This window comes from Pseudoalteromonas sp. BMB (assembly GCF_001709235.1).
GTDB lineage: Bacteria > Pseudomonadota > Gammaproteobacteria > Enterobacterales > Alteromonadaceae > Pseudoalteromonas > Pseudoalteromonas maricaloris.
Genome location: NZ_MBQA01000194.1, coordinates 1 through 51168, shown reverse-complemented (window position 1 = coordinate 51168; position 51168 = coordinate 1). Strand labels below are relative to the sequence as shown.

Below are 51168 nucleotides of genomic sequence, written 5' to 3'. Positions count from 1 at the left end.
TTTCATTTAAATAGAAATGCGTACCTTCTTCTCGAACTCTAAACTTCATAGGCTTCTAACAATTTAATATCGAGCGATTGGGTCGTTTTTCTACAGCAATCTGTCTCATTTTTGTCCCATGACTATTGATAGCAAATTTAGGAAGTACTTACCAGCATTGAAGTTACGTTACATTGATCTAAATGTGAACACGACAAAAACGACCCACAGGGTCGTTTTCCTGACTATGGAAGAAATTCAATAGTTATGGATGTATATACAGAGGTTTAGGTGAAAGGATGAACGTCAGCTTTTCGCTCAAAGCCGCCCTTAGAGCATTTACGTTAACTCATTTTGGGGCAGAAGCGGGTTTTAACAACAAGAGTCAGTACCGCTTACACTGACTCGATATTGAGGTAGAGTTACTTGCTCGAGGATTTACTCGGCTTTAGGCCTGGAGTGTTTCCTGGAGTTTTTTTGTTGTCACGTCGACGTTGATCTGGCTTGCCAGTCGATTTGGCTTTTGGTTTTGGTCCTGGTTTCAAACCCATGATTTGATCCTTTTATTTAACGAGGTTATTCCTCGTTGTGTGATCTTTGAGCAATATTGATGGTTTTCAAGGTGTGTATGAAAAACAATCAAAAAATATCCTCTAAGTTCTCTGCTGGTAACTCACGTTTTGACGAACCACTTAAAGTGTATGGTTACCGGTTGGAGGCACAAGATGGATAGAATTGCGTCGGGTCCGCGACGGCTGAGTGTTGAAGAGATACAAGAGCTTCGTCGTGATATACAAGAATCTTCGGCCTAGGCTAAAGCTAAACTATCAGCAAAAAATCAAAAAGTTCTGCGCATGGTATAGGTGATGGTATCGAGAACAGCTAGCTTTCTAACTAGCTGCTATGTAGATATATTTTCTTCTGTTGATCTTCAAGTGGGAATAATGGCTCTAAAATGAGTTAGCACCCAGCTTAAGAAAAGGGCGAATATGATAAATATTCGCCCTTTTGCTTATTTTAGAAGCAGTTGAATCAAAAAAGTGATTTTTCACTTTACCTTTCAAAAAAGCGCTTTATAATGCGTCGACATTGCAGGGGCGTAGTTCCAATTGGTAGAACAGCGGTCTCCAAAACCGATGGTTGCGGGTTCGAGTCCTGCCGCCCCTGCCACTTCTTATTTTGCACTTCGCATATTTTCAAAGTAAACTCCCTTAAAAAATTAAACTGCTTAGCTATGAATCCGATTTACGCAGATATTCTTGATATTGTACCGCTAAAGCTAAATTCTACATTTGCACATCTTGATCCTAACGCTGTCGTTGCTACTGCTGCGAATGAGCTTCAGCAAATAGCTTTACCGACTGTTTTGTTACAGGACTTTGAATTGGTAATGGGTAGAAAAATTGAGGTTATCATGGGTAACACGATTTCACTTGAGAATAACCAATTAAGTTTACCAAGTGCACAACTAAGTACGGCTCAAAAGCGTGAGTTGTGGCAATTAATCTGGAGTCAACAAGATGCAAGTTAAGCAAGGTGGTTTACTACAATTTCCACTTAATGAGATTATGCAAGTAGAACAAGCTTGCCATGCTTTTCCTTGGAGTGAGAAAACCATGCAGTCTTGCCTTCACGGTCGTTACTTTAATACGGCTATTGTCGATGGTAATACGCTGGTGGGCTTCTACGTTGCAGAGCGTGCGGGACCAGACTTAACCTTGATGGATATTTGTATTCGTCCTAATTATCAAGGTAAGGGCTACGCGAGGCCATTAATGGAAGATTTGTTAGCGCAAGCGGAGAGCTTGCAAGCAGAAAATATCTTCCTTGAAGTTAGAGCGTCAAACACTGCAGCAATCGCGTTATATCATCGCTATGGTTTTGTCGAAATGGGCTTGAGAAAAAACTACTACCCGAGCACTCATGGTCGTGAAGATGCAATGCTAATGGCTTTACCATTAGCCTAAGTGACTATTATCTGTTGGCTGGTCTATTGATAGGGTGTAGCGCATAGCCTCAGTGAGCTTAAGTAAATAGTAATGGCGGTTACTGTTTTGTGTTTTTTGCAAACTGGTTTCTAGTTCCCCTGCGGCTTCATGAATATTCATAAAGCCAAAGCAACCCGCGCTGCCTTTGATACTATGTGCCAGTGCCCTTAAAGATTCCCATTCTTGTTTATCGTAAAGCTTTTGCAGCTCAACTAGCTGTGACGGTAGCTTTTCGACATAATTACGACTTATCTGTAAGAACTTTTCGGTTTTTAATAAGGCATCCCATGAAGAGGACTTATCATTTTGAAGTTCAAGGTACTCTAGTAGCAATTTACCTAGCAATTCTTTATCTATCGGCTTGCCAAGAGTGGCATCACACCCTGCTTTAATATGGTTGTCTATGTCGTGTTTCATTACGTTGGCGGTAAGCGCGATGATTGGTCCATCATAGGCGGCATGTCTGAGCATTTGCGTTGCTTCTTCACCACCCATGACTGGCATTTGCATATCCATTAAGATCAGTTGATAGTCTTCAACCAGCGCCATCTCAACCGCTTCAGCACCGTTATTAGCAATATCAGGAACTATGCCCCAGTTAGACAGTAGCAGCGTAATAAGCTCTTGGTTATCGGGGTTGTCTTCCGCAACAAGCACTTTGGCATCAAGCTCTTTTACCGCCGCAATATGGGTTTTACTGTTATCCGGTTGTCTTGGTCGCTCAAGTGCGTTTAGCCAAGAGTACGAGCGCTCTTTGAAATTACCAGAGACCTCAACAGAAAATAAGCTTCCTGTGCCTTGTTGGCTTTGAACATGCACGTCACCACCAAGCAGTTGTGCTAAATTCTTTGATATACAAAGACCTAGTCCTGTGCCACCGAAGCGTCGAGTTGTTGTTGTGTCGGCTTGCTCAAAAGGCTTAAATGCGCGCTCTAGCTCATTTTGTGACATGCCAATTCCGGTGTCTTTGATGCTAAAGATAAACTTTTCAGATTCTGGTTTAAATTCCACCTTTAAATGAACGCCACCGTACTCAGTAAATTTCACCGCGTTTGTTGCGATGTTAAGCAAGATTTGTTTTAAGCGAGTAATGTCGGTGTAAAGCTTGTCAGGCAAGGGTAGAATAAATTCTGTGGAAAAGTTCAGTAGTTTTTCATTCGTCATCGGCTCAATGATGGATTCAATATCATTGATGAGTGGCATTACCAAGACCTCTGATTCTTCCACATCCAGCTTTTCAGCCTCAATTTTCGAAAGGTCTAAGATATTATTGATAAGTTCTAAAAGGTGTTTAGAGTTTCTTAAAATTGTGTCTAGGTGCTGTTTTGAGGTCGGAGAATTAGGATGCTGTATAAGCTGCTCGGTAAACCCCATAATAGCAGTCAGCGGGGTACGTATCTCATGACTCATGTTAGCTAAAAAGCGACTTTTAAGCTGGTTTGCTTGCTCGGCTTCTACAATAGCAACTTCTAGCTTGCTATTGGTCTCTTCTAATTCTTTGGTTCTGTCTTCAACTTTTTCTTCCAAGTGCTCTTTGTAATCCTCAAGCTCTCGCTGAAAGGTACGAATTTGGCCGATCATATGGTTGAAATCTCGAAAAAGGATGCCAACTTCGTCACTGTTATGCTCCGGTAGCGCCACCATTAGGTCACCATCTCCGACTCTATGGCTCGCTTCCCCCAGTAATTCTATGGGGTTGAGCAACAGGTTGCGGACCACGATAAAAATCAAAATTGGCAATGTAACGACAGATAAAATAACGATCAATGCTGTGATCAGACTAATGGTTTTACCTGAGCGATAAAGTAGTGATTTAGGGATCGTTGAAATATAAAAGTAGCCTCCGCTTAGTTGCGCGCTGTAGGTCATCCTTTCCACACTATCAATACTATGAATAACGGTAGAGTCTAATTGGCCAAGGTCAGCAATATAGCCAATTTCTTCTATTTCACTGGCGCTTAAGTAGTGGCCAATGAGGTTCGTATCTGAGCTGAATAACACTTCACCATCAATGCTCACTAATAGGTTTAGCGTATTGTCGTACGGTGCTTCGAGAATACTGGTACTTAAAAGAGATGGAGAGACTTGTACGACGATATAACCTTGTTGTCTAGGTTGCTTGAGTTCGTAATCTACGCTGTAGATTTGCTGGACAAAATACAGCTGTGTACCTGCACTTGAAGCAACCATAAATTGATGTTGGCGCAAGTTACTTTGCATGATTTGTTTGGCGAAAGGGTAGAGGTTTGGCGCTTCGCCTAAGTTACTGGAATAAAATGCAGAGCTTCTGCCATTGGGAGATAAAAGATTGATGCTGATAATATCTGGGTAGGCTTCACTATAACTGGCAAATACATCCATCAGTGCACCTAATCGCTTGGTTTTTTCCATCCTTTCAAGGTTGGCCGAATTAAGAAAGTCACTAAGTACTGGAGAGGTTGAGAGCAGTTTTGTTGTTGACTGGTAGATCTCAATATAATTGAACATCTTCTGCTGTTGTTGTTCAACGAAACGACTAACAATGAGCTTGGCTTGTTTTTGCGTTGAGCTAGTTACATTCGTGAGCGTAAATCCGCCAAGAAACAGCAAGGGTAATATCACAAGCGGGGTGATATACCAAAGGAGTCGAATACTTAACTTGCTTGTTTTCATGGATAACTAGCTGCCTTGCTACACGAAATCTTAATGACAAAAAAATTAACATGAGTATTAAATCATAAGCGGGGAGAGGTGAATACTCAAGTTTGTCCAATTGCGTCGAAAATACGATAAAAGGTGGGGGCTAAATAAATAAGCCTCCAAAAAGGAGGCTTTCGGATCGTAATTTTACAGCAGATTAGAAGTTATACTTCATACCTAGTGATAGACGACGACCTTTAACATCGAAGAATTCACCGTCATCGTATGTGTAAGGTGTACGAGGCGGCTCTCTATCAAATACGTTATTTATACCAACACGTAGTTGTAGATCTTCAACCAAGTAAGTTTTATACATGAAATCTACAGTAGTATAAGAAGAAACCTCATTGAAGTTGTTATCTTCAGGTGTCCACTCGTTATCTTCAACAGTGCTGTGGCGATAGTTTACTGTTACTACGTATGCAGAATCATCATGCGTGTACAGTGCGCTGAAACGACCTTTCCAGCGTGGTGCGTCATCCGTTTCACCCATGTAGTTACGGAAGTCTTCCGCACGACCAGTTGAGTTTTGGTTATCTTCAATCAAATAAGTCGCAGTTAGTTTAAGTGCAAACTCACCGTTTAATGCGTCAAATTTGTATGCAGATTCAAAGTCCATGCCTTTTTTGGTGATTTGTGCTGCGTTAATTGGACGCGCATAGTAGTTCTCAATTTCACCAGTATCTTTGTTACGAACAAAGTTACTACAGAACGGGTTATCTAGAGAAGATGCTTCGTAGCATAGCTTAATACTGTCGCGACCAAAGTACTCAATTGCACCATCGATTTCAAATGACCAGTAATCAACAGTAAGATCCAAGCCTTCAACAAACTCTGGCGTGTAAATTACACCGATAGTGTAGTCATTAGATACTTCGTTTTTCAGCTCAGTATTACCTTGAATGTAACCAGGTAAGCTACCACCAGATAACCATTCATCAGAAGGCATCCAACCAGCAGCTAGACCAGCAGCTTGACAGTTGTTGATGATGTTATCTCTGTACTTGTAGTCACTGCTTAACTCTGCAATTGAATCTGCGCGACAAATGTCTGCACGGCCTGAGCTGTAAGTTTTAGAGTTTGGAGTAAACAGGTCACCTAGGTTTGGCGCACGTACCGATTTAGAACGGTTTACACGTACACGTAGTTCGTCAGTCACACCCCAGTTTAGTGCTAGTTTCCAAGCATCGTCACCACCTGTTACAGAGTAATCCATGTAACGGTATGCACCTTCAAAAGTAAGGTCAGTAGCTAGGAACTCATCCATCAGTAGCGGTACAGAAACCTCTGCTGAGAATTCTTTAACTTCGATTTCGCCATCCATAGGTAGGCTTGAGTTACCTTTAATAAGGCCCTGCTCCATGTTTTCAGATGGACGGATCTTAGCAACTTCACGGCGGTGCTCAGCTGTAAACGCTGCACTTACGTAACCTGCAGGTAATTCAAATAATACACCATCAACCGTTGCACCAAATACTGCTTGGTCGTGTCTTGCAAAACGAGTTGCAGTCGTTGAAATGTAACCTAGTTGTTCCTGAGTTGCGCTTGTTGCACCCATTGGGTTGAATGGTACACAACCTTCACGTGCACCAGTCACGTTACCGTCAGCATCACGGGTAGCACACACAACTTGACCATCGATTAATACAGAGTCAATCGCATTAGCTAGGTTGTTTTTATAAACTTCACCAGTCCACAGCGTGTCTTGTTCGATACGACCGAATTGGAAGTATGTGCTGTAGCTCCAGTCATCGTTAATGATGCCTTCAGCACCAATTGATGAACGGAATACTTCACGCTCTTGGTTATACTTACGGTCACCCCATAAGTTTTCGTTTGCTTGATAAAGTGTTACAGAGTCTAGACCTGCGTCATCCATCACTTTACCCATGGCATCGTTTACAAATGCGCTATCGCGACGGATTGTGTGTGAGAAGAATGCAGGGCTACTTTCAGTTGTTGCTTCTGTCTTAGAATAAGTCGCATCAAATGTTAGTGCATGTTCATCATTCAGCTCATAAGTACCGTAAAGAGTACCGATCATTCGCTCAAGAGGTGTGCGGAAATAATCTTTATAACCGTGTCTGAAGATAGCATCACCCGGGTTTGCTTCGTCGTACGTGTAACGGCCAGCAGCACGCTTTGAAATAGCTGGGTTAGGATCATCAATTAGACCAAGACCGTAATCGAATGGACGCATTGTACCGTCTTCATCGAAAGTGAAGTGGTGGTTCTCAAACGCTTCACGTGTCTTTGTACCAGTCCAAGCAAAGAAGTCACCACGCTCTGAGTAATAGCCAAGTGCTGTTGGGTGATTAAACTCGATATCAGCAGGAATACCGTCACTACCACCTGTATTTGCAGGGTTAGAGATAGATCTCATGCCGCGCTTGAAGAAGTCACGGTCTAGTTTCGCGTAGCTTTCATTTTTGGTGTAGTTTAAAGAGGTAATGAAAGATAGCTTTTCTAGTTCTTGGCCACCAGTAATAGAGAAGAAATATTCCTCACCACCGCTTTGTTCAGGCTTTACTGTAGACACATCAACTTCTATACCATCGAATGACTTTTTAGTGATGATGTTTACAACACCAGCTACAGCGTCAGCACCGTATACTGCTGCTGCACCACCCGTTGCGATTTCTACGCGCTCAATAATAGAGGTAGGGATGTTGTTTAAATCTACTGCAGTGTCACCAACAGAACCAGGCACAAAACGACGACCATTAACTAGTACTAATGTACGCTCTGAACCTAAACCACGTAGGTCAGTTGTATTTAAGCCTGATGCGTAGATATAGCTAGTAGTATTCTCTGGAGATAAGCCAACTGTTGCTTGAGGCATTTCAGCTAAAAGGTCATTTACGTTTGTGATGCCTTGGTTTTCAAGCTCCACACCACCGATAACGGTAACTGGAGTCGGCGAAGTTAGGTTTACACGTTTAATTCGAGAACCTGTAACTTGAATACGCTCTACTGATTTTGCTTCTGTCTGTTCGTTTGCAACAGCTACTGAACTACTTACGGCACCGGCCACTAAAGCAACTTGGATACCCGCGGTAACTAGATTTAACTTCTTCAACATTTTGACCCTTATTTACTTTGTTTATAACGACGGTCAACTCTTTCCATACATTTGAAAGAGGAGATATCGCAATATAGGTGCAGCGTTTTTACCATAAACAATTGTTAAATATGGTTTTTGTCTAAATGTGTATGATGTTTATAAAAGGTGTAATGTGTGATTTTGCTGTTCCTGTTTTGGTTTTATTCTTATTAATCATGTGGTTACAGCTCGTCTTTGTGTCATCTTTTGTTTACGGTTAGTGAGTGTTCACAAATGCTGTTATTGTTTTGAAAACAATAAATTTATATTTGATAGAAGTGGTATAAGTTTTAGCGGTAATTTTGAGCGTATTTGTAGCTATATTTGTAATTTTTATGTAGTACTTGCTGTTCTAAAAGTGAGCGTTTGATGTTTTGGAGATCATTTTTGTGGGAACTTTTAAAGGTAGGCTGAAAATCAACCTATCTTTTCACGGTAGATGGCTAGTTTTGTATAGCTTTTAGGCGTCTGAGTTTGAGCTGTTCTTGAATAGCCTTTCCCTGATAGCCCATTGCGATGATCTCTTGAACGTCTATGTTGCGAGTTGCTAAAAAGTTCTGTGTAAGTTTGTCACAAAGCACGCGGAAATTATCACTTACCTTGCTACAAATATAACAAAAACGCGCTAATTTCTCAGGTCTGCGCCATGCGTCAATATTTTGTAATATAATAAGCCAATCATCCGGCGTTTTATTTTCCTTGCTCAATAGATCGAGGTTTGTGATGAGCTCTTTGCTGCTTTCTATGTAATTATTAGGTACTTTGAATCGTTTTGCTTGCGCTAACTGAATCAAGCTAGTACCCGAAAAGTAACAGGCAAGGCTGAATTGTGCTAACCCATCTAACTCATCATTTTTTTCAAGTCTAGAGAGTGCATGTTGGAATTTGTCAAAAGATGCTTCATCCCATGTTGGGATATAGGGAGTGACATCATCAAGCGCACTGAGCCTCCAAACGGTATGTAGAAAGTGCCCTAAACCTTTATCTTGGATTGTCTTTTCTATTTCTAGCCAAATACGCTCTTTGGTTAAGGTTTTTAATTCACCGTTAGCAACCATGGTTTGCATAAGGTGCCAAGTTTCAGCAGCAATGGTGAAGTTGTATTCTTTATAACGAGCTGCAAAACGCGCTACTCGCAGCACTCGAAGTGGATCTTCACTAAAAGCGTTGCTCACATGGCGTAATATTCTACTTTCTAAATCTTTTTGACCACCATAAGGGTCGATAAGTGAACCATCATCATCTTTAGCAATTGCATTAACGGTAAGATCTCGGCGAAGTAAATCTTCTTCCAGTGTGATTTCAGGGCCGAAGTCGCAAATAAATCCGGTATATCCTTGACCACTCTTACGCTCAGTGCGCGCAAGTGCGTGCTCATCTTTGGTCGTTGGATGTAAAAACACAGGAAAATCATTACCAACCTGCTGATAACCCAGTTTGCTCATTTGCTCAAGAGTGCTGCCAACGACGACATAATCTCTTTCTTTTATTGGGCGTCCTAGCAGTTCGTCTCTAACTGCACCGCCGACGAGGTAGATTTTCATTTTCTATGTTCCATTTTCTGCGATTCGAGGTTTTATCTTGAACCGGATTTTGCCATTATAGAGCGCATCATAACAATAAAGAGACAAGTCGTGTATTTACGCTATTTTGGGTTAACTGAAAAACCCTTCTCGATTGCTCCAAATCCTGAATTTTTATTCCTTAGCGAACGTCACAAGGAAGCACTTGCACATTTAACCTATGGGTTGGGTGACGCGGGTGGCTTTGTACTACTAACAGGTGAAGTGGGTACGGGTAAAACTACGGTAACACGGAGTATGTTGGCTCAGCTGCCAGAATCAACTCAAGTCGCCTTTATTCTTAACCCATCGCTATCGGAGCTTGAATTGCTTGCGACGATTTGTGACGAGTTGGGGATTACTTATGACAACAGCAACGCCACCTTAAAGTCACTTACTGATGTGATTAAGCATAGATTGTTAGAGAACCATCATAGTGGTGGTCATACTATGTTGATCATTGATGAAGCTCAGCATTTAGCACCAGAGGTACTTGAACAGCTTAGGCTGTTGACTAATCTGGAAACAGATCATAAAAAATTGCTACAAATTGTATTGGTAGGTCAGCCCGAGCTACAGCATTTGTTACAGCGCAACGAGTTACGTCAATTGGCACAAAGGATCACTGCGCGTTATCACTTGCTACCTCTTAGCGAATCGCAAGTGTTTGCTTATATACAGCACCGACTTCAAAAAGCAGGTTGTCAGCAAGCGTTGTTCCACCATGATGCGGTAGCCTATGTACATCAAGTGACAGCTGGGATCCCAAGATTAATAAACTTGTTGGCCGACAGGTGTTTATTAGGTGCTTACTCGGCATCGCAAACTCAGGTAACGAAAGCAATCGCTGTTCAAGCTGCAAAAGAGGCGCTACCCACTAATTTAGTGCCAGTCGCAAGGCAAGAAAAAAATCGCGTGCCTTTATTGTTTACGGCTTGGCTTGGTGTGTTATTTGTTGCAGGCTTTGGCTTGGCAAAGTTGGTGTAGAGGGAAACATGTCGTATTTAACAAGTGCAATGAAACAGTCGCAACAAGGCGCAGATGCAGAGCAGGATTATTTGAGTCAACGTCAAGACGCCCAACTCATTTTCTATAAAAAGCTCATTACCTATGCCGGTGCGGGTCTCTTGTCTTTGTCTTCACTTGGGGCGGGGTATTATATTGGCAAGATAACGACCCCCGCGGAAGTGCAACCTGCAGCAACGTCTAAAGTGGAGCCGAAAAAAGAAGAGCAAGCTGAGCTTTCTACAGATCTTGCGGTGGAGAATAATCAGCAGGCGCAAAAAGCCATAGTTGCTAGTCAAGAAGTGAGTAGACCAGCGACTACTTCAGTGACAAACAACACTGTCAATCCTAATCTAGCGGCGCAAACTGCTGAGCCTGAGCAGCATTTCCAGTGGGTGTCTGTGCAAATTGGTGTTGATAACCAAGGCAAGCCTTTATATCAACAACAATTGGTACCGGTAGATTCTGTTAAAGCTGTAGCTGTTGTTCCAGCTCCAGTCCCTACATCGGATGCCATTCAACCTAACCGGGTTACTCAAGACTCATCTCCCGGAGAAATCCAAACGGCTGGTGAATATGCGGGTTATCGCGTATTTGGTGCTAAGCCAAAACCGCAAGATGATGAACTTGCTGGTGTATCAGAAGAACTTAAAAAAGCCTTTGCTGAGGCGGTAAAAGAAACGGCACCGCATGAAGAGCCTGAGGTGCTTTCTACGACTAAGGACTCTGCTTCAGCTACGCCCATCGCGCTGCTGCCTGCCCAATTGCAAAATAGTATTCCAAGCTTACGTTATCAAGCGCATATTTATGCTACCGACTCGCATGAGCGGTGGATAAAAATAAACAATAGACCTTTATATGAGGGGGATAGTCTAGGTGCTTTGACCGTTGTAGAAATTACACCAGAGCAAACACGTTTTGATTTCGATGGTATTGAATTCAGCCTCGAGGCAATGGAGGACTGGCTGCCTTAATATCAAGGCAGCATTGAGTGTTTAAAAAACCGAATAAGATCAAGTTTGAATTCTTCAGGCTTGATCGCTGACTCTAGCTCATCGTTTGCTTTTTTCGCGCTTAAATCTATATCCTGAACTTCAATGTAATGCATGTGCTTAGCGTGATAAAACACTTTAACTACGGGTTTTAGCGGTGTTTTGGGATTGCTTTGGGCAATAACACCGACCTTACCACTAGTGAGTTTTACTAGGGTGCCCACAGGGTATACGCCAATGCAAGCAATAAACCGGCTTAGGAGTTGTTCGTCAAAATGGTGAGGGCAGCCTTCACGCATTAACTTAAAGGCTTTAATTGGTGTCATACCTTCTTTGTAGATGCGCTCGGCGGTCAATGCGTCATACACATCTACAATAGCGGCCATTCTCACATGCTGTGGTAGTTCGTCAGCGGTTTTGCCATAAGGATACCCTGTGCCATCTAGGCGCTCGTGGTGATAACCCGCAATTTCGCATGCAACTCGTCCAAGACCCGCATTGAGCAAAATATCAAAGCTATATTTTGCGTGTGATTTCATAATGCCGTATTCATCTAAGCTCAACTTTCCAGGCTTATGTAAAATATCGTCGGGAATTTCTATCTTACCAATGTCATGGAGTAGCGCCCCTGTGGTCATCTCTTCGGTTAATTCTCTAGAGTAGCCAAGGTGCTTACAGAAAATAGCCATTAAGATAGAAACATTAATAGAGTGCTCCAATAAATAGGCGTCTTTTTCTCTGATCCGAGCAATGCAGGAAAGCGCATCTTGATTGCGAAATACGGAGTCAATAAAGCCGCTCGCTGTTGCTTTAAAAGCCTCTATTTCTATCGCTTTACCCGCTTTAATATCCGCGAACGCTTTGCTTTGAATTGCTTTTGCTTCGTCGTAAAGTGTCACTGCGTGTTGCATTTCTGCATCAACATTACACTTTGTCTGCCAAGGATCATGCTCTGGTTTATGCGGTTCTTCTATATTTTCATCATGAGGAGGTTCATCGTGAGGGTCGTGTTCTGAAAGGCGCTTACTGGGATCAACCGTTACCTCTAAAACACCACTCTTTTGTAGCTTTGTAATGCTTGTTTTCGTTCTCACCCAGCCCTTGGTTTTAATCGCAACTGAGCCTGTCTGCTTTGTCACACCGACAACAAACATACCTGGCTCTAAATCACTGATATTAATATTAATCTCTGGCATGAGGATTCCTTTAGTTGTGTCTTTAAGCGTAGCAAAGCTTGGTAAAATAGAAAGGATTAAAATATAAATATGATTGATTTTCCCCCAATAAACCCGCATCCTGAAAGAAACAAAAAGGAGTCTATCTTATGCGCTTATCTCCGTTGGCATTAGGTCTCATTGCCACTTTGTCTTGGCATGCGAATGCCAATTTGAAACAACAAGTTGCAGAGTCTATGCCTGAACTTGAATCTTTGTACCTACATTTACATCAAAACCCTGAGCTCTCTTATAAAGAAGAAAAAACAGCAGGACGTTTGGCGGATGAAATGCGCAGACTTGGTTATGACGTGACTGAAAATGTGGGTGGCTTTGGTGTTGTTGGCATGCTGAAAAATGGTGATGGTCCAACGGTGATGATCCGAGCCGATACCGATGGTTTGCCAATTATTGAAGAAACAGGAAAGTCGTACGCGTCAAAAGTTAAAGTGAAAGATGATGCGGGGAATTTGGTTGGTGTGATGCACGGTTGTGGTCACGACATCCATATGACCAGTTTAATCGGTACAGCAAAACAGCTAATGGCTAACAAGGAAAAGTGGCAAGGTACATTGATGTTAGTTGCTCAACCCGCTGAAGAAGTGGGTGGCGGCGCAAAAGCCATGTTAAAGGAAGGGCTATATACTCAATTTGCTAAACCCGATCATGTTATTGGTTTGCATGTAAGTGCTGCGGTTCCTGCCGGTAAAGTGGCGATCGCACCGGGTTATGCACTGGCTAATGTTGACTCAGTTGACATTATTGTCAAGGGTAAAGGGGGGCATGGAGCCTATCCACATACTACCATCGACCCTGTGGTACTGGCATCGCGGATTGTTTTGGGGCTACAGACCATTACATCACGAGAGATCTCTCCGTTAGAGCCGTCGGTGATCACAGTAGGCTCTATTCACGGTGGTTCTAAGCACAACATTATTTCAAACGAAGTGAAGCTACAATTGACGCTACGTTCTTATAATCCAAATGTACGTGAGCAACAAATTGCGGCGATCAAACGCCTGACTGCAGGCATTGCACACAGTGCAGGGTTGGAGGACAGTCTTGTGCCTGAGGTTATCGTTCATGAAAGCGAAAGCATTCCATCTACGTATAATAATCCGGAGTTGGCTGAGTTTGTAACTAGCGCCATTAAGCAGGAAATTGGTGCAGAAAATGTTGAACAATCTCAGCCGGTGATGGCTGGTGAAGATTTCGGCTTATATGGCCGTACTGATGACAATGTACCAATTACCATTTTTTGGCTAGGTGGTGTTAATCAAGCGGTATTCGATGCAGCACAAAAAAGCGGTGAGCCTTTACCTTCATTGCATTCTAGTAAATTTGCGCCAGATTATCCTATTGCCATCGCAACTGGAGTAAGAGCGATGAGCAATAGTGCACTTGCTTTGTTTAATCAAAAATAAGCTTTATCTAGCATTTTTATCTCGCATAGTAAAAAGGTAGCCTCGGCTACCTTTTTAGTTTTTAGTCTTTATTTGCTGCTGCAAGCATTAACTCTCTATTGCGCTCTAGTTTTACCAACATCGCATCTGCAATAGGTTTGAACTTAGCGAGCTCAGACTGAGGTAATGGCTCAGACTTTGGTAGTTTTACCGTTTTAGGATTTCGGTGTACGCCGTTCACCAAAAACTCATAATGAAGGTGAGGACCTGTCACGCGGCCAGTTGAGCCGACAGTACCAATTTTCTGTCCTTGCTTCACTTTTTGACCTGTCTTCACTGCACGTTTATTCAAGTGTAAGTACTTAGTCACATACTTGCTACCGTGCTGAATAAACACATAGTTACCATTGAGTTTATTGTAACCAGACTTAAGGACCTTACCGTTACCAGAGGAAACCACCGGCGTGCCTACGCGTGCCGCATAGTCTATACCATTGTGAGACGATACTCGGCCAGTCACAGGGTGAAGACGACGCGGGTTGAAGCTGGAGCTGATATATTTGAAGTTAACCGGTGCTCTTAAGAAGGCTTTTTTCATGCTACGGCCTTCAGGGGTATAGAACTCGTCATCAGTATGACGAACCGCGCTGTAACGCTCGCCTTGGTTGATAAATTCGGCAGCAATAATTTTACCATTACCGATTTCTTCACCGTCTACATAGTGCTTTTCAAATACTAATGCGAAAGAGTCGCCCTTACGAATATCGTTTGCAAAGTCGACATCCCAACCAAAAATATCGGCGAAGTTCATTATTTGACGTTCGCTAAGGCCCGCTGAAATACCGGCGCTCCAGAAGCTGGAACTGATCTCGCCACCCGCTGATTTTTCGCGACTTTCGATTTCTTTGCTTTCGATTTTGGTTTCGTAACTACCCTCGTCGTTTAGGGTGACCAATAAGGTATCCGTTTTTGACAAGATGTATTTTAATTGAGCTAATTCACCACCATCATTGCTAGCAAAGCTAAGCACTTCTCCCGGGTGGATTTTAGTCAGCTTACGGGTTTCTGCGTTGGTATTGACCAGATTGTGTAACGTTTTGGCAGAATAACCTGCGCGTTTAAAAATCACGGCTAGGCTGTCGCCAGACTTAACTTCGTGGTCTTTAAATTCAAATACAGGTTGCTTAGGGGCAGACTCAGGCGTGATGACTGGCGCTGCATCTAATTCAGTAAGTTGCTCTGTTTTTTCTGATATTTTTACCGGCAACTCGTAACGTTTCCCAACTTCTAAAGCTTTTCCGTCATTGTCTTTTGAAGCTGTTGCTTTTTCAGAGGGGATCAGGGCAATTCCGACCATCGCAGATAGGAAGCCGATGATGAGCACTTTGTGCTTTTTGGGGAGCTTATGAACCACATGAACCATAATGCGCCTTTTCTGCTGTCAAGAATTATTGTAGATAATATTGCAGGATATACGTAATAAACCCGTAATACCAGCGTTTTGTGCATTTAAACTCGGATAAATATAGGCTAGAATCGAGCGATTACAAGTTATAGCTGTTGGAGTGAGAATAGTGGATTTAGAAACTGCATTTGCAGAGATTAGCCGTGGTGCAGAAGAAATTCTGTTGCAGGATGAATTGAAAGAAAAGCTGAAGTCAGGTAAAAAACTACGTATTAAAGCGGGTTTCGATCCAACAGCGCCTGATTTGCATTTAGGACACACAGTGCTAATCAATAAAATGAAAACCTTTCAAGACTTAGGCCATGAGGTGATTTTCTTGATTGGTGATTTCACCGGTATGATTGGCGACCCAACGGGCAAAAATGTAACTCGTAAGCCACTCACTCGTGAAGATGTACTGGCAAATGCAGAAACATACAAAGAACAGGTTTTCAAAATCCTTGATCCTGCCAAAACCACAGTTGCATTCAACTCTGAGTGGATGGAAAAGCTTGGCACAGCTGGTATGATCAAGCTTGCTGCACGTCAAACTGTGGCACGTATGCTTGAGCGCGACGACTTTAAAAAGCGTTATGCAAATGGTCAAGCAATCGCAATCCACGAATTCTTATATCCGCTGGTTCAAGGTTGGGACTCGGTTGCACTAGAGGCAGATGTTGAGCTGGGTGGTACCGATCAGCGCTTCAACCTATTAATGGGTCGTGAGCTACAAAAAGACGAAGGGCAAAAACCGCAAACAGTACTGATGATGCCGCTACTTGAAGGCACCGACGGTGTGCAGAAAATGTCTAAGTCATTAGGTAACTACATCGGTATTACTGATGCACCAAACGACATGTTCGGTAAAGTGATGTCGATTTCTGACGATTTAATGTGGCGTTACTACGAATTGCTAAGTGCGAAAACATTGGATGATATCGCTGCACTTAAAGAAGAAGTTGTGGGTGGCCGTAACCCTCGTGACATTAAGATTGAATTTGCAAAAGAAATGATTGCTCGATTCCACAGTGAAGCTGACGCTGAAGCGGCACATCAAGACTTTATCAAGCGTTTCCAAAAAAATGCCTTACCTGATGAGATCCCTGAAGTCACCGTAACTATTGAGGGCGAAAGCACGTTTATCACTAACTTGCTAAAAGAAGCGGGTTTAGTGGCAAGTACTTCAGAGGCGATGCGCATGATCAAGCAAGGCGCAGTAAAACTTAACGGCGAAGACAAAGTTACGGATACTAAATTAGAAGTTACCAAAGGTTCTTGCGAAATCTATCAAGTAGGTAAGCGTAAGTTTGCGAAAGTAACGGTAAACTAAATTAGTTTGCCTACACTTCATCTTAAAAAGGCTAGCGAGTGACTAGCCTTTTTAATTTGAGATATAAAAAGCGCGGTTATCGCTCTTTTTCAAGACAAGTCAATTCCTGCTTCAATCTCGCCTATTCCTACGCAAACTTTATTCTTAATTAAGCTGCAAAAATCGCCTTCGAACGTTGATTGATTTTGATCATGAACGTTATTCGAGTGTTGTTGAATGCAAGCAAGCTTATCAGAATTACACCTTGGCAGAGTTTACCCTAGCCAGTATGCTTAGGTTAGGGTTAATGGTGTAGCGCATACATGGAACAAATTGAGATATTCGAGATCCCAAGTCCGTGTAAGGGGATCTGTCAGGTAAATAATCGCGGTTATTGTAAAGGTTGCTATCGCAGTCGCGAGGAGCGCTTTGAGTGGAATAATTTGAATAACGAGCAAAAGCGTAAAGTTATCTCGTTGTGTCAGCAACGTTATAAAAGGTACCTGCAACGAAAGTCAAAATCAGAGCATATGGATGATGATCAAAAAGGGGAAAACTTCAAATTTGATATTTAGCTTTAAGCATTTTTATTATTCCTTGTCGCTCAAACTCCTCTAACTTTGCTTTGATAAGTGGGACTAGTTGTTCGTTACGCTTATGTACAAAGTGGAAACTTTCAACGACGGCTAAATTTTTTATCTGCAATGTTTCTTCATTTATGTTCTTTAGATGTGGCTTTAAGTGAAAGTCGAGTATCAATGCGCCTTCAACCTGTTTCTGCATGACTAAGTTAAGCTGTGCCACCGCGCTTTTAACGCCAATAACATAGGCTGTGGTATGGTGTTCAGCCAAGTAAGTAGTTGCGACGGGATAGCCGCTGCGGACCGTTAATGATTTGATTTCGTTAAGCTCACAGTGAGCACATAGGGTGAATAACTGTAAATTAAACTGAAATAAGGGATAGTCAATACGGCGCAGGTTTGGATACTCATTCTCCACACTGGCAACTCGAGCTAGCTGTCCGTCTAAGTTTCCTGCGTTGGCTGCAATTAAAGAGCCTTTATGATTAAACTCCTCAAGGCGTAACTCTATTCCGAGAGATTGATAAACCATTTCCATCAGCTCTATCACATAGAGCGCTTGTGGAGTTTGCGGTGGTTTATTGAAACGCATAACTTTTGGTAGTTCATTCGCGGCGTGTGCAACAGTTGAAATAATCATTAGTAAACACAGTAATACGGTTTTCAATCCAACTCCTTCGGTGGGTCACTCAGCGATTTTTATGCATTTAAGTATACATAATTTTTACAATAAAGGGCACGCTATCGCGCTTTAATCAAAACTAGATTTTGCTGCAATAGACAGACAGCCTTGTGATACACTTGAGCTTCCTTTGCTTAAAATTGAATGATGCGTAATGAGCTATAACCTGTGTTTACTACCTAGACAAGAAAAATACCAAATTCAACTTGAGTATGAGGCGTCGTTTTGGGCCTACCAAATAAAACGAGGCAAAAAAAGTAGAGAAGCGATTTATGACACCATCAATCAAAGGCCGTTGTCTGAACAGGACACGCTAAAGCAAAAGTTTGAGTATTACCTGAGTCTAATGCTTGCTTGATGCTAACAATTGAATTGCTCCCTGCCGTAATGACGCCGCTTGTTAATAAGTTTTATGCAGCAAACAAAGCGCGGGGGCGAGCAGCAAAACACGACAAAGTGTGGGTTGCAAAAAATAGCAATGAAATTATCGCGGCTTGTCGTTTGCAACCGGTAGACGGATATTGGTTGCTGGTGGGCGTTTATGTTGCATCACAACATAGAAAACAAGGCATTGCGAAGAAACTAATTGAAACTGTGATTGCACAGTTTCGTAGTCAGCAGCCACAGCAGATAATTTATACTTTTGCTTACTGTCATCTTCATGACTTTTACAGCGCACTTGGGTTTCAAAGTAATTCACGAGTGCTACCACCTGAACTTGCTTCTCGCTTATCTAGTTATCTTGGACAAAATCGTCAACTCGTGGCAATGTATTACGTCTAGTTAACAACCTCGGCTTTTTATGTTTCGCCTGTGTTTTATATTTTGCATTTGCCTATTTACTGCATTGGTAAATGCTGCACAAATTTCTCGACTTTCACCCGCTGAAGGATTGTCACAAAGTTACGTAAATACGTTGCTCATAGATGAGCAGGGCTATTTGTGGCTTTCTACCGAAGGTGGACTTAACCGTTACGACGGTTATCAAGTGCTGGATGTGAATGGGCCAGATGGTGTGCTTGATAAAGTACAAGTGAATTATATTTACCAGGACAACCTTGGTGGCATTTGGATCACCACGGGGATCGCGGGATTATTGCGATACGACCCCATGAAAGACGAGTATAGAAAGTACATAGAGCCCCCCTCCACAGAGGACGAGTTTTATTCCAATTTGGTTAATATCGTTTTGACCAAAGATGATGATCATATGTGGGTTGTACGCACCAACGATGTTGCTATCCTCAATATCCATACAGGCAAACTTGAGAGTGAAGTGACTTTACCGCTAGATGAAGAAAGCGGTTTTATACGCGCCGTTTATCAACATCAAGACATCTTGTTTATCGCCACTTCAGAGCGCTTGTTTGCATATCATTTAACAACGAAAAAACTAAGACCCCTTGACCACCTTGCTCCCATTGATCATCCCTACCAAACAAATACTAAATCACTATTTATTTTAGACCAAGATACCTTGCTCGTGGGAGCGGTTCAGGGGATGTACGAGCTAGATATTTCTCAATTCCTAAAAGATTTTGACGCAGAGGTACCGTTTAAAACGCTGCTTCCTGAGCTAAACATATGGAAAATGCTCAGACATGATGAACACACCTTGCTACTTGGTACCGACAAAGGTCTTGTTTATTACACGATTGAAGATGGCAATGCGGTTCGTGATAAACGTTTGTCTACTAGTGTATTTTTACCATCAAATACCAGTGTTATCGATATTGTCAAAGACAACTATGGTGGGCTTTGGGTTGCGACCAAAGAAGATGGCGCATTTTACTTACCAGACAGCACGCTGGCGTTTGATAACGTTAGCGATCTTACCGTTGAAGGTGAGGGTTTTTCTCACAGTAATGTCTGGGCAATGCATGAATCTAATCAGTTCTTGTGGCTAGCAACGAATGATGGCCTAACACGATATAATCCAAAAACCAGAGAGACTAAACAGTTTCTAAAGGGTTACTTGGGTGACGAAATTCTCTCAGAGTTTATTATCTGGAAGATTGCGGAGTATAACAATAAGCTTTGGCTAACAACGGTGAAAGGATTGTTTGTCTTTGATCCTATTACTCATGAAGTGACAAGACCCAAGGCTAATAACCCAGAAGATAAAGAGATACTGACATCCTTTGTGAAAGGAGGGGAGCTGTTAGCTGACGGTAAGTTTTATTTCGTCAATAGTGACGTGGGGATGTTCGTTTATGATATTAATACAGCAGAGCTGACACACCTGACGAAGTCATTTGAAAATGTCGATCCGTTTCTTACTTATGGCTTCTACCCACCACTTCCAAACGAACCGCTTAAACCCCTTTACTACTATGCTGGCGTATTGCTGCAATATGATCCGCAGTTGGAAACGCTAACTGAGATCTATAAAGCGCCAAAGGCAAATAAGCATTTAGCGGTTGATATCACCACCTATACCATAGATAAAAATAATATCTTGTGGTTGTCGTTATCATCATTTGGTTTGATTGGTCTGACGCTAGACGGTTATGAGCCGATTTATAACATCGATTTAAAAGCCCATAAAATAGATACTTTGATGTATGAAATGCGCCAAGACAAAGAAGGAATGATTTGGATGTCATCTCACAAGGGAATTTGGCGTCTAGATCCGGATAATTTGCACTTACAACAATTCACCACTGAGGATGGCATACTTTCTAATGAATTTAACGGTGGCGCGTCCGTGATGTTGGAAGACGGTCGCATTGCGTATGGTATGTTAAAAGGGTTTGTGGTGTTTTCTCCTGATGACAATCGGCCTAAAAAGCCTTTACTTGATCATGTAAATATCACCAGCGTGGATTTAATATCTCGCCCAAATCAAAAAGCCGGATTAAAGCAATTTGATCACATTGAACTTGAACATGACGATATTGGACTCGAAGTGTCATTCTCTGCGATGGCATTTAGCTATCAGGATCGGATCATTTATGAGTATCAAATATCCGGTGGTCAGAAGATCTTGAGCCGCAATCAAAATCGTGTAGTATTTCCTAAACTTAATCCCGGTGAATATGCATTAAAAGTGTGGGCCAAAGACCCATTAACGGGAGATTATACACCGCCTGCAAAATTAACCATTAATGTGAACTATCCCGCGTGGCGTTCACCCGTTGCGATTGCTGGATATGTGTTTCTCACGCTCTTACTACTGTCTCTTTGGAGCTATCGAAAGTATCGTGTTGAGCAACTTATTCTTGCCGCTCATAAGGAAACACAAGACCGCGAAGCTAGGTTGAAAATGGCGCTAGAGGGAAGTAACTCCGGTGTATGGGAGTGGCATGCGGGTAGTACGTTAATCTATCAGCCTCGATTAGTTACGGAGCTCGACTACGAGCTTGAGAGTGTCGGCTTGGACGATTACCTGCAAAAGATACATCCTTCTGATAGAGCCATGTTCCGCTTACAGTGGCTTGAGTTCGTCACAACGAACAAAGGGTTTATCGACTGTACTTATCGATTAAAAGACAGCAAAGGCCAGTGGCGTTGGTATAAGGATTTTGGCAAGGTACTTGAGTGGGATGAAGGCAATCCAACACAAGTGGCAGGCACCTATACCAACTTAACGCGTGAACGTTTATTTGAAGAGCGTGCCGCATTATTTGGGGCTGCGTTTGAGCAGACCCGTGACTGGGTTATGATCTTAGACAAAAGACTACGTATTCAGGCTTGTAATCGGGCGATGCAAAATGCCTTTAATCTTGACTCTATCCCGTCATCAAGCACTGCGGTGAAACTTGGGATGTCGAGACAAAAGCGGATGATGTATCTACGCCAAACCTTGGCGTTGGCAGTACATCAACACTTGAGTTCAGAGGAAGTCGTAAGTCTGCCTAATGGTGACGAAAGAGACGTATTGATTAAGATTAGTGCCGTGGCAAATGGTGATGGCGAACTATATAGTTATGTTGTGGTGCTAACCGATATTAGCCAACAAAAGCGTACTGAAAAAGAGCTATATCAGCTCGCTAACTACGATTTACAGACGAAGTTGCCGAATAAAGCGTTATTGATGGATAGAGTGCAGCATGCAATCAAGCAGTCACAGGCTCAAGAGACACATTTTGCGTTGTTGGTAATCAAATTCAATCGCTTACAGAATCTATACGATATTTATGGTGCAGACTTTGTGGCCGAGCTGCTTCCACTGCTTGCAACAAAGCTACGCTGTTGCTTCCGAGAATTAGACAGTTTAGCAACGGGGCATGATAAGTCGTTTTATGTGTTGATGGAGCATCTCGATAATCCTGAAAAGGTGCATCAATATGTAGAGTGTTTAGTTCACTCATTTAGCACACCTTTGGAGGCTGCTGGACATACTGTGCAGATGCAACCTACGATAGGAATTGCAATGTACCCGGATGATGCGTCCGACGCTTTTGAGCTCAATCAAGCGGCTAAGGCGGCCCTTGAACATGTCAATGTACAACAAATTTCTAGTTATCAGTTTTTCCGCGAAGAGATGAATGGCAAGGTTAGACGTTCTCGTGAAGTCGAACAAGCGCTTATGCGAGCACTAAAAAACGGTGAATTTAGTAATCATTATCAGCCAATTGTCGATGTACAAAGCGATACCTTGCTTGGCTTTGAAGCGCTATTACGTTGGCCTGAAAATAGTGAGTTTTGCGCTCAAGAGTATGCGCTCGCAGCTGAACATGCTGGCGTAGTTACCGAGCTTACCCTGCAAACGTTATCTCGGGCATTGGTTGAATTGAGACACTGGCAAACCATTGAGCGCGATTTGTATATATCTATTAATCTATCTGCCATTGATTTTGAATCCTCGAGCTTAGTCGATAATATTCAACAAGCTCTGAGTCGCAGTAAAGTGTCTGGTCACTCAGTGGCTTTTGAGATAACGGAAACCGCTTTGCTTTCTAACGTTGATAGCGCCGTGAAAGTGATGAAAGAAATAAAAGCACTAGGCTGTCGTATCTATATGGATGACTTTGGGACGGGGTACGCCTCTTTGACCTATCTGCAACAATTGCCTATTGATGTCATCAAGATAGATAAAAGCTTTGTACAACAAATTGCTGAGGATCCTGAAAGCTATTTAATCATTCGTTCATGTGTAAATTTAGCGCATGGACTGGGATTAAAATGTGTCGCTGAAGGGGTGGAAAACGACCTACAGTATCAGCGAATTAAAGCTGAGCAAGTTGATTATTATCAAGGCTATCGCTTCAGCTTGGCGATTAGTGGTGAGCAGGTAGCGCAATTACTCTCTGAAACATCGCTGTAGCCTCTCTGGCTACAGCTTTTTACCGCAGTGGCGACAGTACATATGATGGACGCGTTGACTACTCATTAGTTTAATCGCTTGGTTTGCTTCTAATTGACTTAAGCCAAGTTCAATACGAAGGGCTTCTAAATGGGCCCTTTCACTTTTGTCGACATCGCCATCGACTAACGCATGCAGCACAGCCTCATTGAATGCATCTCGACGTTTGCGCATTTGGTCCGCAAAGCTTGAAGCTAAGAGGCCGGTGGGGATCGCGACCATGCCCATACTGAGTAAAGTGATAAGGCCACCAAAAAATTGTCCAAGTGGGGTGATAGGCACTACATCGCCGTAACCCACGGTGGTTAGAGTAGCCATCGCCCACCACATGGCTTTAGGAATGGAGCCAAACTTATCCGGTTGCACATCGTGCTCAATCAGATAAATCCCGCAAGATGCCATGATAAGCACCACACTCATAATAAAAAAGGCAGCAAGTAATGAGCTCGACTCTTCTTTAAATGCTGCGAGCAGCAACTGCATGGCTCGAGAGTAGCGCGTCAGCTTAAAGATCCTGAGTAATCGAATAACACGTAAAAAGCGCAGATCAAAGGTGATAAAGGCCATTAATATGGTTGGTAAAATAGCGATGAGATCAATCACTGCCAGCGGTGATATCAGATACTTTAGGCGTTTTTTCCAATTAGGTATATCCAAATGGCGGTAATCAAGCTTATCGACACAGCACCAAAACCTCAGTAAGTATTCGATGGCGAAGATGGTCACACTGACTAACTCTAGGGTTAGAAAGTAGTGATGGTACACACTTGCTAAATCGCGCTCAGATTCCAACACGATAGCAACGACATTGGTTAAAATCAGGGTGATGAGGAAGATATCAACTGCCCGCCCGAGCCGGCGATATTGCCCTGTAGCCTCGAGCACCGCGGCCGTTTTTTCTCTGATGTGAAGTTGCATCAAGTTGCCAGCATCCCTTATCTTTTTTGTGTTTAGTTTAAGTGTAACACCATCTGAATGGTGCCTTCCTCAAAATCTCGAGACACGGTAAATCCAAGCTTTTTGGCAAGGCCTATCATACCGCTGTTTTCTGGCAGGGTGATCCCTTCAATGCTTTGTACGCCCTGTTTACGGCAGTGTTTTATAGCAGCTTCCATGAGTATGCGTCCAAGCCCAAGGCCTTGGCAATCTGAGCGTACCACTACGGCAAATTCAGCCACTTGGTTATCAGGGTCCATCAGCACGCGTGATACCCCAAGCGTTTGGTAGCTAGATTTATTAGGCACAGTGACGATAAACGCCATTTCTCGGTCGTAGTCAATTTGCGTCATTTTGGCGAGCTGTTCATGATTAAATTGCGGCAGTTCACCAAAGAAGCGGCGGTATCTATCTTCTTTACTTAAAGACTGATCAAACTCTTGGTGCGCTCTTTCATCCTCAGGACGAATAGGTCTCAAGGTTGCTGGGCGGCCATCTTTTAACGTCACGGTTTTTACCAGTTCTCGAGGGTAAGGTCGGATGGCCAAGCGTTTACGGCCAGATATCGGTTCGTATCGTCTGAGCGTAATACTGGCGTCGAGCACTTGGAACTGACCCGAGCAGGCCAAAATAGGATTGAGCTCCATATCAATGATATCGGGTTGGTCGACTACCATTTGAGACACTCGAGTGAGTAGGGCACACAGACGGTATTTATCGACCTTTTCAGGTAGTGCTCGCTCTTTGATAAAGCCTTTATCATGGGCGGCTGCAATCAGGTACTTTGCAAGGTTCATATTCAGTGGTGGTAATGCCACCGCAGCTTGCGAAAAGTTAAGCCCGGTGCCCGCTTCACCCAGCAAAATAACAGGGCCAACACCGGGTTCGGTTTTTACTGCTATCCGTAATTCTTGTCCACCAGCGCGTTTTGCCATGCGTTGCAAAGAGAAGCCTTCTATTTCAGCTTCGGGGGCAGCCTCACGGATCCGTAGTAACATCGAAAATGCGGTTTGTTCTACTTCTTCGGCATCATTGAGGTTGAGTACAACCCCACCCACTTCCGATTTAGAGGGAATATCATGGCTTATCAGTTTAAGTGCAACGGGGAAACCAAGCTGCTGAGCTTGCTCTTTTGCTTCTGAGGGGGTGAGTGCGATTTGCGTCTCTATACATTCTATATCGTAATTAGCCAGCACTTGGGAGGCCAGGTGGGTCGCGAGTTTATTGGCGCCAGAGTTTAAAAAGTCATTGATTAAACGTTTGCTTTGCAGGTGTTGCAGCTGGCCTTCATCACTGTAGGATTCTGGTGTTTGCGTGAGGTGTTTTTGGTTTCGACGGTAGCTCACCAAGTGCATAAAGGCGCCAACGGCACCTTCTGGGGTGCGATAAGTTGGGATCTTAGCGTTTGCACATACAAGCCTTGCAGCGTAGGCCGCTTCTTCACCCATAAAGTTTGTCATCACATAAGGGCGTGCCATTTTTGGAATTTTGGCTAGGGTCTGTGCAATGATCTCGGCATAAGCGGTACTTGGCGCAAGCGCTGAAGGAGTATGAATTATCAATAAGTTTTTGACTTCGTCAGCCTTTAATAAAATCTCTAGTGCTTGTTGGTAACGTTTTGGCGAGGAATCACCAAAAATATCTATCGGGTTACAAGCATGATCCGTTTGTGGGATCAGGGCGCTGAGCGCTTGCTTGGTCTGCTCGCTTAGCACCGCCAGTTTGCCTGAGTTCTGCAGTAAGGTATCGACCGCCATAATGCCAGGGCCGCCGCCATTGGTTAAAATAGTCAGCTGTTCTACTTGCAGCAATTTGGGGTGTAAAGCAAGCGTTTGGGTGGCAGCAAATAGCTCTCTAAGATCGTTTACCCTCAGCATACCTGCACGTTGGAACATGGCATCATAAACTGCGTCATCGGAGGTATTGCCGCCGGTGTGATTCAGCGCAGCGATTGCGCCAGCCTTGGTTTTACCGGTTTTTATGGCGATGACGGGCTTACTAAATGCAGCGGCTCGAGCTGCGGAAATAAAGCGCCTAACATCGTCGATATTATCGATGTAAAGCAAAATAGCTTGGGTTTTTGGATCCCGTCCAAGGAAATCAAGTAGTTCGTCGAAATCGATATCAAGGCAATCCCCAACGGAAACAAAGTAAGAAAAGCCGATTTTTTTATGTTGTGCCCAGTCCAGTATGGTTGAACATACCGCCGCCGATTGTGAAATAAAAGCAAGCTTACCGGGTGCTGCAACCGTATGAGAAAAACTGGCATTAATACCCAAGTGAGGAATGAGTAAACCGAGACAATTAGGACCAAGTAAAGTGACCTTCGCTATTTTGGCAGCTTCTTTTAATTGTTGTTTGTGCTGATTATCAAGACCCGCTGCAATGATGATTGCATGTTGACAGCCAATATCACCAAGCTCATTGATGATTTGCACTAGGGTTTGTTTGTTGGTACAAATAACAGCGAGATCAGGGACTTTGGGGAGCTGTTTGATGGCGCAGTAGGCGAGCACTCCATGCACTGCGGTATGCTTTGGACTGACGGGCATAATGGGCCCTTTAAAACCGCCTTGTAGCAAGTTACGCATTACGATAAAGCCGGCGCGATCAGGATTGTTAGAAGCGCCAATCACCGCGATGGATTGGGGGTTAAAAAATTGGCTAATACGCTTTACGCTCATACTGTTTCCTAGTTCAGCCGCAGCTCATAAGCACCACTCTACCATTTTGCTCGCGGTTTTCGAGTGCAATTAAGGTAGACTTTGATCTATCTCCATAATAATTGTTTGAAAACCATGACTGAGGCGTAACGTTGAGGACAGAGATATGTCTACTATGAGTAAATATTTGGCTCCTGCAGCTTTGCTATCACTAGCGGTGGTAGTGAGCGGCTGGATGGTAAAGTCGACCATTCTAGAAGTAAAAGGAATGGAGCGAACGGTAAGTGTAAAAGGGTTATCGGAAAAGGAAGTAACAGCAGACACGGTGATTTGGCCCGTATTTTATCGTGATGCAGATAACGATCTGGAAGCCTTGGTGGAGCGCACGGAAAAGAAAAATGCGGCGATCCGCGCGTTCTTAACCTTGCATGGCTTTGATGCTTCAGAGCTTTCGATATCAGCGCCGTCCATTACGGATAAATACGCCCAAGAGTACGGTCAAAACAATCAAGGATTTCGCTATGTGGCAAAAGCCGGTGTGACTGTGTACTCCAATAATCCAGATAAAGTCTCGCAAGCACTAGGGCAGTTAAGTGAGCTGGCCAAGCAAGGTATTGCTATCACTAAAGACGACTATCAAAATCGGGTTGAATATTTGTTTACTGGTCTTAACGATATTAAGCCTGAAATGGTGCAAGAAGCCACACAAAAAGCTCGAGAAGTGGCGGTCAAATTTGCTAAAGATTCCGACTCTGTGCTTGGCAAAATAAAATCGGCAAGGCAAGGACAGTTTAGTATTCGCGACAGAGACAGTAATACGCCACAGATAAAAATCGTGCGTGTCGTGACGAGCGTGGAATATTACTTATCGGATTAAAACGCGTGTATTGCGCGACCAAGCAATCGAAAGTGACGAATTCGTCAACAAGCAAAGCCGTTTTTATCAAGGTGCTTTGCTTGTTTATTTCTTGCCAATCAACAATTCGTTTTCAATTGGTATAAACTCACTAGCTGCACGGATCAGTGAAGCTGCGGTAAGCTGCGGCACGCCGTAAACTTCGACTCGGGTATGGTATTTATCTCTGAGCTTATTCGCGAGTAAATCAAAATCACCATCGCCAGTAACTAGAATTATCACATCGGATCCTGACGCGCATTCCATGGCATCAATGGTAATGCCAACATCCCAATCACATTTCGCGGAGCCATCGGCACGTTGAATATAAGGCTTTAACTTCACTTCAAAGCCAATCGCTCGCAAGATATTTTGGAACTGTCTTTGTTTATCATCACCCCGTTCGCTGGAATAGGCAATAGCTTGATATACCTCGCGATTAGCCGTTGCTTTGCGCCAAAACGCATTATAGTCAAAGCCTGTTTGGTAGGCTTGCTTGGTGGTGTAATAAACATTTTGGGCGTCAACTAAAATGGTGACTTTTTCCATAATGGACTCTTCGCAATAGATTTGCTTTATGATAGCAAGATTAGCGTTTGTTTAGCCATTTACTCATCGCGGCATCATAGGCTTTTTTGATGGCACCGCCATCGCAAGGGCGAGGCGCAGTACGCCAATTCTTATTTAATCCTTCCGGTGTAGGAATACTCGGATCGGGCCTAACTTCAGCGTAACACAGGCCATTTTCACGGTAGACTGTGTATTGGGGCGTAGACTCGAGTTGTTCTCTTTGTATGCTCGCAGCAGTGGTTTGATGCGTTTTAGGTACGGTGAGCCGCTGCGGCTTTTCTTGGCTTTGGCTGAGTACAGCGTCACTCGGAGCGCGCTCTAAAAGTTGCTGACGAAATTGAGAGATTGCTTTGCGATGGTCTAATTTTTTAGGTTGCGTGACGACCGCTGCTTTGGTTATGTGCTTAGTTGTACTTTCAACCGTAGGCTTTTTTGGTTCTGCTTGTGCAGTTTTTGGTACTTCAACCGTATCGTCCGGCAGCGTCGGTTTTAACTCCTCTACTGGCTTATCTTCAGTTATCTTCGGTGTTGCAATACGCTCCATCTTGGGCTTCGCAGGCTCAATAACCAAATAGGTTTTCATTGCCTTAATTTCTTCAGGCTTTGAGGGGATATAAATACTTTGCTGCAGATACCAGCCGAGCAGTAGATGCAGCACAATAGAGGCGATAATGGTGAAACTAATCAGGTTGTGTTGGAGCAGCCGCATTATTCTTATTAAATCCTTGAGTCATGCGGAGTTAGAGCTTAATAAAGACTTAATTGTTCCCTCAATAGGCAAATTAATCTGTGACTAATTGCGCGGAAATGTGTTTTAGCAAAGTGAGTTCACGTAAAACGGACATCCCTTTGTTATTCGCATCATTGAGTTTTGCTTCGTTATGCGCGATGGCTTGGTTTATGTTGATCCACACTGGCTTCATACCATTGGCGTGTTCATAATCCTCCATAGCTGGCGCATCAAATTCGCCACAAATCTCACAAACGTAGCAATAAGAAATAATATGCACATTGTCATGATCGGGTTTATACCAAGGGCGGTACTCTTCATAGCGGCCAAACGGCGTCAACCCTGTGATGGATACTGCACCCGTTTCTTCTTTTAGCTCGCGCTCCAATGCTGCTTCTAAGCTTTCACCCTCGTCGACGCCGCCACCTGGCAAGGTGTAATCGTCATAACGTTTGGTGTAAAGCATAAGGATGTCGTTGCCTCTAAGGACAATGGCGCGAGTGGTCTTTCTGGTAAAGCAGCTGCCTTGAAGCGGAATGACTGGGGTGTTGTTTAAGCTTTGCATGGGGGTTTTAACTTCAATCTAGGTAACAAAGATGGGTTTACAAGGTGATACGCCAGCGTAAAAGCGGCGTATCGCGAATGAAGACATTAAAACGGAGCTGGGTACGCTTTAAATACCGTATCAATCTCGGCTAAAGATTCTGCACATAGCGGTTGTTCAAACGCTTGAATATTTTCTTTAAGCTGTGCCATGGTTGTCGCGCCGATAATAGTTGAAGTCACGCCATCGACTTGATTGCACCAAGCTAGCGCCAGTTGCGCTGCTGTCATATTAAATTCTTTGGCGATTTCTAGATACTTTGCAACGGCTTCTTGCGCTAGTTGCGTGTCTCTAAATAGCCCTTGTCTTTGCACTAAGGTAAAGCGGCTGCCTTCAGGTCTTGCGCCCCCTAAATATTTACCGCTCAGCATCCCACCAGCCAGTGGCGACCAAGGTAAATAGGCAATATCTTCGTTTACGCAACTCTCAATCAAGTAAGGCCAATCTTTGGCATGTAGCAAGCTAAACTCATTTTGAATTGAAACTGGCTTCGGTAGGTCGTGCTGCATCGCCAAATTAAGGTAAGTGTGAATGCCCCAAGGCGTATCATCAGAAAGACCCCAATGGCGAATTTTACCCGCTTGAATACAGCTCGCTAAGCCTTCTAAAATATCTAGCATGCCAGCGCGTTCTTCGTCTTGGTCAAGTGCACTCAAAGGGACCATGCCTGGCCATTGTTTACCAAAGTGCGGTGAAGTACGGTTTGGCCAATGTAGTTGGTAGAGGTCGATATAGTCAGTATTCAGGCGCGCTAAAGAATCATCCACTGCTTGGAGCACTGATTGTCCCGTAATAGGGCCGCCTTCACGGATCCAAGGCAAACCGCTTCCCGCAATCTTGGTTGCAAGCACGAGCTTTTCGCGCTTTTCTTGGTGGCGCTTTAGCCAATTGCCAATGATGGCTTCGGTTTTACCATAGGTTTCAGGTGAGGGAGGGACCGCATACATTTCAGCGGTATCAATGAAGTTAATACCACGGCTTAGTGCATAATTGATTTGCTCGTCGGCATCATGCTGGTTGTTTTGTACGCCCCAAGTCATGCTTCCTAAACAAATACGTGAAACTTCAAGTGGGCTACTACCAAGTCGTGAGTACTTCATGCAGGCTCCTGATTGATTGCTGAATGATTAAATATAGCCAAAGTAACGGATTTAGTACTTTGAACTGTATTGATATTGTTAGCATTATCTCTGTTTTGCAGTGCAACTTGCAACAGACATCCACACAAGTATAGCCCAGAACACTAAGGCCTATGTTCAAGATTGCAACAGTTGGAAAATTAGCACATAATAAACACTGTTTATTTAGACAGTGTTTTAACGTGCGTAAATTTATTCATATTGATATGGACGCGTTCTATGCATCAGTAGAAATGCGCGATAACCCCGAGCTTGCAAAGGTGCCGATGGCGATTGGTGGTCGTAGCCATCGCGGGGTGCTATCCACGGCTAACTATATTGCTCGGCAATATGGGGTGCGCTCGGCTATGTCGAATTATCAAGCGAAAAAACTTTGCCCTCAGCTGGTGATTGTACCGGGGAGAATGGAGGTATATAAGGCAATATCGCAACAAATTAGAACTATTTTTGCCCGCTATACTGAGCTAATTGAGCCACTGTCTTTGGATGAAGCCTATCTAGATGTCACTGAGTGTCAGCAATGTAATGGCAGTGCAACGCTTATCGCCGAGCAGATCCGAGCGGATATATTTGCAGAAACGGGCCTTACGGCTTCGGCGGGAATTGCGCCAATCAAGTTTTTAGCCAAAATTGCTAGCGATGAAAACAAGCCCAATGGTCAGTGTGTTATCCCGCCTCACCAAGTGAGCGCTTTTATTGATGCGTTACCCCTTAAAAAAATTCCAGGTGTAGGTAAAGTGACTCAACAACGTTTGCTAGCCATGGGACTTGAGTATGGCCGAGACATTAAGGCACTGTCTGAAACTCAGTTACGCCAGTCATTTGGCAAGTTTGGCGCTGTATTATGGCGGCGTTGTCAAGGTATTGATGAGCGCCGAGTTGAGACCGACAGAGTGCGTAAATCGATAGGCGTTGAAACCACATTTGCAGAAGACACGCTCGACCTTGATACCTTAAAACAAGTCATAAAAGAAAAGTTGTTACCTGAACTGACTCGCCGAGCACAGCCTTATTTACAGCGCGGTTTTAATAAGCTTGGCGTTAAAGTGAAGTTTTACGATTTCACCCAAACCACCAAAGAATGCCAATACCAGCATATTGATTTGCCCGTTTTCGAGGAATTATTGATTGAGGCGATGTCACGGCAAAAGTTTAAACCTGTGCGCCTCGTGGGCTTGCACTTAGGACTAAATGAAAAGTCTAACACGCAAGCTCAATTGGGACTTTTTGATGGCTAATTCTGACCTACCTAGACTAAAAGATAACTGCAATTAGTTTAATTTGTGCTAGCTTCGAAGTTGTCGTGCAACAAACTAATCACGCCAACTGCGTGTAATTAAAACAACAACAAGAGGTAAGCATTATGCAATCCATAATGATCGTACTCTTCGGCATCATAGGGATGTTATTTGGATGGTTTGTCTATTCCAAATTTATTGCTGAAAAAATATTTAAAATGGATGACAACTTTGTCACGCCGGCTCATGAGCTTGAGGACGGCGTGGACTATGTTCCCACTAACAAAGTGGTATTGTGGGGACATCACTTTACTTCAGTCGCAGGCGCAGCACCAATTGTAGGTCCAGCTATCGCTGTTTATTGGGGTTGGGTGCCAGCTGTGCTTTGGGTTGTATTCGGTACCATATTCTTTGCGGGTGTCCACGATATGGGCGCGCTGTGGGCAAGTGCTCGCCATAAAGGCAAGTCGATGGGCGCGTTGTCTGAAAGCGTGATTGGCAAGCGCACGCGTTCATTGTTTATGATAGTGGTCTTCCTTGTACTGCTCATGGTAAATGCCGTGTTCGGTGTGGTAATCGCAAACTCCTTCGTGGGTAACCCAAATGCGGTATTCCCCGCTTGGTCTGCTATCGTCGTGGCGCTTATCATCGGCCAATTGCTGAAACGAAAAGTGCCGCTAGTACCGCTCTGTATTATCGGGGTTATTGTGCTCTACGCGACCATTTATATGGGCAGTAGTATGCCGATTACCTTACCAACCGAAATGTTTGGTCTAAGCGACAAAGCCAATTGGATCATTATTTTGTTTATCTATGCCGCCGTGGCGTCATTGTTACCGGTTTGGATGCTATTACAACCTCGTGACTTTATTAATGGCATGCAGCTGTTAGTGGGATTGATCCTGCTTTATGGTGCAGTATTTGTGGTGATGCCAGATATCACCGCGCCTGCGTTTAACACCCAAACGGTAGAAAATACCCCAAGTATCATACCCCTGCTATTCGTGACTATCGCTTGTGGTGCGGTATCTGGTTTCCACGGTATTGTTTCGTCGGGAACGAGTTCAAAACAACTAGACAAAGAAAAAGACGGCCGTTTTGTCGGCTACTTAGGTGCAGTTGGTGAAGGTTCACTTGCACTTATCACTTTGGTCGCCGTGAGTGGCGTGATGCTTGCTGTATCACCTGAAGAGTGGCACGAAATTTATAGTCATCTTGGTGCAGGCAGTGTATCAGCCTTTATTAACGGTGGCTCAAATCTTATCAGTACAGGTTGGGGACTACCAGTCGAAATCGCATCAACCCTACTTGCTGTTATGGTTGTACTTTTTGCAGGCACCACTATGGATTCTGGCGTTAGACTTCAGCGTTATATTATTCAAGAGTGGGGCGAGATCTATAACATCAAGTTCCTGAACAACGGTATCATCGCGACTTTGTTGGCCGTTGCATGCTGTTTGCTACTCGCCTTTGGCGCTGGTGGCGCATCGGGTAGTGGTGGTATGGTGATTTGGCCGCTGTTTGGTTCAACCAACCAAATCTTGGCAAGCTTAACCTTGTTGGTTATCTCAGTATATCTTATCAAACTAGGGCGTCCCGCTAAGTACACCCTGATCCCTATGGTATTTGTGCTGGTGATGGCGTTTTTTGCCGGAGTGATCAAGCTAGGTGAATACTATCAAAAAGGCAATTGGCTGTTGGTTGTGCTTGACGTTATCGTGCTGGTGGTCAGTATTTTGGTGATGTTAGAAGCTTGGTCTGTGATCAGCAAAACCAAAGCCAAACCAGATGAAGCCCGTGATATGTCGTAGTTCCCTTGGAACTTGACCACAAATCACCTATAGTCGGCCCTAATTCTAATATAGAAAAGGGCCGTTTTTATGTCTTTTCCAATCGCATTACCTTGTAACACCCTATTTGAAAGCGATGCAGATGCTATCGTTGTTGTTACTCATGATATTCAAAACCTTGGCAGTGCAGAGCTTGACGAAGTTGCTGCACCATTTATAGCTGTGGATGCGCGCATTGCGCAAAAGGCAAGTCTGCTTGTTTCAGACAAAGTACCTGGCAAGCGTTTGGTGATTGCGCCAACCGGACCACTCGATAGAGATTACGATGACGTTCGCCGTTACTTTGAAGCGGCAAAAGCTGGTATTTTAGAAGCGAAAGCGGCTGGTGCGGTAAAACCTGTGCTTGCTGTTGTAAATGTGCCTGTCGATGCTCGTTACGAAAATGCGCGTGCAGTCAGCTTTTTAGGTGCTTGCCAAGGCTTATGGCAGCCATTAGAAGCACGTGAGTACCGTGGCGAAGCGATTGAACCAATCGAAGCGATTTATGTTTTTGAGGCGTCAGCACAATGCTGCGATCAACTGAGTGCAATCGCTGCAGGCCAATATGCTGCGCGTGATTTGTGTGGTACAGAACCAGAGCGCATGGCACCACCTCGTTTTGCTGACTACTGTGTTGAGCTATTTCAAGGTTCAGCGGTAAACGTTGAGGTTATCGCTGACCGCAAAGTTATGGATGAGCAATATCCACTCCTAAGCACGGTAGCGCGTGCCTCTTACGCCGTTGAGCGCCACCATCCTCGTGTTGTAAAAATGGCATACGAGCCAGAAGGTGACGTCGAACGTACTCTTATCTTTGTTGGCAAAGGTCTTGTGTACGATACTGGCGGTGCAGACTTGAAAGTGGGCGGTTTTATGGCGGGCATGAGCCGTGACAAAGGCGGTGCGGCGTCAGTGGTTGGTTTTATGGAAGCGGTTGCTAAGTACCAGCCAAAAGGTATTAAGGTTATTGCATATCTTGCTGTGGTTCGTAACTCGATTGGTTCTGACTGTTTCGTGCCGGATGAAATCATTGAGAGCAGAGAAGGCGTTCGCGTTCGTATAGGTAACACCGATGCGGAAGGTCGCTTGGCTATGGGGGATTTACTTAGCGAAGCGAAAGATTTAGCTCTGGGTGAGAAAAACCCTGAGATCTTTACGGTTGCAACACTGACAGGTCATGCAGCGCGCGCTATGGGTCCTTACAGTGCCTATGTTGAGAATGGTCCTGCACGAGCAGCACAAGTATCTCGCAAGATTGCAGATATGGGCGACCTTTGGGCTGATTGCGCGGAAGTATCGCGTAGCCGACGTGAAGACTATGACTTTGTAAAACCACGCACCCTTGCGGATGATGTGCTATCGAGTAACAACGCTCCATCGGCGGTTACCGCTCGTGGTCACCAATTCCCAATGGCATTTTTGGCAATTGTTGGTGGCTTAGACAAGCATGGTTGTAATGCTGAATTGCCAATTCCGTATGTACATATGGATATTGCAGGTAGCGGCGTTGAAGGTGGCGACTGGCAACATGGCAAACCAACCGCTGCAACCGTTGCAAGCTTGTTTGCTCGGTACTGCATCTAAGCAGATAATCGTTTAAAAGGAAGCGAATTTGCTTCCTTTTTTATGCCTATAATCCATTCCACGTATCGTTATTGCTTTTCTTGACGTTGTCTTGTCGTTAAATTATCAGCCACAAATGCGCCTCGTTGTCCTCTCACTTTCTCAGGACCTACGGTACTATCTTTTAACGTTTGTAGTTCAGTACTGGCATTTAGTGCGGCACCAAAAATAATGATGTATGCGCTTAAGTATAACCACATCATCATAATGACAACGCCACCTAATGAGCCATAAGTTTCATTGTAAGAAGCGAACTGCGCGACATAATATGAAAATCCCAATGACGCCAAGATCCATAAACCGGTTGCGGTAAACGAGCCGAGTGTTATCCAGCGCCATTTTGCGGCTCTGCGATGAGGCGCGTAACGATAAACAAACGCCAAAGAAAAGTGAAATAGCGCTGCTAAAATAGACCAAGTGATTATCTGGATAATCGAATCGAGTGCTGTGGTAAATCCTACGAGGTTAAGCACAATCGGTAAAATTCCGATAATAGACAACGCCACAATCGCGACGAAAATCGCCCCCACAGAAAACAAAAAGCGCACCACTAGCGCTTGCAAAAACTGCCTTTTATTGTGCTCATGATACGTAATGTTGCAGGCTGTAATCAATGCTTGGCAGCCTTTACTGCTACTCCAGATTGTTAAAAAGAGGGTAAAAATAGCACCTAGACTTAGGCTTGTCTGCGATTTTTGAGTGAGCGCCTTGAGTTGTTGCAACATAATTTCTTGGCTGGATGGTGGTAAGAGCTCAATTAGCGGCAGTAGCTGATCAACCATTTCTGCAGGAGAAGAAAAATAGGCATAGATAGAAACGACGGCTGCTAATGCGGGAAATATTGCCAGCAGAGCATAAAATGCCACTCCAGCGGCAACCAGGGATAAATTATCTTGGGATAAGCTGTGATATAGCCGTTTACTGACATCCCACCAACCGAGTGCTGGAATATCACTTGGCCTGTCTGCATTAAAGCCATGTTTATGAGCTGCCATTGGTCTTTCCTAAATCAATTCTGGGCCTGTTGTTCTAAAGTGATATACAGCAAAAGGTTTGCCAATCTCGTTTGGCGTTATATTTGCTACTAGTCAACTCGTGACCTTGTCAATACAAACCCAAAGAGTGCAATATGGAAATCAATAATCTTATTAAAAATCAAATGACTAATATGATTCAGGCGGCAGCTTCTCGCGAAGCGACTGAAGCCGTAAGCACATCAGATACACTAAGTTTAAGCGTACAGGTTGTGCACTTTTTACAAACCGCATGGCAATTATTACCTGCTCTGGCGTTGGGGATTGTGGTTATTGTGCTTTGTTATTATTTAGCACGGCCAATCTCTTATCTTTTGATTAAACCCATAGGTTATGTCAGTAAAAGTCGATTATTGCATCTCGTCACTCGCCGTTTTATCAGTGTGTTAGTCATATTTTTTGGCATTTATATCTTTTTGCGCTTGGCTGGGTTGAGTGAGTTTGCCGTAGCAGTAATGAGTGGCACTGGGCTTGTCGGTCTTATTCTCGGGTTTGCGTTTCGTGATATCGCCGAGAATTTTATTTCGAGTATGCTAATTAGTGTCCAGCGCCCGTTTAGAATTGATGACGTTATTGAAGTGGATAACCGTTTAGGTATCGTTAAAAAGGTCACTGCCCGCGCAACGACCTTAGTTGATTATGATGGCAATCACATTCAAATACCCAATGCTACCGTCTACAAGAATGTGATTAAAAACTTTACTGCCAATCCAAAAACGCGTGGACACTTTAAGATTGGTATTGGTTATGACAACGATATTCGCTTGACACAACAAATTGCAATTGACTTACTTAAAGAGCAAAGCGCGGTTTTAAACGACCCGCCACCTCAGGTTCTACTTGAAGCATTAGGCTCTGCGACTATCAATCTTACCATTTATTTTTGGGTCAATAGCGAACAACATAGCCCGATAAAAGTAGCGTCTCAGCTCATGCGAGAAACCGTTAATTGCTTTACAGAACACGGTATAAGTATGCCTGACGATGCCAGAGAGCGGATAATCATAGCTGCAAATAGTGAAACTCAAGAAACAATCGAAGAAGCGACTAGTAATTTGAGTAGTAGCAGTGGAGCATTCGTGAAACAAAAGAATAAACCCACAATAACTGCAGTAGATTCGGATATTGACGATGTGAGTAGCGATGCGGATGAGATCAGAGAGCAAGCAGAGCGCGCTCGAAGTCCAGAAGAGGGGGACAATATTATTTAGCGGTAAATTAGGTTAAGTGTTGAAATGTGTCATGGCTGATTTAGTTTATTTCGGACAATCGATTCACATACCCTAATCTAAGCGCTATCGAGCTTTACGTACTCGATAGCAAAATACTAGTTTCACTATTTAAAATGCCATCAATCTCTCGAACTTGCCTCAGTACACCATCGAATTCACTGAGGTTAGCGGCTTGCACTTCAGCGATTAAATCCCATGCCCCGTTCGTGGTATGAATTTTACTGAGTTCGGGGATCCCACGCAGTGCATTGATCACTTGAGTAGTGGATTTACCGATCACTTCTATCATCATGATAGCGCGCACTAGCTCTGACTCGATATGTTCATGAACTCGCACAGTAAAGCCTTGAATTGCACCACTGGAAATAAGTCTATCTAAGCGGTTTTGTACGGTGCCACGAGACACATCGAGCGTCGTGGCTAAGGTTGAAATGGCTGCTCGGCCATCTTTGCGCAATTCAGCAATCAAGGCTTTATCAAGCGCATCATATAGATAAGGAGTCATAGTACGGCTTTGTGGTTTTTTTGTTGTATTAGTCTATTTGTATAATTCAACTTAGCAAAGTGATAGAAAATTGCACGAATTGTATAAGATTTTGGCATTTAAATTGTCTTATGGTGTGGTTACACTGATATTGAGTATGACAACGCCCAAATGATGAGTGCAGTATGACAACGATATTCCAAGCACCAAGAGCTGTGGTGATGATCCGCCCACACCATTTCACTTCGAATCCGCAAACCATGCAAGATAACGCGTTTCAGCAAGCTTGCAGTGAAAACAATCCTAACAACAGAGCCTATGTTGAGGTTAGTAACGCCGTGCAAGCGTTAGAGTTGGCTGGCGTGAAAGTGCACTTATTTGAAGATACCTCCACAGACACGCCAGACTCGGTCTTTCCAAATAACTGGTTTTCGACCCATAGCGATGGTCAGTTGACGATTTACCCTATGTACGCCTTGAATCGACGATTGGAGATCCGTCGCGATATTATCGATTTTCTGAGTGCTCACTATCAAGTGACAAACATCAATGATTATAGTCATCTAACCGCTGAAGAAATATTCCTTGAAGGCACCGGCTCTATGGTTATCGATCATCAAGCAAAAGTGGCCTATGCAGTAGAATCCAAGCGCACTAACGCCGTGTTGGTTAATCAAGTTTGCGAGCAGTTGGGACTACAGGCAGAGATATTTAATGCCTATGATAAGAATGAAGTGTCTGTTTATCACACTAATGTCTTAATGTGTGTCGCCACCGATTTCGCCATGATGTGCCTAGATATGGTGCCAGAATATCACCGGGCACAGCTTATTAATCGTTTTACGCAAAGCGGCCATACCCTGATTGCGCTATCTTATCAGCAGATCCAACATTTTTGCGGCAATGCGATTGAGCTACAAGGCAGTATGGGACGCATACTCGCGCTTTCCACAACGGCTTATCAGGCGTTGTTGCCTGAGCAAATTGCTGTCATTGAAAAGTCAGCTAAGCTAGTTGCTATCGATATACCTACAATTGAAGCCGCAGGTGGCTCGGTGCGTTGTATGATTGCTGGAGTCCATTTAAATAACCGTTAAATAATACTAGGGCCTGTTTATCTTTTAAAAAGGTCAACAGGCCCTAGATAAACGGCAAATAATAATAAAACAGGAATCGCCTATGTTTGAAAGTGCAGTTAAGAGTATTAATGGGCTCTTATGGGGAGAAGGCCAGATACTTATTTATATCCTGCTATTTGCAGGGTTTTGGTTCACTATTCTTTTGCGAGGGATACAAGTTGTAAAGTTTCGCCACATGTTTAGTCTGTTACGAGGTAGCAGTCAGGGTGATGACAATACAATCAGTTCATTTCAAGCGTTATGTACTGGGTTATCAGCTCGAGTTGGAACCGGTAACCTAGCAGGTGTTGCGGTTGCAATTTCTCTTGGTGGCAGTGGTGCGATATTTTGGATGTGGATGATAGCCATTTTGGGGATGGCAACAGGCTTTGCCGAAAGTGTACTTGGGCAAGTCTATAAAGTGCGAGATAGCCAAGGTGAGTTTAGAGGTGGTCCTGCTTATTATATTCACATGGGATTGGGTAGTCGGGCGTTTGCAGTATGCTTCGCCTTTTGCTTGTTTTTGGGATATGGATTTACCTTTAGCGCGATGCAAACCAATACCATCACCGATGCGCTCAATAATGCGTTTGATATTCCAACTTTATATTCAGGTATTGTGATCACAGTCCTTGCCGGCTCTATTATTCTTGGTGGTTTCAAAGCGATTGCAAGATTTGCTGAAAAGGTAGTGCCAGTAATGGGATTAGTCTTTGTCCTTGCGGCCATTACTATTACCGTGATGAATTACTCGCAAGTCCTTGCCATGATCAAAGATATTTTGCTTTCAGCTTTTGGCTTGCAAGAAGCGGGCGCTGGCGCACTCGGCGCAGCTATCAAAAATGGTATTCAGCGCGGGCTCTATTCTAACGAGGCGGGAGCGGGTAGTGTGCCGCACGCATCGGCAAGTGCGTCGCCAATTCCCAATCACCCTGTGACCCAAGGTTATATCCAAATGCTGGGCGTATTCTTTGATACCATCGTTTTGTGTAGTTGTACTGCTGTCATAATTCTATTGGCAGATATAGATATTGGCAGAGAGATGGAAGGCATACGGCTAACACAATCTGCGATGACCGCGCATTTAGCAACTGGGGGCGTATACTTTGTCGCGGCGGCGATTACTTTATTTGCTTTCACCTCTGTAGTGGCTAATTACGCCTATGCTGAAAGTAACTTACACTTATTTCATCTGGATAATAAAGTTGGCCGTTCAATTTACACCGCATGCTACTTATCTATGATGTTGTGGGGCGCTTCGGCAACGCTAAAACAGGTATGGGATCTTGCCGACATCGCATTGGGTTTAATGACGGTGGTAAATGTTATTGCCATCGTGCGTCTTACACCCACTGTCTTGGCGGTTACGACTGATTATCATCTGCAAAGAGCAAAAGGGAAAGAACCTGTATTCGAAGTCGATAAGGTCAAAGTGCAAGGAGTTACTGAGTCTGGCATTTGGGGTAATATTAATGCGAAGAATTCAGCCTAATATATTTTAGATGGAATAAATAAAGGCCGAATTTTTCCGGCCTTTATTTATTCTTTAACTTTTTAAGTTAAAAAGTATCGCCAAACTTTCAATCATACACCTTGTTTAAATTTTTTATATTCAGTGTATACTTCCGCCCGCTTTTCACTTCAATATTTTATACTAAATATTGCTTCCTTTTTAATCTTTAAACACCGATGTGAGAATGAAAAAACAATTATTTGGACTGGCAGTACTATCGTTGCCTATGTACGCGAAGGCTGAAATTGCCATATTTTCAGAAGTGCTTTTTGGTAAAGCCAATAATGAATTTTATGCCGAGCAAGAATCTGATTTAGGATATAAGCGTGCGTCATCCGCTAATTCTGATTCATGGGGGCTGAGGCTCGGTGTTGGGCTTACAGATCATTTAGCTCTTGAAATCGCACAGCATTTTCATGGAGAGTCACTAGCTGAATATACCGTTCACGTTTCTAACACACACTCTGGAATCTATCAAAACCCATATGACTACTCATATAGAGCCAGATTTCCTATTGATACCGAATCTCTGAGGTTGGGGATTAAGGGAGAGATTGAGATGTCTACCAATATTAATGCAAATATAAGAGTTGGAATGGCACATTGGCAATACAAAGATGTGATCCCTGCACAGTTGGTTCCTACAGGCAGCACTAGTTCAGGTGATAGCGGTAATGATATCTATACCTCGATAGGTGTTGAGTATCGACTAACAGATAATCTCTATGTTGGTTTGGAATACTCTCTTTTGAATATTAAAGAATCAAAAGAATATGACAACACAGGCGTAGTTCAATATGAGCATAATTTGCACGATATATCCATGTTACTTGGTTGGGCTTTTTAATACGCTGATATTCGTAGTTGAGAAAGGTTATTTTCAGAACTGTATTTAGAATGGGGCGAATTGAGCAATTCCCCCATCAATTTTGACAAGAAAGCTTAGATGCACCGTCAGTGACGAAGTTATCTAACCTCAATAGGTATATAACCTGAGCTGCGGATAATGGAAAAACTAAGTTGTGATTTAAAAACAATGAGTTGGAACATTCCTTATCCAAACCTCAGGTTATATAACCAATTACCAGCCGTCGTAACGCTTTCTACGAGATAAAAATAGCGTCAGGATCACACCGATAATAATGCCACTGATCCCAATGATGCCACCGTAAGTGAGCAACTGGTGTTGTTCTTTTTGGATTTTTTGCTGTTGTGCTAAACGTTCATCTTGTAGCTGCTTTTCAAGCCCTGAAATAGCGTCTTGAAGTGAAGCATTTTCAGCGAGTAGATTGGTATTGTTTTGCTGCAGCATTGGAAGCTGCTGCTGGGCATCGTTCAGCGCCTCTTGGGTTTCCACCAAGGTTTGGTTAACCGTTTCTAATTGTTGCTTTAAACCTGGCTCCGTGGTGACAAATTTACTTTCTACCCAACCTTCTCTTGCTTTGTCGTCTTTAATTTGGACAAACTCGTCATTAGCGCCACTCAAAATAGTGATTGGCGTACCAGCATCAACAGAACCTAAAATTCGATAATTTTTACTTGGACCTGTGTGCATGAAAATAAAAAGATTGTCACTAATATAGCCGTTTGGTGTTGCCGCGTTTACTGTGCTATTTTCGTCTGGCTCTTCGGCAAAGCTTACAAAGCTGGTGAAGAGCAGGCTCGCAATGATAAATTGCTTAAAGTTGAACATGCGTGGGCCTTTTATTCTTTGGGTCGTAAAGTTTACAAAATAGTAGGGATTTCGCGGCCTAATAGCAAGGCTTTGTTTATTTTGAATGGCGCGAAATAATTGATTACATAATGAAAATTGCAGCATTTAGCGCAATGATTCAGTGTTATTGAACCGTTGATGTTCAGCGAATTTAGCCTGACTATCTATTGATTTAGCGCATATTTGGTGCACTTCTCATCGGATAAAAAGATTGCAAACTTAGCCTCCTTTGTATATTTTGATCCTCCCTTAGACAAATAGGTAAAACACTGCCCTAATGGACACTGAAATAGAACTGAAATTTTTGGTTTCAGATAATGAAGTTCCGCTGATCCCTGCACTCATCACACAGTTTGCAAAAACGGTCACTAACAAGCCTGCTAAAAACTTAACTAACGCCTACTTTGACACGCCAAATCGTGAATTGCGTGCGCTAGATATCGGCCTAAGAACGCGTTGTTGCAATGATGAATGCGAGCAAACGATTAAGCTTGCGGGAGAAGTTGTCGGAGGGTTACATCAACGACCTGAGTATAATTTACCTATTCAGTCAGGACGTCCTGACTTGTTAGCGTTTGACGCGAATATTTGGCCTCACGGCATGCAACTTGAGTCTATCGCAGAAAACATATTCCCGATCTTCAGTACGAATTTCATTCGTCGTACTTGGTTAATCGAAACGGATTCGGGAACCAAAATCGAAGTCGTGTTGGATAAAGGGGAAATAGCAGCCCAAGGGAAGATGGAGCCAATCAATGAGCTTGAAATAGAGCTGATTGAGGGAAACAAAGAAGATCTTTTCTTATTAGCCGATCACCTAATTAAACAAGCTGGTATGCGCTTGGGACTATACTCAAAGGCCGCCAGAGGGTATCGAATTGCCGATGATAAACCTCTAAAACCAAATAAGTTTATAGGATTTGTACCGCTCAAATCTCAGGTAACGCAAGAACAAGCGTTAATTGCGACAGTCAGTTATGGTATTCAGTTCGTCCAAAAACATGAGCAATGTTATTTTAATAAACCAAGTCTCAAGACATTAAAACGAGTTATTGACGGAGTTTCGCTTATCCGTCACGCGTTTTGGTTGTTTGATGACATCGTTGATAAAAGCTCGACTGAGAGTATTCGCAATGAGTTAAAATGGTTGTTGTCAGAACTTGCTTGGGTCGAAAATGCAATTCATTTGAAAACCTATACCTCAAAGCGCCATGCTTATCATAAGAAACTTAATCAGTTTCCTGAATTGGCGCAGGTCATTACCGATCTGCAAGATGTTCAGCCAACACCGACGGACATTGAAGATTTATTTCATTGCACCCGCTATAACCGTTTGATCCTTTCACTTACTCGCTGGCTTGTTGATAGAGCGTGGCGTAAAAACTGGGATCAAAAAGCACTGAGTGCAGCAGAGCTACCGGTCACAGAAATCGCAAGCCAATTATTTGATAAAGACTGGCAAGAGTTGAAAAACTTGCTTCCACAGGATAAATCGCTTTCTGAAAAAGATTATTTACATGTCAGAATAAAGCTAGAAAATACGCTGCTAAGCGGTAACTGTCTGGGTAAGCTTTACGATAAAGAAACGCGCAAAGCGTTTAGAACGCCTTGGATTGATATCGTTTATGGTATTTATGAGCTAGAAACACTGGCGTATTTATATCAGCTTTGCCAAAGCCAAAATGCAGACGAGCTGCAAGAAGTGCAGGCATGGCTTAAGCAAAAATCAGACTTTTTGATAAGTGCTATGGAGCAAAGTCGACAATCTTCCATGCATAGCGAACCATATTGGTTCTAACCAGATTAAGCGGGGTTTTATCCCGCTTTTTTGTACCACTTCATTACAATCAATACTGCAAATATCAGGCGATGAACTAAACTTGGGTGTATCAATTCTGAGGTAGCCCAATGATCGATATAGACGATAAAGTGCTGAATGATTTGCGCGGCGGATTTAACTTACCTGCTAAGCCTGAAATATTACAAGCCTTACAAAATGAACTATCACAACCGGAGCCTGAGTTATTTACCGTGGCGGATATTATTGCGGCAGATGTTGGTGCGTCTGCTGCGGTGTTAAAGGTAATTAATTCACCCGCTTATGGTCTTGCCCGTACAATCACAGATATAAAACAAGCTGTGATGTTTTTGGGCGTGAACTGTATTACGCAGCTAGTGACTGGATATTTGCTTAAAAATGCGTTTGAGCAGTCAAAGTGCTGTATTTCACTGCAGCAGTTTTGGGATAATGCTGCGGATATCTCAAAAGCAGCAATGGTGGTTGGACATCATTTAAAAGCATCATTACCCCTAGAGAATTTGCAACTGCTCGGACTCTTTCACGATGCCGGGATCCCAGCAATGGCCGTAAAATATCCAGACTATGCTGAAGTAATAAAACAGTCTATAGAGCGGCCTGAGCAAACATTGATTTACTACGAGCAGCAAAAGTATCCAGTGCCTCACACTGTGATAGGCTACTTTCTAGCGACGTCTTGGCACTTACCCAAAGAAATATGTCAGATGATTTTGCGCCACCATGACGTTAGCTATCTTGAAGAGCAAAAAAATGCACAACATGTGCAAACCTTTGCGGCACTTAAACTGGCTGAAAACCTCTGTTTCGAAGCAAAGCATTTTAGAAGCGCAGCGGATTGGTATCTATTTAAAGACAAGGTGATGATTGAGCTTAATCTTCATGACGATGAGTATCAAAACTTAAAAGATGATGTCGACGAGGTATTTATCGGGTAGGGGGGTTATCTACGGGCATTAAAAAAAGGCGCACTTGGCGCCTTTTTTACTTTTTCAGCAGGGGATTATAGGCCTGCAGCTGCACGTAGTGCGTCAGCTTTATCTGTTGCTTCCCAAGGGAACTCTTCACGACCAAAGTGGCCGTAAGCAGCAGTAGGCTGATAAATTGGACGCTCAAGGTCTAGCATAGTGATTAGACCGTAAGGACGTAAGTCGAAGTGCTCGCGGATAAGTTCGATTAAACGCGACTCATCAAGCTTGGCTGTACCGAACGTTTCTACACTGATAGAAGTAGGCTCAGCAACACCGATTGCGTAAGACACTTGGATCTCACACTTGTCAGCAAGGCCAGCGGCAACAATGTTCTTCGCAACGTAACGCGCTGCGTAAGCTGCAGAACGGTCAACTTTTGATGGATCTTTACCAGAGAATGCACCACCACCGTGACGAGCCATACCGCCGTATGTATCTACGATGATTTTACGACCAGTTAGACCACAGTCACCCATAGGACCACCGATAACGAAACGGCCAGTTGGGTTGATGAAGAACTTAGTTGCTTCAGTGATAAGCTCTGCAGGTAATGTAGGCTTGATGATAGTTTCCATCACAGCTTCTACAAGGTCAGCTTGTGATACAGAATCACAGTGCTGTGTAGATAATACGACTGCATCGATACCTACTGCTTTACCGTTTTCGTACGCGAATGTTACCTGAGACTTAGCGTCTGGACGTAACCAAGGTAGCGTGCCGTCTTTACGAACTTGCGCTTGGCGCTGAACTAGACGGTGTGAGTATGTGATAGGCGCAGGCATAAGTACGTCAGTTTCGTTACACGCATAACCAAACATTAGGCCTTGGTCACCAGCACCTTGTTCTTCTGGACGAGAACGGTCAACACCTTGGTTGATATCAGGTGATTGCTTACCAATGGTGTTAAGGATTGCACATGAATCAGCGTCAAAGCCCATGTCAGAGTGTGTGTAACCAATTTCACGCACGGTTTTACGAGTTAATTCCTCGATATCAACCCAAGCGCTAGTTGTGATTTCACCACCAACCATAACCATACCGGTTTTAACGTAAGTTTCACACGCAACACGTGCTTTTGGATCTTGCTCAAGGATGGCATCTAGAACCGCATCAGAGATCTGATCGGCGATTTTATCTGGATGGCCCTCAGAAACAGATTCAGAAGTAAATAAATGTTTAGCCATTGTATTTATGCTCACAAATATTGCGCTTCACAAACATCAGGGACAGCGCGAAAAATTAAGAGGCGTATTCTAACCAAAAAACCTAGGCATTGACTAGTTATTTTACGCCTAGACGTCCAAAATTGTGCAAACTTTTTTAATGGTCGGAAAAAGTCCGTCTGTACCCGTTTTTTTATGGCCTTTGCCGTTGCAGTTAGCCATATAAATAAGTAAGAATGGGCTCAAACCCCCGCGAAACACATTTAAAGGTAGGAGAATTCATGCCATCTCGCAAAGAACTTGCTAATGCAATTCGCGTTCTTTCCATGGACGCTGTACAAAAGGCCAAGTCTGGCCACCCAGGAGCCCCTATGGGCATGGCGGACATCGCAGAAGTACTTTGGCGCGATTTTTTAAAGCACAATCCAAGTAATCCTGAGTGGTTCGACAGAGATCGCTTCGTATTATCAAACGGTCACGGCTCGATGTTAATTTATTCATTGTTGCATTTGTCGGGTTATGACTTATCAATTGACGACATCAAAAATTTCCGTCAGCTACACTCAAAAACACCAGGCCACCCAGAATATGGTTATGCGCCAGGTATTGAAACTACTACTGGCCCATTAGGTCAGGGTATTACTAATGCGGTAGGTATGGCGATTGCTGAAAAAGCATTGGCTGCACAGTTTAACCGTGAAGATTACGACATCGTTAATCACTATACCTATGCATTTTTAGGTGATGGTTGTTTGATGGAAGGTATCTCACACGAAGCTTGTTCACTTGCGGGTACCCTTGGTCTTGGCAAACTGATTGCATTTTGGGATGACAACGGTATTTCAATCGACGGTGAAGTTGAAGGCTGGTTTAGCGACGATACACCAAAACGTTTTGAGTCTTATGGCTGGCATGTTATTGCCGGTGTTGATGGCCACGATAGCGATGCGATTAAAGCGGCAATCGAAGCGGCGCAAGCAGAGTCTGACAAGCCAACCCTTATTTGTTGTAAAACGGTTATCGGTTATGGTTCACCAAATAAATCTGGTAGCCATGATTGCCACGGTGCACCGCTAGGTGATGATGAAATCAAAGCGGCACGTGAATTCCTTGGTTGGGAGCACGGCGCATTTGAAATACCAGAAGATGTGTACGCGAAATGGGACGCAACAGCACGTGGTCAAAATCAACAAAGTGACTGGTTGATTAAGTTTACTGAATACCAAATGCATTACCCTGAGCTTGCTGCTGAATTTGAGCGTCGCATGAAAGGCGAGCTTCCAGCAGACTGGTCTGAGAAAACAGAAGCTTATATCGCAGAGCTTCAAGCGAATCCTGCAAACCCAGCAACTCGTAAAGCATCACAAAATGCATTGAATGCTTATGGTCCAATTCTGCCTGAGTTTATGGGTGGCTCTGCTGACCTTGCGGGTTCTAACTTAACACTTTGGGATCAATCTAAAGGCTTAACGGCAGAAGATGCTGCGGGTAACTATATTTTCTACGGTGTGCGTGAATTTGGTATGTCTGCCATCATGAATGGTATTGCACTGCACAGAGGCTTTATCCCTTACGGTGCGACATTCCTGATGTTTATGGAATACGCGCGTAATGCCGTACGTATGGCTGCATTGATGAAGCAAAGAAGCATCTTTGTGTACACTCATGATTCAATCGGTCTTGGTGAAGATGGTCCAACACACCAGCCGGTAGAACAAATGGCGAACTTACGTACTACGCCAAACCTTGCGAGCTGGCGCCCATGTGACCAAGTTGAGTCAGCAGTTGCTTGGCAGCAAGCGGTTGAACGCGCTGATGGTCCATCTGCACTCGTATTTACCCGTCAAGGTCTTGCACAGCAGCCTCGTACCGCTGAGCAAGTTGCAGCGATTAAGCAAGGTGGTTATGTACTTTCTTGTGACGGTGAGCCTGAACTCATCCTTATTGCAACCGGTTCTGAAGTGCAACTTGCGGTTGAGTCTGCGGATAAGCTTCGTGCAGAAGGTAAAAAGGTACGTGTTGTGTCTATGCCTTCAACGGACATTTTTGATGCGCAATCTCCAGCATACAAAGAAAGCGTACTACCAAGCTCAGTAACGCGTCGCGTCGCTATCGAAGCGGGTATTGAGGACTTCTGGTATAAATATGTAGGCCTAAATGGTGCTATCGTTGGTATGACAACGTTTGGTGAGTCAGCGCCTGCTGATGAGCTATTCAAGCTATTCGGCTTTACGGTAGAAAATATCGTTGAGAAGGCAAACGCATTGTTTGCATAATCAAAGAAAAGAAACAAAAAACCCATGCCATGCATGGGTTTTTTTATGCTTAGTGGTTTTGCTAAACCACCTAAAGCTTTGAGACTGTTTCCTGCTCAAAGCTCAGGTTAGATAGTTAAACCTTAAACTGTTCTACCGATAAGCGTAACTCTTCGGCGAGTTTAGCAACCTCAGAACTAGAGATTGAGGTTTGGCTCGCGCCTTCAGCTGTTTGCTCTGCGATTGTTACAATCGATTCTAAACGTTCACTAATTTCCTGTGCTACTTGTTGTTGCTCATTCGCCGCGTTTGCAATCTCTTCACTCACATCATGAGCCTGAGAAACGGCTGCAGTGATGGAGTTTAGTGCTTCATTAGCAAGGTCGCTCTGAGTTACGCACGACTCCGCCTGCTGTTTGCCTTTCGACATCGCGCCTACCGCTTCTTCGGCACCTGCTTGTAAGGATTCAATCATTGCTTGAATTTCTTGAGTTGACTCTTGAGTCTTACTTGCGAGCGAGCGCACTTCGTCTGCCACTACCGCGAAGCCACGACCCTGTTCACCAGCACGCGCAGCTTCGATTGCAGCGTTTAGCGCAAGGAGGTTAGTTTGCTCGGCAATACCACGGATAACATCCAAAATACTGCCTATCGAAGCGCTGTCTTGGTGTAGTTTGTTAATCACGCGAGAGGCTTCATCCACTTCCCTTGCGAGTTGCTCAATAGTGTGTTTGTTCTCATGTGAAATGCCTTTAACACGCTCAGCTTCTTTATCAGCATTTTTAATTTCTTGTAATGCTTGATGCGCGCTGTTACTAACACCGTGAGAGGTGCTACTCATCTCAGTTGTAGCGGTAGCTGCTTGCTCTACTTGTGCCTGCTGATTCTTAATTGCTTGGCTGGATTCTGTAGTGATAGTCGATGTTTCTTCGGACGCTGCAGCAAGCTGTGTCGAACGAGAAATAATGCCAGTGATAAGTTCACGTAAGCTAGAGATTAGGGTGTTACAGCTTCTAGATAATTCACCAAACTCATCTTTTGCCGTGTCATCTAAGCGCTGTGTCATATCGCCACTGGCGACAATGTTTAAAACTCTGTTTACTTCCGATAGTGGTTTTGTGATACGGCTAACGGTAATGTAAGCTACGCCGACTGCCATTAGCGTTGCGACTATCATCCCGATCCAAGTCCATAGGTTTGCTGTGCCTACATCGGCACGTACGCCTTGCTGTAAGTTAAAGGCGACTTGGCTTGCTTCGGAGAGTAAGTCATCTAGCTGAGACAGAGCGGCTTTTGTGGTTTTCTCGGCGTCGGATAATTCCTTACGCGTTTCGGCTAATGCGTTGATCAAACGTTTTTGATTTTCCGCGATGCTGTTGCTGCCGGTAACTGCACCTTTTAAATTAGTGTAATAGCCTTCGAGATCAGCAAACAAACTGCTATCAAGCGCGCTAACGGGGCCACGCATTAAATCAATATTACGACCTAACTCTTCAACGAGATAGCTTTGATCTCGACTTACAATTTCCAATGTATTGATGTCTTCAACCGTAACAATATCATTGGCGCTGGTCACAACAGAAGAAAAGTTATTTTCTAAGTTATTAGCAGCTTGAAAAGCACGTTTGTCAGCATCTTCTAAGCCATCCAAATCAATGATATCAACCGTCACCATAGTCGCATCTTCTGCGGCAACGTCGATAGTTGATAACTGCTCTTTTAATTTGTCCCGTAACGAAAGCTCAGTTGTTTTTTCGTTTACCAAGCTGTTCATGGCTTTTACGAACGCATCATAACTTTTGCCAACATCACGACTGCTTGAGGCCAATTTATTATTAGCAGCAACGACCTGCTGCAGCTCTGAATAGGTTTTGTCAAAGATCTTCTGGCGCTCTGCAAATTGCTGTTTTAGCGTCGCCAGCTCAGTCTCTGAACGTGCATAAAAACTTCCCTGAGCCATTTTGCTCATTAAAGTGAACTCTACTTGTAGCGCAGAGCTTTTAGAGAGAGCTGGTAAAGACAGGTTATTAACCTGTTGAGTTGAGTTGTCAATGTTCGCAATTCTAAATAAAGAATTGCCCCCGATAAGAAGAAGCAACAAGGTGATGGTAATAAAACCACCCCAAATACGTTGGCTAACAGTCAAATTCATAGCTGTCCTACAAAATTTACAAAGCAATACGGATACTTATCGGATTTATTGCGGATAAGTTAAGTATTTTATAGCAGATGTGACAAAAAATTTCAGTAAAAAAGGTCGGATTACAAAAAATAGCAGCTCAACGGATAAAAAGTATAAGCTTCACGTTTTCTTCGAGTGTAGCTTAGGGCCTGTTGACCTTTGCTGTTTGACTTTTGTTCTCCTGGGTGTGTTTTGGTCGCGGCGCTCGAC

General features: G+C 43.6%; 38 protein-coding genes and 1 tRNA gene. 22 read left to right on the top strand and 17 right to left on the bottom strand.

The window, feature by feature from the left end; translation table 11 throughout:
• Positions 1-1072 precede the first annotated feature (1072 nt).
• From BB427_RS19225 to rimI, 3 genes are all read left to right on the top strand, one after another.
• Positions 1073-1149 (top strand) — tRNA-Trp (locus BB427_RS19225).
• Positions 1150-1213: 64 nt separating this feature from the next.
• Positions 1214-1510, top strand: coding sequence for a hypothetical protein (locus tag BB427_RS19220; RefSeq protein WP_010374644.1), 297 nt, complete (start codon positions 1214-1216; stop codon positions 1508-1510).
• Positions 1500-1946 carry a ribosomal protein S18-alanine N-acetyltransferase gene (rimI, locus tag BB427_RS19215; RefSeq protein WP_069022617.1) on the top strand — a complete coding sequence of 149 codons (447 nt, stop codon included), beginning with the start codon at positions 1500-1502 and terminating at the stop codon, positions 1944-1946. Before BB427_RS19220 ends, rimI begins: the two co-directional genes overlap by 11 nt.
• On the opposite strand, the gene BB427_RS19210 is transcribed toward rimI, so the two are convergent.
• The 3 genes from BB427_RS19210 to BB427_RS19200 all read right to left on the bottom strand — a co-directional run bounded on the left by BB427_RS19210 (position 1938) and on the right by BB427_RS19200 (position 9293).
• The gene (locus tag BB427_RS19210) at positions 1938-4619 is read right to left on the bottom strand and encodes an ATP-binding protein (RefSeq protein WP_069022615.1); all 2682 of its coding nucleotides are present in this window, start codon (positions 4617-4619) and stop codon (positions 1938-1940) included. The two genes, rimI and BB427_RS19210, sit on opposite strands and share 9 nt — an antisense overlap.
• A gap of 184 nt (positions 4620-4803) precedes the next feature.
• On the bottom strand, positions 4804-7728 hold the full coding sequence (locus BB427_RS19205) for a TonB-dependent receptor domain-containing protein (RefSeq protein WP_069022614.1): 2925 nt from the start codon (positions 7726-7728) through the stop codon (positions 4804-4806).
• Positions 7729-8192: 464 nt separating this feature from the next.
• Entirely contained in the window at positions 8193-9293 is a 1101-nt protein-coding gene (locus BB427_RS19200; protein ID WP_069022611.1) for a tRNA nucleotidyltransferase, read from the bottom strand.
• A 90-nt stretch (positions 9294-9383) separates the two neighbouring features.
• Between BB427_RS19200 and BB427_RS19195 the strand changes: the two genes are divergently transcribed.
• Both BB427_RS19195 and BB427_RS19190 read left to right on the top strand, forming a co-directional pair.
• Complete coding sequence (locus BB427_RS19195) at positions 9384-10298, top strand: ExeA family protein (RefSeq protein ID WP_069022610.1); 915 nt, start codon at positions 9384-9386, stop codon at positions 10296-10298.
• 8 nt (positions 10299-10306) lie between these two features.
• Positions 10307-11290: a general secretion pathway protein GspB gene (locus BB427_RS19190; RefSeq protein ID WP_069022608.1), complete on the top strand. Its 984-nt coding sequence runs from the start codon at positions 10307-10309 to the stop codon at positions 11288-11290.
• A gap of 2 nt (positions 11291-11292) precedes the next feature.
• Here BB427_RS19190 and BB427_RS19185 read toward each other — a convergent pair whose 3' ends face one another.
• Positions 11293-12504: an HD-GYP domain-containing protein gene (locus BB427_RS19185; RefSeq protein ID WP_069022606.1), complete on the bottom strand. Its 1212-nt coding sequence runs from the start codon at positions 12502-12504 to the stop codon at positions 11293-11295.
• A gap of 128 nt (positions 12505-12632) precedes the next feature.
• Here BB427_RS19185 and BB427_RS19180 point away from each other — a divergent pair, with 128 nt between their 5' ends.
• On the top strand, positions 12633-13946 hold the full coding sequence (locus tag BB427_RS19180; protein WP_010374657.1) for a M20 metallopeptidase family protein: 1314 nt from the start codon (positions 12633-12635) through the stop codon (positions 13944-13946).
• Between the two features lie 61 nt (positions 13947-14007).
• Here BB427_RS19180 and BB427_RS19175 read toward each other — a convergent pair whose 3' ends face one another.
• Positions 14008-15348 carry a peptidoglycan DD-metalloendopeptidase family protein gene (locus BB427_RS19175; protein ID WP_010374659.1) on the bottom strand — a complete coding sequence of 447 codons (1341 nt, stop codon included), beginning with the start codon at positions 15346-15348 and terminating at the stop codon, positions 14008-14010.
• A 151-nt stretch (positions 15349-15499) separates the two neighbouring features.
• Between BB427_RS19175 and tyrS the strand changes: the two genes are divergently transcribed.
• On the top strand, positions 15500-16699 hold the full coding sequence (gene tyrS / locus BB427_RS19170; RefSeq protein ID WP_045987765.1) for a tyrosine--tRNA ligase: 1200 nt from the start codon (positions 15500-15502) through the stop codon (positions 16697-16699).
• A 302-nt stretch (positions 16700-17001) separates the two neighbouring features.
• A complete protein-coding gene (locus BB427_RS19165; RefSeq protein WP_017216497.1) occupies positions 17002-17253 on the top strand; it encodes a DUF1289 domain-containing protein in 252 nt (83 codons plus the stop codon).
• On the opposite strand, the gene BB427_RS19160 is transcribed toward BB427_RS19165, so the two are convergent.
• Positions 17237-17926 carry a hypothetical protein gene (locus BB427_RS19160; protein WP_223193670.1) on the bottom strand — a complete coding sequence of 230 codons (690 nt, stop codon included), beginning with the start codon at positions 17924-17926 and terminating at the stop codon, positions 17237-17239. The genes BB427_RS19165 and BB427_RS19160 overlap by 17 nt on opposite strands.
• 169 nt (positions 17927-18095) lie before the next feature.
• Here BB427_RS19160 and BB427_RS19155 point away from each other — a divergent pair, with 169 nt between their 5' ends.
• The 3 genes from BB427_RS19155 to BB427_RS19145 are packed head-to-tail and all read left to right on the top strand — an operon-like array spanning position 18096 to position 23210.
• Complete coding sequence (locus BB427_RS19155) at positions 18096-18299, top strand: DUF3283 family protein (protein WP_010374667.1); 204 nt, start codon at positions 18096-18098, stop codon at positions 18297-18299.
• Entirely contained in the window at positions 18299-18724 is a 426-nt protein-coding gene (locus BB427_RS19150) for a GNAT family N-acetyltransferase (RefSeq protein WP_069022604.1), read from the top strand. The genes BB427_RS19155 and BB427_RS19150 overlap by 1 nt, the downstream gene beginning before the upstream one ends.
• Before the next feature lie 19 nt (positions 18725-18743).
• The gene (locus tag BB427_RS19145; protein ID WP_254663672.1) at positions 18744-23210 is read left to right on the top strand and encodes an EAL domain-containing protein; all 4467 of its coding nucleotides are present in this window, start codon (positions 18744-18746) and stop codon (positions 23208-23210) included.
• A gap of 9 nt (positions 23211-23219) precedes the next feature.
• Here BB427_RS19145 and BB427_RS19140 read toward each other — a convergent pair whose 3' ends face one another.
• Together BB427_RS19140 and BB427_RS19135 are read right to left on the bottom strand one after the other, a co-directional pair.
• The gene (locus BB427_RS19140) at positions 23220-24167 is read right to left on the bottom strand and encodes an ion transporter (RefSeq protein ID WP_039493932.1); all 948 of its coding nucleotides are present in this window, start codon (positions 24165-24167) and stop codon (positions 23220-23222) included.
• A gap of 32 nt (positions 24168-24199) precedes the next feature.
• Positions 24200-26869: a bifunctional acetate--CoA ligase family protein/GNAT family N-acetyltransferase gene (locus tag BB427_RS19135; RefSeq protein WP_069022602.1), complete on the bottom strand. Its 2670-nt coding sequence runs from the start codon at positions 26867-26869 to the stop codon at positions 24200-24202.
• Positions 26870-27014: 145 nt separating this feature from the next.
• Between BB427_RS19135 and BB427_RS19130 the strand changes: the two genes are divergently transcribed.
• Positions 27015-27725: an SIMPL domain-containing protein gene (locus BB427_RS19130; protein ID WP_010374677.1), complete on the top strand. Its 711-nt coding sequence runs from the start codon at positions 27015-27017 to the stop codon at positions 27723-27725.
• A gap of 84 nt (positions 27726-27809) precedes the next feature.
• On the opposite strand, the gene BB427_RS19125 is transcribed toward BB427_RS19130, so the two are convergent.
• The 4 genes from BB427_RS19125 to BB427_RS19110 form a co-directional block, all read right to left on the bottom strand.
• The gene (locus BB427_RS19125; RefSeq protein ID WP_010374680.1) at positions 27810-28292 is read right to left on the bottom strand and encodes a LabA-like NYN domain-containing protein; all 483 of its coding nucleotides are present in this window, start codon (positions 28290-28292) and stop codon (positions 27810-27812) included.
• A gap of 40 nt (positions 28293-28332) precedes the next feature.
• Complete coding sequence (locus tag BB427_RS19120; RefSeq protein ID WP_069022600.1) at positions 28333-29022, bottom strand: hypothetical protein; 690 nt, start codon at positions 29020-29022, stop codon at positions 28333-28335.
• A gap of 73 nt (positions 29023-29095) precedes the next feature.
• Positions 29096-29608 carry an NUDIX hydrolase gene (locus BB427_RS19115; protein WP_069022598.1) on the bottom strand — a complete coding sequence of 171 codons (513 nt, stop codon included), beginning with the start codon at positions 29606-29608 and terminating at the stop codon, positions 29096-29098.
• 86 nt (positions 29609-29694) lie between these two features.
• Entirely contained in the window at positions 29695-30747 is a 1053-nt protein-coding gene (locus BB427_RS19110; RefSeq protein WP_069022596.1) for an aldo/keto reductase, read from the bottom strand.
• Positions 30748-30968: 221 nt separating this feature from the next.
• Between BB427_RS19110 and dinB the strand changes: the two genes are divergently transcribed.
• The 3 genes from dinB to BB427_RS19095 all read left to right on the top strand — a co-directional run bounded on the left by dinB (position 30969) and on the right by BB427_RS19095 (position 35437).
• The gene (gene dinB, locus BB427_RS19105; RefSeq protein WP_441295581.1) at positions 30969-32024 is read left to right on the top strand and encodes a DNA polymerase IV; all 1056 of its coding nucleotides are present in this window, start codon (positions 30969-30971) and stop codon (positions 32022-32024) included.
• 125 nt (positions 32025-32149) lie between these two features.
• Entirely contained in the window at positions 32150-33835 is a 1686-nt protein-coding gene (locus BB427_RS19100) for a carbon starvation CstA family protein (RefSeq protein ID WP_010374688.1), read from the top strand.
• Positions 33836-33904: 69 nt separating this feature from the next.
• Complete coding sequence (locus tag BB427_RS19095; RefSeq protein WP_069022592.1) at positions 33905-35437, top strand: M17 family metallopeptidase; 1533 nt, start codon at positions 33905-33907, stop codon at positions 35435-35437.
• Positions 35438-35505: 68 nt separating this feature from the next.
• Here the strand turns inward: BB427_RS19095 and BB427_RS19090 are convergent, their stop codons facing one another.
• A complete protein-coding gene (locus BB427_RS19090; protein WP_069022590.1) occupies positions 35506-36471 on the bottom strand; it encodes a YihY/virulence factor BrkB family protein in 966 nt (321 codons plus the stop codon).
• 134 nt (positions 36472-36605) lie between these two features.
• Here BB427_RS19090 and BB427_RS19085 point away from each other — a divergent pair, with 134 nt between their 5' ends.
• Positions 36606-37721 (top strand): mechanosensitive ion channel family protein, encoded by a 1116-nt coding sequence (locus BB427_RS19085; protein ID WP_069022588.1) that lies wholly within the window; start codon positions 36606-36608, stop codon positions 37719-37721.
• Between the two features lie 94 nt (positions 37722-37815).
• Here the strand turns inward: BB427_RS19085 and BB427_RS19080 are convergent, their stop codons facing one another.
• Positions 37816-38247 carry an Lrp/AsnC family transcriptional regulator gene (locus tag BB427_RS19080; protein WP_039493915.1) on the bottom strand — a complete coding sequence of 144 codons (432 nt, stop codon included), beginning with the start codon at positions 38245-38247 and terminating at the stop codon, positions 37816-37818.
• A 164-nt stretch (positions 38248-38411) separates the two neighbouring features.
• Here BB427_RS19080 and ctlX point away from each other — a divergent pair, with 164 nt between their 5' ends.
• The 3 genes from ctlX to BB427_RS19065 all read left to right on the top strand — a co-directional run bounded on the left by ctlX (position 38412) and on the right by BB427_RS19065 (position 41704).
• On the top strand, positions 38412-39323 hold the full coding sequence (gene ctlX / locus BB427_RS19075) for a citrulline utilization hydrolase CtlX (protein WP_069022586.1): 912 nt from the start codon (positions 38412-38414) through the stop codon (positions 39321-39323).
• Between the two features lie 82 nt (positions 39324-39405).
• On the top strand, positions 39406-40836 hold the full coding sequence (locus BB427_RS19070) for an alanine/glycine:cation symporter family protein (RefSeq protein WP_069022583.1): 1431 nt from the start codon (positions 39406-39408) through the stop codon (positions 40834-40836).
• A 205-nt stretch (positions 40837-41041) separates the two neighbouring features.
• On the top strand, positions 41042-41704 hold the full coding sequence (locus BB427_RS19065; protein ID WP_069022582.1) for an outer membrane beta-barrel protein: 663 nt from the start codon (positions 41042-41044) through the stop codon (positions 41702-41704).
• Between the two features lie 234 nt (positions 41705-41938).
• Here BB427_RS19065 and BB427_RS19060 read toward each other — a convergent pair whose 3' ends face one another.
• The gene (locus BB427_RS19060; protein WP_069022580.1) at positions 41939-42676 is read right to left on the bottom strand and encodes a TIGR04211 family SH3 domain-containing protein; all 738 of its coding nucleotides are present in this window, start codon (positions 42674-42676) and stop codon (positions 41939-41941) included.
• 172 nt (positions 42677-42848) lie between these two features.
• On the opposite strand from BB427_RS19060, the gene BB427_RS19055 reads away from it, so the two are divergent.
• The gene (locus BB427_RS19055) at positions 42849-44369 is read left to right on the top strand and encodes a CYTH and CHAD domain-containing protein (RefSeq protein ID WP_069022578.1); all 1521 of its coding nucleotides are present in this window, start codon (positions 42849-42851) and stop codon (positions 44367-44369) included.
• Between the two features lie 110 nt (positions 44370-44479).
• Entirely contained in the window at positions 44480-45325 is an 846-nt protein-coding gene (locus BB427_RS19050) for an HDOD domain-containing protein (protein WP_069022575.1), read from the top strand.
• A 65-nt stretch (positions 45326-45390) separates the two neighbouring features.
• On the opposite strand, the gene metK is transcribed toward BB427_RS19050, so the two are convergent.
• A complete protein-coding gene (metK, locus tag BB427_RS19045; protein ID WP_069022573.1) occupies positions 45391-46542 on the bottom strand; it encodes a methionine adenosyltransferase in 1152 nt (383 codons plus the stop codon).
• Between the two features lie 260 nt (positions 46543-46802).
• Here metK and tkt point away from each other — a divergent pair, with 260 nt between their 5' ends.
• Positions 46803-48797, top strand: a complete 1995-nt coding sequence (gene tkt / locus BB427_RS19040) for a transketolase (protein ID WP_069022571.1) — start codon at positions 46803-46805, stop codon at positions 48795-48797.
• 115 nt (positions 48798-48912) lie between these two features.
• Here tkt and BB427_RS19035 read toward each other — a convergent pair whose 3' ends face one another.
• Positions 48913-50928, bottom strand: a complete 2016-nt coding sequence (locus BB427_RS19035; protein WP_045987749.1) for a methyl-accepting chemotaxis protein — start codon at positions 50926-50928, stop codon at positions 48913-48915.
• Positions 50929-51168 lie beyond the last annotated feature (240 nt).

What these genes read in the sequence shown, in the direction of transcription:
- BB427_RS19220 (WP_010374644.1), top strand. Translation starts at nt 1,214, where the DNA reads ATGAATCCGATTTACGCAGATATTCTTGATATTGTACCGCTAAAGCTA.
- rimI (WP_069022617.1), top strand. Translation starts at nt 1,500, where the DNA reads ATGCAAGTTAAGCAAGGTGGTTTACTACAATTTCCACTTAATGAGATT.
- BB427_RS19210 (WP_069022615.1), bottom strand. Translation starts at nt 4,619, where the DNA reads ATGAAAACAAGCAAGTTAAGTATTCGACTCCTTTGGTATATCACCCCG.
- BB427_RS19205 (WP_069022614.1), bottom strand. Translation starts at nt 7,728, where the DNA reads ATGTTGAAGAAGTTAAATCTAGTTACCGCGGGTATCCAAGTTGCTTTA.
- BB427_RS19200 (WP_069022611.1), bottom strand. Translation starts at nt 9,293, where the DNA reads ATGAAAATCTACCTCGTCGGCGGTGCAGTTAGAGACGAACTGCTAGGA.
- BB427_RS19190 (WP_069022608.1), top strand. Translation starts at nt 10,307, where the DNA reads ATGTCGTATTTAACAAGTGCAATGAAACAGTCGCAACAAGGCGCAGAT.
- BB427_RS19185 (WP_069022606.1), bottom strand. Translation starts at nt 12,504, where the DNA reads ATGCCAGAGATTAATATTAATATCAGTGATTTAGAGCCAGGTATGTTT.
- BB427_RS19180 (WP_010374657.1), top strand. Translation starts at nt 12,633, where the DNA reads ATGCGCTTATCTCCGTTGGCATTAGGTCTCATTGCCACTTTGTCTTGG.
- BB427_RS19175 (WP_010374659.1), bottom strand. Translation starts at nt 15,348, where the DNA reads ATGGTTCATGTGGTTCATAAGCTCCCCAAAAAGCACAAAGTGCTCATC.
- BB427_RS19165 (WP_017216497.1), top strand. Translation starts at nt 17,002, where the DNA reads ATGGAACAAATTGAGATATTCGAGATCCCAAGTCCGTGTAAGGGGATC.
- BB427_RS19155 (WP_010374667.1), top strand. Translation starts at nt 18,096, where the DNA reads ATGAGCTATAACCTGTGTTTACTACCTAGACAAGAAAAATACCAAATT.
- BB427_RS19150 (WP_069022604.1), top strand. Translation starts at nt 18,299, where the DNA reads ATGCTAACAATTGAATTGCTCCCTGCCGTAATGACGCCGCTTGTTAAT.
- BB427_RS19145 (WP_254663672.1), top strand. Translation starts at nt 18,744, where the DNA reads ATGTTTCGCCTGTGTTTTATATTTTGCATTTGCCTATTTACTGCATTG.
- BB427_RS19140 (WP_039493932.1), bottom strand. Translation starts at nt 24,167, where the DNA reads ATGCAACTTCACATCAGAGAAAAAACGGCCGCGGTGCTCGAGGCTACA.
- BB427_RS19135 (WP_069022602.1), bottom strand. Translation starts at nt 26,869, where the DNA reads ATGAGCGTAAAGCGTATTAGCCAATTTTTTAACCCCCAATCCATCGCG.
- BB427_RS19130 (WP_010374677.1), top strand. Translation starts at nt 27,015, where the DNA reads ATGTCTACTATGAGTAAATATTTGGCTCCTGCAGCTTTGCTATCACTA.
- BB427_RS19125 (WP_010374680.1), bottom strand. Translation starts at nt 28,292, where the DNA reads ATGGAAAAAGTCACCATTTTAGTTGACGCCCAAAATGTTTATTACACC.
- BB427_RS19120 (WP_069022600.1), bottom strand. Translation starts at nt 29,022, where the DNA reads ATGCGGCTGCTCCAACACAACCTGATTAGTTTCACCATTATCGCCTCT.
- BB427_RS19115 (WP_069022598.1), bottom strand. Translation starts at nt 29,608, where the DNA reads ATGCAAAGCTTAAACAACACCCCAGTCATTCCGCTTCAAGGCAGCTGC.
- BB427_RS19110 (WP_069022596.1), bottom strand. Translation starts at nt 30,747, where the DNA reads ATGAAGTACTCACGACTTGGTAGTAGCCCACTTGAAGTTTCACGTATT.
- BB427_RS19100 (WP_010374688.1), top strand. Translation starts at nt 32,150, where the DNA reads ATGCAATCCATAATGATCGTACTCTTCGGCATCATAGGGATGTTATTT.
- BB427_RS19095 (WP_069022592.1), top strand. Translation starts at nt 33,905, where the DNA reads ATGTCTTTTCCAATCGCATTACCTTGTAACACCCTATTTGAAAGCGAT.
- BB427_RS19090 (WP_069022590.1), bottom strand. Translation starts at nt 36,471, where the DNA reads ATGGCAGCTCATAAACATGGCTTTAATGCAGACAGGCCAAGTGATATT.
- BB427_RS19085 (WP_069022588.1), top strand. Translation starts at nt 36,606, where the DNA reads ATGGAAATCAATAATCTTATTAAAAATCAAATGACTAATATGATTCAG.
- BB427_RS19080 (WP_039493915.1), bottom strand. Translation starts at nt 38,247, where the DNA reads ATGACTCCTTATCTATATGATGCGCTTGATAAAGCCTTGATTGCTGAA.
- ctlX (WP_069022586.1), top strand. Translation starts at nt 38,412, where the DNA reads ATGACAACGATATTCCAAGCACCAAGAGCTGTGGTGATGATCCGCCCA.
- BB427_RS19070 (WP_069022583.1), top strand. Translation starts at nt 39,406, where the DNA reads ATGTTTGAAAGTGCAGTTAAGAGTATTAATGGGCTCTTATGGGGAGAA.
- BB427_RS19065 (WP_069022582.1), top strand. Translation starts at nt 41,042, where the DNA reads ATGAAAAAACAATTATTTGGACTGGCAGTACTATCGTTGCCTATGTAC.
- BB427_RS19060 (WP_069022580.1), bottom strand. Translation starts at nt 42,676, where the DNA reads ATGCTGCAATTTTCATTATGTAATCAATTATTTCGCGCCATTCAAAAT.
- BB427_RS19055 (WP_069022578.1), top strand. Translation starts at nt 42,849, where the DNA reads ATGGACACTGAAATAGAACTGAAATTTTTGGTTTCAGATAATGAAGTT.
- BB427_RS19050 (WP_069022575.1), top strand. Translation starts at nt 44,480, where the DNA reads ATGATCGATATAGACGATAAAGTGCTGAATGATTTGCGCGGCGGATTT.
- metK (WP_069022573.1), bottom strand. Translation starts at nt 46,542, where the DNA reads ATGGCTAAACATTTATTTACTTCTGAATCTGTTTCTGAGGGCCATCCA.
- tkt (WP_069022571.1), top strand. Translation starts at nt 46,803, where the DNA reads ATGCCATCTCGCAAAGAACTTGCTAATGCAATTCGCGTTCTTTCCATG.
- BB427_RS19035 (WP_045987749.1), bottom strand. Translation starts at nt 50,928, where the DNA reads ATGAATTTGACTGTTAGCCAACGTATTTGGGGTGGTTTTATTACCATC.